Raw genomic sequence first — 54854 nt, 5'->3', positions numbered from 1 at the left:
AAGTCGATGATGAAGCGTCCACCCGGACGCAGCACCCGCCGGATCTCCTTCAGGACGCGGATATGCTCGTCGTCCTGCTCGAAGTATCCGAACGACGTAAACAGATTGACGACCGCATCAAATTCTCCGTCGGCAAAAGGCAGTTCGCGCATATCACCCTGCACCCAGCGAATCCGGTCCGCCTCCGGCTCTTTTTTCGCTTCGTCCAACAGCACTTCCGACAGATCCATTCCGGTGACATCGTATCCCTTCTCGGCCAGAGACAGCGAATGCCGGCCCATCCCGCAGCACAAATCCAGCACTTTCGCTCCGGGATCGAGCCGCAGCCACGAGATCATCTCGTGTACTTCACGAGCGGCCCCCTGTTCATCCCGATAATTGTAGACCCGCAAATAATCTTCGCCGAAACTTTCTTCGTACCATGCGCTCATCGTGTTGTCCTCCCTGAATCGGATAGATTCGGCGCGAAGCAGCAGCGAATTTCGCTCTCCGCCGCGCCTCCCCTTTTTACTTACACGAAAAAGAAGAAGACGATTTCCGTCCGCCGGAAATTCGTCTCCTTCGTATAGGTAAGGCTTCCGCCCAATCTTCACAGATAAGCGATATTGATCTCCAGACGCCCGTCGTAGTCGTACTGGCGCCGCTCGCCTTCGGTCACGCAGCGGACAGGCGATTGGCCGGAAGCGACCCGCCAGGCTCCGAGAGCCAGTGCCGCAGCATCGAGCAGATCGTCCGGAGCGGCCTGTTTGCGCGGGAACCGCTGCAGAATACGCTCCAATTCCTCGGGAGCCATACCGGCTCGTACAAGGATATCGATCCGCTGCCGGCGGCCTTCCGCTTCTTTCTTCCCGCTCCGGGGAGCTTCGCCTGCGTTCAGGCGCAGAAAAGCCAATTCCGGATGGGATTCCTGCGGCAGTCCGGCTGCGGGACAGCCATTCTCCAGACGCTCATAGACAAAATCGTCTACTTCACGGATCTTCGGCAGGATATTGAGACTCTGACGGCTTAACCGCCGGCCTATCGCCGCTTCATTGGCCGCGGACGGATCTTCGGCCCGAAGCGCCTGACGCGCAGGAACCGGGAATACGCTCGACTTGCGCCACTTGGGCAGCAGCGTGCGGCAGTCCCGGTCGCAGTGGCGGTCTTCAAGGCGGTTGCGTACCCCGTCCGCCCCTTCGGCCAACCCGATCGGCATATCGATCCATACCCGGTCGCGCGCGGCATCCGGGCGGAGTCCGGCCCAGAGCGAAGCGATATCCAGATAAACGAACGATTGCAGCGCGAGAACGGCGGATTCGTCGGCGCTTCCTTCGATGACGACGGCTGCCCACCCGCCGGGGCACCCGTCAATCCCGATTCCCCTGCCTGTGCGCAGAGGTTCCCGGGCGGTCATAACGACCGCCGAAGGAACGCCCGCAGGATCGCCAGATCGCGCAGACGGATCGACCGCCCCGAATAACCGGCCGGGCGTTCGCTCTCCATTATGCGCAGCGCCTCTTCCGGCCGTACCCATGCCGGCACGAAGCCGTCTGCGCGTTCCTGCTCGGTGAATGCGGATACGCCGGGAGTCCCGACAACCCGCGCCGAATAGGCATAAGAGAACTGCTTCATCCGGTAATCCCCAAGATATTCGGCCGTCATGCCGATCTCCCCCGTGATCCGGATCTCGGCCCCCGCTTCTTCCCGCATCTCGCGCCGAAGCGCGGCAAATACGTCTTCGCCGTCTTCGATTCCTCCTCCGGGCAGTTTATGATAACCGCCCTGCGCGACATGCATCAGCGCCATGCGGCCGGATTCGTCCAGCAGTACGGCCCGGGCAGCCTGCCGCAGCGTAAACGTCCGATCGTCTTCCGCTTCGGTCTCCGGACGGCCTGCCGCAAGATCGGCGTCCCGGATTTCCGTCAGCAGCGGAAGTTTCACGTAATCGAACAAAGCGAATTCGGACGAAGGATCCGGACGGTTCTCGCCGACCTTGACGTAACCGGCCTGGGTGTAGAAACGCTGATTGCGCAGACTTCCGGCCGGCGTATCCAGCAACCAGCCGCATGCCTGCGGATAACGCCGCTCGATCAGCTCCAGCGCGCGCCGCCCGATTCCCTGTCCGTGCAGGGAAGGATCGACGAACAGGGAACCCAGACGCATCTTTCCTTCCGACCCGCCGAATATCCGGGCTCCGCCCGCGATCCGGCCGCCGAACCCAATCGCGAGGTAACTGCCGTCCGCGCAGCCTTCTTCATGCCATGCCGACTGTTCGATCCCCTCCGGCATCTTCCCGTAACGCCGACCGTCTTCGGCGAATGCGTCGACAGCCATGCCGCGCAGCGTATCCAGATCGCCGGGACGAACAGCGGACAAGGTAACGGCCAGCTTATTCTTTTCTTGTACGTTCATCGATTTCTCTCCTTGAAAATTCGGGTTCTATTCTTTTCTAGTCTTTTCTAGGTTCTTGTGGGAATTCCTCTTCTTCATGCTTGGCGTCAACTTCGGCTCTGTATCGGCTAAGCTCTTCATCCTCGCTTTTCAACCAATCGACCAGCAGTCCGAAGAACTGTTTGCCCAGTATCAAGAGTCCTGCCCCGCCCAGCAGCACGGCCAGCCAGAATCCCGGGAGACCGCCGCTCAGCTCTACAGCCGCCATATACCGGCCGAATGAACCGCCTGACCATGAAGTCACTTCAGACCGACTCATTGCCGCCGCAAGATGAATGCCGACGTACAGCAGAGTCCCGCTTAGCAGCAGGAAACCTCCGATCAGCAGGGTTGTCCATTTTTGCATATGTCCAAATCGCTCCTCTCTGCTTCTATATATAGAACAAACGGAGTTTATCGATAAAACGTTGGGTGCCACAGAAAAAAAGCACCCACCGGATAAATTCCGGTGGGTGCTCGGTCTTTCTTCTCTCTCGGCCTTTCTTCTCTAATGAAGCATGGGATTCTGCCCGATCGCCGCCGCAGCTTCCTTCTCCCTCTCCACCGGATACCGCACCGTATATTCGGCGCCCTCGATCCAGGCACGCTTGACGAAATCCCGTCCGCGCACCACCACCCGGTCCCGATAAATATCGACCTGCAGGCCTTCGCTGCCAGTCAGATGTTCGTCTGCGTCGGTCCAGAGATACGCGACCGACGAAGCATTGAACATGCTTGGCATACGGCCTTGTCCGTCGTACATCGTGCGCTTCGCTTCGAGCTGCCAATGCGTATGGCCGGTAAACAGGATCGCCTGCGGGCATGCCGCCAGCACCTTTTTCAATTCGGCGTCCTGATTGACCCCGTACCAACCCTGACTTTCCATAGAACCGGCTACGGTATCCCTGAGCGGTTGATGCAAGAAGACGAACACCGGACGATCCGGCGATGCTTCTTCGGCCAGACGCTCCGTCAACCAGGCGAGCTGCGCCGAAGACAGATCGCAGTCTTTGGGATGCGGCACTTCGCTGCCCAGAAAAATAAAATGATACCCTCCGATCCAATGATCGTGATACGGCGCCGCGGCTCCCGTTCCTTCGGCAAAACGGCGCATCCGGCGCTTCCATACCCCGCCTGCGGGTCCGTTTGCCGCTTCTTCTTCGTCCGAGAGCGCCAACCTGGCTTGCATGCCGCCCAGATCCAGGCCTGCGGCGGCTGCCGCTTCGGCCAAAGCTTCGATCGCATTGACCTGCGGCTCGGCGATTGTGTCCGCGCTTACCGCCGCCGCTTGGGGCTCGTCTTCCGCTTCGGCCGATGGTCCGACCGTACCGTCCGGGAAATTCCCGTCCAGCACATCCTCGATCTCGGCTCCGGAGAGCACGCTCAGGTCGATCGGCTTGTCGCCTTCCCCCCACAGTATCGCGCCGATATCATGGTTGCCGAGCGTGATATACATCGGCGGCAGTCTATCCGGACGGCCGTTCCAGATCCGGCCAAACTCCCGGTACTCCGGCGCAAGGCCGCGATCCGTTACATCGCCGGCATGCATAATGCCCAGACTGTCTTCGCAGTAAGACGCGATATCCGCCAGCGCCGCTTCAAAGTGGCGATTGTGAATATGGTCGGCAGCGTCCCGGACATGCGTATCCGTCATAACCTGAAACGAGGCAAGCGGCTGTTCAGCCGTAGTCGCCGCCGTTTCCGCTTTTCCAATCGCTTGGACTTCCATCTCTTCCGGCATTCCCGTCCCGATCTTCATGCCGTCCCCATTTTGTATATCGCCCCTGGCGCTCTCCGCTGTTCTTCCCGTTTCCTGCTTCATGGTTTATCCCTCCATATTCCGATGTCTGTTGGATTCGAACTTGTCACCGTCTTCTTCCGCATCCTCCGCCTTACGATTCGCTCCATTTCAAGCCGACGATACCGACAAGGATACAGCCCATCCAGACGAGCGAAGTCGCTTTGAGACGCTCACCGAAAAAGTAATGGCCCGCCACACCGATCAAGGTAATCCCGACGCCCGACCAGATCGCATACGCAACGCCGAGCGGAATATGTTTGACCGAGAAATTAAGCAGCGTGAAACTGATCCCGTAGCAGACGAACATAAATACCGACGGCCACAGCCGGGTGAATCCGTCCGACATTTTCATCAGCAGCGTTCCGCTCAGCTCCAGCGCGATCGCGCACGCCAGCAGCGTCCAGCCGAGCGAGACGTTCGGGCTCATCTCGGCACCGCGCTTTCGAGCAGACGCTCGAAGGAAGGCACGGTCCAATCGGCCAGCTTCAGCGCTGCGGCTTCGCCGATCCCGATCTTCAGCGCCGCCCCTGCCGCGCGGGCCATCTCCATATCGCCGTCCGTGTCGCCGATCACGATGACGCGTTCGGGCGGCACGCCGAGACGTTCGCAGGCCAGCAGACACAAGTCGGGAAAAGGCTTGCCGCGCTGCGCCTGATCCGTACCGATCACGACGCGGAAATAATCCGTAATTCCCAGCCATTCCAGATGGCGCAGCGCGCTGGCCGTCTCGTCGGCCGTCACGACGCCCATCGGAACGCCGCTCTCGCGGCAGCGCTCCAGAAATTCGCGTACGCCGGGCAGCAGCTTCGCGGGGCGGCCCGCTTCCATCGCGGCGTCGGCCAGCTCCACGCTGCGGCGCACAAGGATCTTCGCTTCCGCCCAGGACAATCCCGCCCGGTAACCGTGCCAAGCCAGTATGGCGTGCATCTCGTCCACCGTGCCCATCGCAAGCGGCCCTCGCCGGTCATAGTCGGTCGTCCGGCCTTCTTCGTCATGCTGCGTGCCCCAGATCTGCGAAAGCTGCTGCGCCTCCATCTTCAATCCCCGTTCAGCCAATAGGGTTCGGAATTCGTCCAGCGCCCGATCGCTCCAAAATCCCCACATGGCCGTAAAATCGAGCAGCGTCCCGTCCTTGTCGAACAAAATGGCGCCCGCGTTCCCAAAATCGATCTTGTGCATATGTGGAGCATCTGGCATATCCGGTTTCCCGTGCACGCCGTCCCCATTTTTCCTGTCGGTCATCCTCTTGTCCCCCTATTTCTCTCGCCGCCTGGATCTGCCTTTCGTCTTCTGTTTCCGTCCGTCTTTGATCGAATGCCGGTTCGGTCCGTTCAAAAGAAAACCGCAGGAACCGCGCAGAATGCGCGCTTCCTGCGGCCGATCGTTTGGACTTGGTTTGCTTTACGCTTCAACGGCTATTTCGCGACGCGATCCAATTCGCTCTGCGCTTTGGCCTGCGCTTCCTTCAGCGCCTGCTCGGCCGGCATATTGTTGATCTGCACTTCGTCGGCCGCGACTTTGAGCGCGTCGGTAATCTTGCCGCCCGTCGGATCCTGGAACGGCATCGAAGCATGCGCCGCCTGCTGCAGCGGAATACTGATCTGCGGGTTCTTCTCGCTGAACGCTTTGAATTTCGGATCTTCGAGCGCGGATTGACGTACCGCAATATAACCCGTGTTCATCGACCAATCGGCCGTATTTTCCGACTGCATGAAGTACGTGAACCATTTGAACGCCGCCTGCTGCTGCTCCGGAGTCGCTTTGGCCGGAATACCCGCCTGGATTGCACTTGCAACCGGCTTGCCGGCGCCCATGCCTTCCCAGCCCGGCTGCTCCATCGCGGCCACAATCTTGAAGTCGAGGTCGCCCTGGTCGCCGCTCGAACCCGTATAACCCGCTGCTTTATTTTTCATCACGTCGTCGATCGTCTTGTACCAGTATTCCCAGCCTTGTCCGCCGGAGTGAATACGCATGATTTTGTCTTCGTGAATCCATTTGCGGAACATTTCCCACGTCTCCACCCATTCCGGCGAATCGATCGTAACCGTTTTGCCGTCTTCGCTCAGGATGCTCCCGCCTTTGCCGTAGACGGCGTCAGCCATATTGTCGTAACCCCACATCGGCTCCCAGCCGTAGAACGTCGTTTTGCCGCCTTCTTTCTTCGTCATTTGGGCTGCGGCTTCGCCGAGCGCTTCCCAGGTTGTGAGAGCTGCCGGATCGATTCCGTTCTCTTTAAGCGTATCTTGGCGGTAGTACATGACCTGCGTCGTGCCGTACATCGGCAGGAAATACTGTTTGCCGTCCACTTTGCCCTGCTCAAGGAACGTCTGTACGAAATCTTCGCTCTTGAATTCCGGATCGGCCTCGATCAGCCCGTCCAGTTGGGCGTAATATCCTTTGCGCGCCCAATCCGCGTTCGCGCTGAGGACCGCCGCAGGAACGCTGTTCGACGCGATGGCCGCCTGCAGCTTCTGCTCCGTCTCCGTATAATCGGCTTGGGCAATCCCTTTGACGATGACTTCATCCTGCGAAGCGTTGAACGCTTCAATCTTCGCTTTCATGTTGTCGCCCAGATTACCGCCCAGTCCGTACCAGAATTCGATCTCGACCGGCTTGCCCGATTCCGCTGCGGCAGGCGTGCCGCTTGCGGCCGCGCTCGGCGTCTCCCCGGCCTGCGAGCCGCAGGCGGACAGCAGCGTGAAGCTTGCCGCGAGCAGCATCGACATGCCGCCTTTCCAGTTCCATTTGCTTGTGTTCGGACGTTGTTTCATTCTTTTTTCCTCCAATTGGATGTGGGATGTCCCTGTTCGGGGGTAAGCCTGGGATTCAGCTCTTGTTGACGCCTGCCGACATATTGACACTCTGCATGATCGTCTTCTGGGCAAACAGGAACAGGATCAAGAGCGGAGCGATGGTAAAAGCGCTTGCGGCCATGATCTGCGGCCAGGCCAATCCATAAGCGCCGCCTTCGACGAAGAAGCTGCGCAGACCCGCGGAGACCAGTCTCAGATCCGGGTCTTTCGTAATCAGCATCGGCCAGAAATAATTGTTGTACTGGTCGATGAACGTAATGAGGATCATGACGGCGAACGACGAACGGATCAGCGGAGCCATGATCGTCCACAGAATCCGGAAGTGCGAAGCTCCGTCCAGCTGCCCCGCTTCGACGAGCTCGTGCGAGACCTGGAGAAACGCCTGCCGCAGCAGGAAGATCGCGAACACGCTCACGCAGTTGGACAGGATCAGACCCGCGTAGCTGTCCAGCAGATGCAGTTCGTTCAGGATCAGATAGCTTGGCAGATAGACGGCCGTGCTGGGAATCATATAGCCGACGAGCACGATTGCGGTGAAGGTGCCTTTTAGCCGGAACTTCATATGGGTCAGCGCGTAAGCCATCATGCTGGCATTGATGACCTGCAAGGCGCAGATCGAGATCGCCACGAAGATACTGTTGAACATGTAGCGGGCGAACGGTGCCGAATTCCATGCCTCTATGTAATTGCCCCAGTTGATCGACTCCGGCCAGAAGGTCGGCGGGAACCGCCAGATCTCGTCGTTCGTCTTGAGTCCGCTCGTCACCATCCAATAGAAGGGGAAGGCCATCGCCAGACTGATGACCGCCAGCAGCATGTAGCGTACGACGATGCCGAAGCGTTCCCCGGCCGGTACGAACCGGCGGCTGCCTTCTTGGCCCGCTCCCCGGCGAAGTTCGCTTTTCTTGCTCGCTTTTCTTGCTTCGGTCATGTTCATGAATAGTGCACCAGGCGCCGGCTGAGCAGGAACGACAGCCCCGACAGCAGGACGCAGATCAGAATGATGATGACGGCGATCGCGGAAGCTTCGCCGACGTTAAACGTCTCAAAAGCCGACTGGTAATACATATACAGCAGAGTGCGCGTCGATCCGGCCGGTCCGCCCTGCGTCATGACATTGATCTGGTCGTACGCCTGCAGCGACTGGATCGTCAGGATGATCGACAGGAACAGCGTCGTCGGGGAGATCAGCGGCAGCGTGATCGCCCGGAACTTGTCCCACGTGCCGGCTCCGTCGATCGAAGCGGCTTCCAGCAGATCGGACGGCAGATTGCGCAGCGCGACCAGATAGAACACCATCGACCAGCCGATCGACTTCCAGATCGTGACGATCATGACGGCGGCGAGCGCCCAATTCGGATCCTGCAGCCAGCCGACCGGCGAGAATCCGATCCAGCCCAGCGCCAGATTGGCAAGTCCGACATCAGGTTCAAAGATCCACGACCAGGCGATCGAGACCGCGACCGTCGGCGTGACCCACGGCGAGAACATCATGGCCCGGAACAGACCGGTCGATCTGAGCTTGCTGTTCATCAGCAGCGCAAGCGCAAGCCCGCCGACGATGATCGGAATGACCGTGCCGAGTCCGAACATCAGCGTCACCCGAAGAGCTTGATAGAATTCGGGGTGCGTCAGCAGATACGTATAGTTGTCCAAGCCGACAAACAGCTTCTCGGGACTCATGAAGTCCCACTCCGTGAAGCTTAAGTACAGAATGTAGCCAAGCGGTCCCAGCCAGAAGATCAGCAGCGGGACGAGTGCAGGCAGGGTGAACAGCACCGCTTCGCCTTCCCTGAACATTTTCAGACGCAAATCCACAACTCCTCTATGTTCAATTTTTTTTGATAACAGATTTCTGCGAGCCGTTTTTGTGACGTTTCATTCTACCGTACAAACATGATTGTACATTCGATTTGAAAAACGGGGATTATCCCGGTGTTAAATCTGCAGGGAATCGTGTAAAATATGTGGGGTATGTGAGAACAAAACGTCCGAATCTCGATTCAGGGGTGACATCGTGGAAAAAGAATCCGCCGGAACGTCCGGCTCTTCCGTAACGCCCGAGCGGCGGGAACTGCGGGAGAAGATCATCGAGTCGATCGCTTCGACAATGGATCTGTACGGGGTAAACCATTCATTCGGGCAGCTCTACGGCATCATGTACTTCGAGGACCGGCCGATGACGCTGGAAGAAATGAAAGACTTCATGAATATGAGCAAAAGCAATATGAGCTACGCTGTACGTGCCTTGACGGAGTCCCGGATGATTTACAAACTTGACGAGAAAAAAGATCGCAAAGACCAATACGTCGCCGAGACCGACTTTTTCCGCACGTTCCGGAATTTCTTCGGCGCCAAGCTCCAGCGGGAGATCGACGTGATGCTGTCCAGTATCCGCGAAGTCTCGCCCGACCTGTCGGAGATCGTTCTCTCGCGGCAGACGCAGGCCGACGAACGCGAGCAGGCGCTGCGCGACCTGCATAAGCTTCAGCATGCGGAGCAGTATTACATCTGGCTCCAGGGATTCGTCGATCGGATGCAGGGCGGCGATTTTTTCGAAGAAAAAGAGTGAACGTGGGCTCGGCTCGGCTCGGCTCGGCTCGGCTCGGCTCGGCTAACGGATTGTATGTCCCTTACAGCGCCGAATCAAGCCTTTTCCGAACTGTAACGGATCGTAGTTCCGTTAGCCGCTTTTTCGCCCTCTTTTTCCGCCAAAAACAAGCCCAATTCCATTCTAAGCGTCATCTGAATCCGTTAGAATTTCAAAAACCTCCAAATCAACCGCTAAGCGTCTCCTGGTTCCGTTAGCATTCGCCGGGCCGCTCCGCGACGTGACCCTTATGTCCGGATCCACGCAAAAGAAACCCGAAGCTCCAAGCTGGAGCTTCGGGTTTTTCGACAATCCGGGTCTTCGGTCTTTGGCATCGAGATTTGGCCTCGGCATCTAGCACCGATATTTAGCCCCGCTGTTTAGCACGGGCCTTTGGCACCGCCACCGGCCGGCGCTTCTTACATTTTTCGGCAAGCGGCGGTCGACTCGTTCAAAAAACGTGCCGTTTCCCGGTGCGGGCAGATTCTTCGACGGCGTCCAGCAGTTGATGCAGCTTGACCGCTTCATCGAAATTCGGAGCCGTGGACGTGCCTTCGGCGATGTCCGCCGCAAATTTGCGGTACGCGTGGGCGACGTTCAAGACGAAGCCCGAATCGCTTTGCAGCGAATCCGGCACGTCGACGTAGGACGCGGGAATATCCAGATCCCGCAGCTCCGCGTCGGACGCGCCCGCTCCGCGCAGCCGATGCGATCCGAACTGGATGGTGGCCGGCGCGCTCAGCACGAGCGTACCCTGGTCGCCGAAGATTTCGATCGTCAGGCCGGTCCCGTGCTTCACGCCGCCCTGGACGTGAACCTGGGCCGCGGCGCCGCTCTCCAGCAGGCCGCCAATCAGGATCTGATCGTCGGTCGTCTTGGTCATACGCTCGTTCGTATCCGTGATCCGAACTTCCGCGAACTGCTGCGCCGTGACGGCCGACAGTTCCTTGAACTCTCCGAGCATGTACGTGAACGCGTCGAGATTATGGCCGGTCACGATCGTCAGCAGGCTGCCGCCGACTTCGTGGTCGAACAGATACGAGTTGGCTTTGTCGGATTCGCCGCCCATCCCTTCGATCGACAGGTTCAGCTTGGCCGACAGCACTTTGCCGACGAATCCCTGCTTCAGCAGGTCTTTGACGTAGTTGACGGCCGGAGCCTGCCTCGCCTGCAGGCCGATCGCGTTCGGGATACCGCTCTCGGTGACCCACTGCCGCATCTCCAGCGCTTCCGCCGTATTCGAGCCGAGCGGCCATTCGCAGTAAATCGGCTTGCCCGCGGGAACGATCGCCCGGACCGCCGCATAATGCTCTTTGACGTTGATGCTGACGACCGCCAGATCCACGTCGGGATGACCGGCCAGATCGGCCGCCCGGTCGAACGCGTGAGCCGCGCCGAAAGCTTCGGCGCTTTGGCGCGCGCTCTCCATCCGGCTCGTGCCGACCGCCGTCAGTTCATACTCTTCCAACTGCTGCAGGGCCGGGATATGCGTGCCTCTCGCCCAGCCGTTGTTGATCGATCCTCCGATAATGCCCGTTCTGATTTTTCGGCCCATGCTTAACGTCTCCTTTTTGATTCAACGATTTTTATTCAACGATGCGATTTGGCGTGCCGGTGCTCGGGATAAGGCAGTTCCAGCAGGCCGCGCAGCGTGTCATGCTCGTATTCCGTACGGAACAGTCCCCGATCCCGCAGGATCGGAACGACCAGCCGGATAAAGTCCGCGAAGCCTTCGGGATGGTCCTGCCGGATCAGCAAAATATCCATCAGCCCGGCAAGGTGCCAGCGTTCGATCCGGTCGGCGACCTGCTCGGCGGACCCCATGAACGTCGGCTTGGGCATCCGGTATCCGCGCGGCATCCACGATTCGATCTCCCGTATTTTGTCCAGCGCTTCCTGCTCCGTTTCGCCCACGATCGGATTCTGCGAAGGCATCAGCAGCAGGTCGCGCGGCGAACGCCCTTGAGCGGCGGCTTTGCTTCTAAGTTCGGCCGCGTATCCGGTCAGGTAGGCAAAATCGTCGCCAGGTGCCATGATGACTTCGGCATGCCGCGCGGCGATGTCCATGAACGTCGGCGAAGTGCCGGCTTGAAACACGACCGGTCTCCCCTGTCTGGAACGACTGACGTTCAGCGGTCCGTCCACCGAGAAATAGTTCCCTCTATAATTCAGCGCGTGCATCTTGCGGGGATCGTAGAAAACTCCGCTCTCTTTGTTCCGGATAAAAGCGTCGTCTTCATACGAATCCCACAGCCCTTCGACGACGTCCAGAAACTCTTTTTGCATCGGATACAGATCGGACTTGCGCAGATGGCCCCGGCTGTAATTGACGAGTCCGCCCGGATTCGACGTGACCGCGTTCCATCCGGCGCGGCCCCGGCTGATCTTGTCCAGCGAAGCGATCTGCCGCGCCACCGTGAACGGATCGGCATACGAAGTCGCGATCGTGGCCGCAAGCCCGATCGATCGGGTGACCATGCTCAAAGCGGACAAGATCGACACCCCTTCGAACATGCTCAGATAATGCGGAATCATGCCGGGACCGATATGGCTGACGTCCGCCAGGAAGATCAGGTCGAACTTCGCTTCTTCCAACTGGATCGCTTTTTCGGCGTAGTAATCTATGTTTTCGCTGGCGTCCGCCGGCATGCCGGGATGTCTCCATCCCGTATGATTCCAGCCGACGCCGTCGATAATGCCTCCCAATTTGAGCTTTCTTTGTTCCACCTTGGCCTGTTCTCCTTGTCTGCGCAGATCGAGGCGGCGGCTAGGCCAAGTTGTTCTCCATATGCCGCATGAGCGTCCGGAGCACGAGCCGGTCTGCCTCGGGGATGCCGTGGAGCAGCTTCTCCCGCAGTTCCCGCCACTTGTCCTCGACCGGCTGCTGCAGCGCGCGGCCTTCGTCGGTGAGAAAAATCCGCATGACCCGCGCGTCCGCCCCGTCTTTTTTGCGATAAATGAATCCGTTCTGTTCCAGCGTCTTGACCATGTTCGTGACGGTCGGCGGCTCGCACTTGAGATGTTCGCACAGCTGCATCTGCGTAATGCCGTCGCCGAGCCATAACCGATACAACAAATTATCCTGTCCGGCATAAAGATTGAGTTCTCTCAGCGATTCGCCGTAATTGCGCCGCATCTGCGAGGAGACCCGGTCCAACGATTGGCGAATCTCGCAATCCACTGCATCTGTATCTGTATCTGTCATGAGTCAACCATCCATTCTTTCCCGATATTTAGCAGGCTAAATTTATCATGGACGAGGAGGGGTGTCAATTTGCCGCAGCGTCTTCATTTTTTGGCAAAGCCCTGCTTGTTCAAGTAATTCATCATACCCGGCAGGATGCTCCGTTCCAGATGATCCTGCACGTGGTCGCTCCATCCTTTGACCTTTTTGGCGGTAAAAGGCGCTTTGACCGGACGCTGCTCGTAATAATCCAGCACGGTGCGGTCGTATTCGGCCAGTTCGTCGCGGTCCAGCGTCCGGTACCGGTCTTCGAACAGGACCATGGACTGCGGCAGCCTCGGTTTCAAGCCGGCTTTCTCTCCCGCCGGCACGCCGAGGCACAGTCCGACAAGCGGAATCGTGTATTCCGGCAGTTCGAGCAGGTCGGACAGCGCTTCGATATTCGCGCGCACGCCGCCGATGTATACGCCGCCGAGACCAAGCGATTCGGCGGCCGTCAGCGCGTTTTGCGCCATCAGGCCCGCGTCGAACGCTCCGATCAACAGGAATTCGATATAGGACAGGTCCACGTCCGGCGCGATGCGATGGTTGCGGTTGAAGTCCGCGCAGAAAATCCAGAATTCGCCCGCTTCTTCGATATACGGCTGATCCACGCACAGCGCTCTGACCTGCTTGCGCAGATCCGGGTCCGTGATGCGGATAATGGAGACGGCTTGGAGCAGGCTGAACGACGACGTCTGGTTGGCGGCCCGGAAAATAACGTCCCGCTGCTCGTCGGTCAGCGGTTCGGGGGCATAGGAACGGACGGATACGTGATTGTGCAGCAGTTCGATCGTAGGATTCAATGCTTTTCCTCTTTTCTATTGAATATGATTGGGGACAGGGATGGAAACGGGAGCGCCAAGGTTCAAGGCTGCATCGCTCCGTATTGGTACGACACGCCCATATTCTCGCGCAGCGTCGCGCCTTCGTAGTCCCGATGGAACAAGCCGCGTTCCTGCAGGATCGGGACGACCTGTTCCACGAAATCGGCGACGCCGTCATGCGCGATGTCCGGCACGACCGAGAATCCGTCGCAGGCGCCGGCTTCGAACCATTCCTGCAGAAAATCGGCGACCTGCTCGGCGGTGCCGGCAACGACCGGATGGTAATTGATGACGCCGTGGGCCAGCACGTCAAGCACGGACAGTCCCTGCTTGAGCAGCTGCAGCGCGCGCGGAGAACGCGGATCGCGCGGACTGGCGTACGCTTGTGCCAGCAGCTCGTCGGGCAGCGGCGCGTGAATGTCCACGGTGCTTACCGACAGCGGCAATCCGACCATCGAGCCGAGATAACTCACCCGGCCCGGAATCTCCGCGGGATTGAAGCGCATCAGCTGCCTGCGCCGCTCCAGCGCTTCTTCTTCCGTCGCGCCGAGCGAGAACATGAAGCCCGCGTACATCTTGATGGCGTCGGGATCGCGCCCGAACCGGACCGCGCTCTGCCGAATAGCCTGCCTATGCTCGCGGGCCGATTCGATATCGTACGGATTGGCGTAGACGCCCGAAGCGTATCGGCCGGCCAGCTCCAGCCCTTCCCGGCCTCCGCCCGCCTGAAAAATAACAGGCTGTCCCTGCTCGGACGGCGGGATCGGCAGCGGGCCGCGCGACGCGTAATACTCGCCCTGCAGGTTGATGGGGCGAACCTGATCCATGTCGGCAAAAACGCCGCCTTCCGCGTCCAGCTTCCAGGCGTTCTCTCCCCAGCTTCCCCACAGCGCCTGCACGATCTCGATGCTCTCCTGCGCGCGGGCATAACGTTCTTCGCGGCCGGCGACCCGGGCCCCGAAATTGGCGGCGGCCAGCGGCTCGGACGTCGTTACCGCATTCCAACCTACGCGCCCGCGGCTGATAACGTCCAGCGCTTTGAACTGGCGGGCGATCGAGTACGGATAGTTGAACGTCGTCGACAGCGTCGCGACCAGTCCGATGCGCGACGTCTCCCGGGCCACCGCCAGCAGCGCCAGCATTGGGTCCATCGGGAACATCGGCGTCTGCGGACCGAGATCGACGGTCAGCGCCGGCGTATCGGCGATAAAGATCATATGGAATTTGCCTTGTTCGGCGATCTGCGCCCGCCGTACGTAGGCGTCCGTGTCGGCGTAAGCCGCCGGATCGGTGCCGGGCATACGCCAGGCGCTGAATTCGGCGCCGTAGCCGGACACCATTTGCAGAGCAAGCTGCATCGGTTTGCGAGAGGTCATGGTTCTTTTCTCCTTTGAAATTTGTTAAAATGGTATTTAGCCTACTAAATATATAAAACGCATGCTGCGTTCGACGGCGTGTAGCTATCATAAGTCCGGCGCTTGGCTTTGCAAAGAAGGCAATTTAAATAGGCATAGTCCATAATTTTGTACCTTTGGATCGGGAGGGATCGCCATGAGAGTCTGTTTGAACGGATTCGAGCCGGCCTTTATTGAAGAAAAAGAAGATCTGTACGCAATCGTCCTGACGCAGAACATCCTGTCGGGCCGATGGAAATATTTCATTCTCTGGTATCTCAAAAGCGGAACCCGCCGTTTCGGCGACATCCAGCACTTTCTGGGCGGCCTGTCGCAAGGTTCGCTCACCAAGCAGCTCAAGGAACTGGAGAAAGACGGCGTTATCCATCGGAAAGTGTACCCGGAAGTTCCGCCCAAAGTCGAATATTCGCTAACTGAAAAAGGCGTTCGGCTGCTGCCGATTCTGGAGCAGATGGAAGCGTTCGGGAGAGAGTACGGGGAAAACGGGCCGCAGGGGGAACGCGGGAAATCCGATGGAACGGACGAGCCCGGCGAACCGGGAAAATCGTGAAAAAGAAAAAGGCATTCCGGCAGCAGAAGGCGCTGCGGTCGGAATGCCTTTTTTTTAATTCAAAACGTCTACAAACAATCTGTATCTCTCATCTTTTAATGGAATTGAGCGGTAGGAACATCGAAAGTTCCCTATACGGCCGATAAAAGAACGAGCTTGGCAGATTGTGCGGGCAGCAAAAGCGATATCTGTTCACGAAATGAATCCCGCCCTGTCGATCGTTCATCCCATATGCCGTTATTCCCTCGTTTGTCGGGCTTCGGTTCCTTCGAAACCTTCCTTCTACCGGTACTGCCTCGGATCGTGCGGATTCGGGATCGGCTCGGGATGGCGCCGGCACCACTGCACCGCGTGGTCGCTCAATTCGTGGAACAAGTCGTAATCCAGATAAGCGATCTTCGGCTGCCGGATACGGTTGATGATCGTCTCGACCCGCTCCCTGAACACGGGGTCGGCCATACGCTGCGCGTGGAACGTTTTCTCGATAAAGTCGGCGAACAGCTCGTACCCTTCATCCCAGTTCGCGTTGCCGTTTCGCTCGGCTTCGTCATGCAGGCGGGCGACCGAACGGATCAGCTCGCCCTGTACGGTCGGGGCTTGGCCGCTGTCCGGTACAAGAGTTTCGTGCAGCTGTTGGAATTCCTGCGCATATTTCATGGTAGAACGCCTCCTTTTGTATCAGAAAATCCCCAGATCGTTTGCTTTGACCCGGCTCAACTGTGCTTCAAAGTCGCCGCTTGGCGGAATCTCCGACACGGGGTGCCAGCTTCCGCCGCTGTCGAGCCCATAAACGCGCCAGCCGCCGGCATCCAGCCGAAACTGCGCGACCGGCAGCTCGATCCAGTTCGTGCCGTCTTTGGACGGACGCTGTTCGACCAGTGTCAGCTCGTCGCCTTCCAGCGCATAACCGATACTCCTGCGGCTGCGCAGCTGTTCTTCGGCGGTACTCTCCATATAATGACGCATGATTTTCTCTATTCGTTTCTTGGTAAAATCGTCCATCCTCACTGTTCCTCTTCTCTTTGCATCCGATTTCCGGGTATAGACCCTTTTCGAGCGGCCGCCAGCCTGCCGGCCAGCTCGTGCTCCAGTGCCGATCCCGCTTCCAGGCGCCGTGACGAACGCGGCGGAGCGAAGCTGAACGCTTCGCGCATTTCGTGCAGCGCCAGCGGCTCGATCGGCTGCACCGACAACACGGGTACGGCGAATCCGTATTCCACGCCGTCCAAGTATTCCAGCGTCTCCGCATACGAGCCGGGCTCGCCTTGCTCCGCGATTGCGGCCAGTTCTTCCGGCGTTCCCCGGAACGGACGTCCAAATTCGGCATAAGCGGCAATCGCGCCGACCGGCACCGGGATGTACAGATACGCCTCGGCCGGTTGATCCGTGAAGCGCCGCCGGAATTCATGCCGCTTCGTACCTGCTTTCATCCGCGCGTACGGATCGGGACGCAGGCTGACAATCAGCAGACTGCGCGGCAGTTCCGCAGGGTTCTTTTCCATTTTACCGCGCTCCCCCTTCTTTCCGACAACCCCCTGGGTCCAAGTGAATTTGTCGGCCTTTTTCAGCATACCACCTTGTCTATCCCTTCTTCCTGCCGTTCACCAATTCGTACCGATAAATCTTCGCCGGAAGAAGCCGCTTTGTCCGTTCCGTCTTCAATTGGTCGGTTCCAGATCCGCTACCATCGTGATCGACGTGCCTTCGCGTCCGGCTTCTTGGAAGCCGAAGCGGCGGTACAGCTTCATGGCCGGTTCATTGCCCGGATCGACGCTCAGCGAGACCCGCTTCACGCCCCGCTCCCGCAGTCCGTCCAGCAGATGCCGGATCAGCGAGGTTCCGATTCCCCGGCCCCGGCTGCCCGGCAGCAGCGCCATCCCCAGCTCCGGGACGTCGGGCGCGACATAGCCGTAGCCGTGATCGGCGGCGCCGAAGAAACGTGCCGTCGCCGAACCGAGCGGCGTTCCGTCCGGCGTTTCGGCGATCACGCCGAAGTCGCCTTGACGCCCCCAACCTTCCACATACTTGCGCATGGAAGGTTCTTCGAGGATCGAGCGGTCGAACGGTTCCCTGCCTTCTCCCGCATAGAGCGATTCGAACAGCATCTCCCACAGAAAAGGAACATCCCGTGCTTCGGCAGGGCGAATCCGGTAGAGCGACTCTGCATGACCCGCCGTTCTGTCGGCAGCACTCTTATCCGGCACCGCAGCGGGTTCTTTCTTGTTTTCCCTTTCGTTCGGCATTCTGCTGCTGTCCCTCCTTATTGAATAAAATTTTCTTTCCGAATCTGTCCAAGCGGACGGATGCAGAAGTTTATCGTTCAGGCTTTTTTATTCCGCTTGCGCCGCTGCCATAGTCCGAATACAGCGGCAAGCAGCAGAAGCGCAGCAAAGATTCCAACCCACCTTATAGCTTTACCCGTTCCTTCGTCCGCTTCTTCGGTCTGCGGCGGGGCCTCGAATTTTGTGCCCGCTCCGAGTTCTTCGAGATCCGCGACGGTTCTAACATTCTCCTGGCTGATCTCCCCCGAGCGGCCGCAGTTTGTGACTTCATACCTTCCATCGTGATCATACGGATAAAGCAGATAACGCCCGCTTTTTTCAAAATCGAACTGGCAGCTGCTCCAGCCTGTGTAGACGACGACTTCCGGTTCGTTCACGCCTTTCCAGCTTTCGTCGACAACCAGAGTAGCGGCGAAGTAAGCTTCATTTCTGCTGACCTTAAACTCTTTAATTTCACGCACGGTTCCCGTAAAAACAGCCGCAGCTTCCTTTTTTGCCACTTGCGCGTTTTCGGGAATCATACAGCTGCAGGCCAACGATTTTTCTGTCGGCAGCAGCAGGTTTAACGGCAGCAGAATCAAAATGAGCGCCAGTACGATCCGTATTCTTTTTGGCACCATACAGCCTCTTTCCCCCAATTTTCTGGAATTTTATCTATTAGACGGAATCTGCGATCCAAACGTTACGAAAAGCTCGATTTAACTCATCCAGAGTGCCGCTTCGTCCCGAATTTGAGTCTTGGAGTCCCTTTTCGGGTAATGAGGGTAAGAATTGTTACGGATATTGCGCGTTTTTCATCTATTATTTTCAAATAAGAAGGAGAGCTGGTCCAACCTATGAGTAAAACGATTTTCGTATCCAACCGTCTTCCCGTCACCGTCAGCAAGAACGAATCCGGCCTGGAGTACAAGGAAAGCATAGGCGGTCTGGCTACCGGACTCAAAAACTACCATGAACAGGGCAGCACGGTCTGGGCCGGCTGGCCGGGCGTCGCACAGGACGACCTGAGCGAAGAAGAGATCTCCTCGGTTGCCGACACCCTGAGAAACGATTATAAATGTCTGTCGGTCCCTCTGACTTCCGACGACATCGAACAATATTACCACGGCTTCTGCAACGAAACGATCTGGCCTCTTTTCCATTACTTCACGAGTGCGGTCGAATACAAAACGGACACCTGGGAAGCGTATCAGCGGGTCAACCGCAAGTTCTTCGAGTCGGTGGATCCGCTGATCGAAGAAGGCGACACGATCTGGATTCACGACTACCAGCTCATGCTGCTGCCGCAGATGATCCGGGAGAAGCACCCTGACGTGAAGATCGGATTCTTCCTGCATATCCCGTTCCCTTCGTTCGAAATCTACCGTCAGATGATCTGGCGCAACGAGATCCTTGAAGGCTTGATGGGCGCCAACCTGATCGGTTTCCATACGTACGATTACGTGCGCCACTTCCTGAGCAGCGTGCGCCGTCTGCTTGGGCACGAGCACAGTCTGTACAAAATGCAGCTTCAATCGCATCAGGTACAGGTCGACGCTTTCCCGATGGGAATCGACTACGAGTATTTCTCCAAGACGCCAACCAAAGAAAATGCGTCGCAGGAAACGATGGACTTTGTCAAGAGCACGAAGGACGTCCGCAATATCATTTCGGTCGACCGTCTCGATTACACCAAAGGCATCCCCGACCGGATCAAAGCCTTCAAACATTTCCTGGCCAACTACCCGGAATATCGGGAAAAGGTCCGCTTGAACCTCATCATCGCTCCTTCGCGGGTCGGGATCGAGAAGTACGATAACCTCAAGCGCGAAATCGAGGAACTCGTCAGCGAAGTGAACGGCGAATACGGCACGTTCAACTGGATGCCGGTCTGGTTCTTCTTCCGCACCGTCTCCCAGGATGACCTGATCGCTTTTTACCGCCACAGCGATGTGCTGCTTGTCACTCCGCTGCGCGACGGCATGAATCTGGTCGCCAAAGAATACGTCGCTTCGCGCACCGATTACAAAGGCATGCTCGTCATGAGCGAAACGGCCGGCGCGGCCAGCGAACTCGGCGAAGCGATCATCGTCAATACGAACGACCACGCCGCGATCGCGGCCGGAATCAAGATGGCGCTCGAGATGCCGGAAGAAGACAAGATGGACCGCAACAAAAACATGCACCGCCGGATCTCCCGCTATAACGTCAAGTTCTGGGCGGAAGAGTTCCTGAATACGCTGCAGGGTTCGTCGGAAGAGAAGATCCATACCGAACCTCTCGACCGCCTGACTTCCGCTTCGTCGGAACTCGATCTGGCGTACCGGACCGCCAACAACCGTGTACTGTTCCTTGATTACGACGGGACGCTGGTCGGCTTCAAGCCGACGCCGGATCAGGCGCGTCCGGACCGCGAGCTGAAGCAGCTGCTGACGACGCTCACCGAAGATCCGAAGAACACGGTCGTCATTATCACCGGACGCGACCGTTTCACGGCCGAGAAATGGCTCGGCGATCTCAACCTCAGCATCGTCGCGGCGCACGGCCTGTGGTTCCGCCCGGCGGGCGGCGAATGGACGATGACGCTCAATATCGACAACGAATGGAAAGAATCTATCCGTCCGATCATGGAGACCTATACCGACCGGACGCCGGGTTCGCTGATCGAAGAGAAAGACTATTCGATCGCCTGGCATTACCGCCAGTCCGAACCGGACATCGCGGCCGTGAAGCGCAACGAACTCAAGGAAGCGCTCATGTCGATCACCCAGTCGATGACCGTAGGCGTACTGGACGGCAACAAAGTCATCGAAGTGAAGGATACGAGGGTCAACAAAGGCCACGGCGCGCATCTGGTGCTGAGTCAAGGCCACTTCGACTTTGTCTTCGGCGCAGGCGACGACCGGACCGACGAAGACATGTTCGCGGCGCTGCCGGAGAACGCGTATTCCGTCAAGATCGGCAAAGAAGTGACGGCGGCCCGGTACCGCCTCAAATCTTCGGGCGATATCCGCGCTCTGCTGGGACGCTTCACGCAGGTGTCCGGCGAAGTCGCGGAAGACGCGGCGAAGAGCAAGTAAGCGGCCGGACCGTTTATGGGTAGGAAGTATGAAAAGAAGCCGAGCGGTTTGCTCGGCTTCTCAGGCTGTCGAGAAAGTCCTATTCGTTTAGTAAGCTCGTCGGCTGCGGGAGAAATTCGTTAGCGTATGCTTCCGATGTGCCTTTCTCCGAAAGGCTTTAGGTCGCGTGTTGAAATCGGGAAAAAGGATTGGATTTTAGCGGAATTTTCCCGATTTCAAAGGCGAACACTATCGTTCCTTCACTGAATTTCTCCCTCCGCCTCCTCGCTTCACTTGGATTCAGACTTTCTCGACACGTTGAGAAGCCGAGCGGTTTGCTCGGCTTCTTTTTTGTGTGTTTTTTTGGGGGGTGGAGCGAGGCCAGGCGGGACTGAACGCGGCAGGGCTAAGCTGAACGCGGCAGAGCAAGGCCGCCTTCGAAAGTGTGCACATAAAGGCAGCATCCCCGCGACTGCGCCCTTTTCCGATACTCCGATCGCCCCAGGAATAATCGGCCGCTTATCAAGCCGACCTTCCTGCGCCTTCGTCGATTCCGGCTCTATCCTTCCGGCACAATCGCCTGCACCTCGATCTCCACCAGCAGAGCCGGATCGATCAGCGCCTTCACTTCGACCATGGTCGCCACGGGGCGAATATCGCGAAAGACTTCACCGTGAGCGCGCCCGATCTCTTCCCACTGCGAAATATCGGTGACGAACATGCGCGTGCGGACGACATGCTCCATTTTCGCTCCGACATGCGCCAGTGCTTCTTCGATCGTGCGCAGAATCTCCGCCGTCTGCCGGTACGGATCGCCGACTCCGACGACCTCCCCGTCCTTCATCGCGGTAGTGCCCGCGACTTCCACGACGTTTCCGACACGCACGGCGCGGCTGTAACCGACGATCGGCTCCCAGGGAGAACCGGTCGAGTATGTTTGTCTGGTCATGCGCTCACATCCTCTTCTTCAAACCTTCAACGTATAACTTCCCGCTTCGCCGAGGAAATCCTGCCGGCTCAAGTTTTTTCGCCCAGCAGCTGCCGATAAGCGTTGATCGTTCCGTCATGGCTGACGATGACCGTTCTTCGGGCATTTTGCAGCGTGATCCAGTCGAACATTTCTTGCGTCAACCGTGCGAATTCGGCTTTGGGCAGCGTGTTGATTCCGCTTCTCCACAGCGCTTCATGATCCGCCTGCCGCAGCATCAAGTTAACAGGATAAGCCTGCACCGCTTCCCGCGTCAACGGAATATCGCAGGGCAGCGTGGTCCACTCCGGATTCTGCGGGAACATGCGCGGGCCGACTAGCGGACTGACCCATGCCGTCCGGCTATCGGACAATTCCGTCAGCCGTTCCAGCGTTTCCAGTGTACGCACGGTCGGACTGACCAGCAGCAGATCCCCGCCGTCGATCCGGATCCTTTTTTTCAATTCGTCGGCCTGCCTTTTTCCACGGTCCGTCAACTTGGGGTGAAGTCGGTTCAGCCGGTCCGGCGTATCCAGATTATGTTCTGCCTGACCGTGACGAATAAACAGAAATTCCATACGGGCGCCTCTCCTTTCACGTTTGACCTTGCCCCCGTCAACCGCAGCTTTTATAATGGACATATTCATTTTACACGGTATTCATCTATCCACATCATTCAACGGTTTAAAGCCATAAAGGAGAAAAGTCATGATGCAGTCCAACCTTCCCCTCTCTTCCAAGATCCCTGTTCGCGAAAAAAACATCATCCTGATCGGCTTCATGGGCGCAGGCAAAACAACGATCGGTCAACTGCTGGCGGAGAAGCTCGGACGGGAATTTCTCGACGCCGACCACGAAATCGAAGAGCTGCACGGCATGCCGGTCACGGAAATCTTCAAGACGATGGGTGAACCCGCTTTTCGGCAGATGGAAAAAGAGTACCTGACCAAACTGTGCCGCAGCGAGCGCGAGAAAGTCGTATCGCTCGGCGGAGGTTCTTTCATGCAGGAAGCGATCCGGGAAGCCTGCTTGTCGAGCGGGATCGTGTATCATCTCGACTTGAGCTGGGATTCCTGGCTGGACCGCTTTGAAGCCTTGATCGATACCCGTCCGATCCTGCAAAGCAAATCGCTGGCCGAAGTGGAAGAGATGTTCGCCAGCCGCAAGCTCGTCTACGCCGACAACCATCATACGATAGCGGTCGATGCGCAGACGCCCGAGCAGATCGCGGAAGCCATGGCGCAGCAGATTAAGGCCGGCTGGACGCGTGAAGGATAAGGCTCAACCCAAAAGCGGAAAGCACATTTGAGTGCTTTCCGTCTTTTGGTATAATCGGTTCCCGTTTAGGATGGATGCTCTCGAGAGGACTGCTGCGCCTGCGGACGGTTTTTCTCGATCAGCCAACAGTCCCGCAGTTCGCCTTCGTGCATTTCTCTGCGCTCCATCCGTTTGACTCGAACAAATCCGTTTTTCTCGTAGACCCGCAGGGCCCGCTCGTTCCGAACCTGAGGGTCCATGACCAGCTTGTAGGTTCCGCCTTCCTCAAACAGATAGTCCGCCACGGCCGCAATCACCCGCGTCCCGATGCCTTGGTTCCAGCAGTCGGTCTCGCCGATAAATTGATCCATCCCGTATATTCGATCCGGACTTTCTGCATATCCATAGTCTTCGCGTTCTTCGTCTTCCAGCAAATAAAACTGTATATACCCGATTGCGCGTTCTTCGTACATAATGAGGCCCTTCGTCTCATTCTCCGATTCTTCGTAGAAGTCTTCCTTAATCCGCTCTGCATCATACAGATTGTCCCGGCCTTCGTACCATTCCAGCACCGCCGGATCAGTCAGCCACCGCAGCAGCAGCGGCGCATCTTCCAAGGTGTGCGTTCGCAGGGCAATCCCGTCTTTTTGGAATAAGATTAGGTTCATGATCCCACGTCCTCCTGTTCAAAAGAGACTTTGATTGGCTGCCTGCTACCTTGCATCAACCATGCGCTGCACATCTTTCAAAATAGGTTCCATGCGTCCCTCGTAACTCTCAAAAGACACAAAAGCTTCATCATAAGCTTTGTCGAGCGCCGCCTGCTCCTGCGTATCGAGAGCCTCAATAAATAAGTCGACGCCTTGGCGTCCTTTTACACCCATATCCAAGAGCATTTCATGCACCTCGGAGAGTGCTTCGTATAAGGGGGCATACTCCAAATCTGGAACTTCTATTCAAGAAGCCTCGTATTCCAACAGAGTAAAAGCAGTGTTTGACGAAACCAAAGACTTGCGCAGATCCTCATCCTCAATCTCGTAGTTTTGCCAAGCCAAAATCGATTGGGAGAGATTAATCATTGTGGATTGAGCTACGTCTATCGTAGGTTCCACCTGGTCTACATAATCTATTACAAGCTGTTTATCCGCATCGGTGAATGTTTGCGGTTCTTCAGACATATCGCTCGGCTCGGTTTGTTCGGCTGCGGTTTCGACTGCCGCTTCCGCTTCAGGCTTTTCGACCTGCGCCGCCTGCTGTGTCACCGCTGACTCCGTAGGAGCTGCGGCCGTCTCTTTCGCTTCATTTCCACATGCCGTCATGACTGCCAATGAACAGACCGCCAACCCGATCCACAATCCTTTTTTCATCATAAATCCCCCTGTATTTGTTCTGAGTTTTTCACTTTCCAAACTTACAGGGGAATATACGCAGCTGCCAAGCAAGTGGGTTCAATATTTATCCATTTTTCTTTTTAGTTCCTTTTTTCATTACGCAGAGATAGGCAGCTTCAAAACATCACATCAATCAGGCTCCCGTTCGTCACTCTGCGGTTCTATTCGATACTCGTAAATCCGGGTTTCCGCGCCGTCGATCTCGTATCCTCTGCCGATATGGATCCAATTGTACCTTTCGTAGTAGCCGTCAAGATCGGTACACAGATACAAACTTCGGTATCCTTGGGTCCGCACTTCGTGGATCGCGTGCTCGAGCAGCTCTGCGCCGAGTCCGCGGCTGCGCCAATCGGGTTCGATATAGAGGCAGGCCAGCCAAGGGCTCAGATCCTGCCGACTGTTCAAATCGCTGCGCAGCAGCGCGTACGAACCGACGACCGATTCATCCTCTTCATTCGTCAGCAGAAAAAATCGCGGCAGATCGGAGTCGGTGTCACAGGAACGCTCGATACAATCCCGGTAAAAAGACTGGTTGGATTCGCTGCCCCATTGACCCCCTATATACGCCGCCGCTTCGTCGGTCCGACCCGGATAATTCCGTACGTCGATCGTGCGCAGAACGCCAAGCGCGTGGTTCTCGTCTGTGAGCCATCCTTCGATCCGGCGGTGCCGCCCCAGACCGACCGTGTCGAATTCGTCGACTTCCTCTTCCGCGCATTGTACGCCCAGCAGCCGCAGCGCCTGATTGATCGCTTTGTCCGCCCGGACAGCGTGCAGCAGCTCTTCCCCGTTCTCCCACACGACAGAAGACTGATCGCCCCAACCGCCAAAATAATCGGCCTCCGCGTAAACGATTCGGCTCTTTGTCTTTTTCGACAGATTGTGGCCGAAGGCTTCGATCCTGCCGGTCAGGGAATCCCAGCCTTCCCGCAGCGGTTCTGCGCCGGCGTTGATCCCTTTCTGTAGATCTTTGTCGAGCGGAAGCACGGCCAAGCCGCCGGACAACGCAACGACTTTTGCCTGTCGGAGTCGGACTCCCGCTGTTTTTAACGATTCTTCCGAACCTATAAATCCTTGAAAAGTGTAGCTCATCGGCGGCGATCCTCCATTCTAAGCAGAAAATTCCGCAGCGGGACCAGAATCAGCGGCGGAATCAGACACATCACACCGTACAGGATATAGGCAAAAGGCAGCCATTCCCGCGTTTCTTCCACACTGCCCATGTGCATATAATCCCGTTCGGTCACCCAGAGCAGCGCAGACATGACAAGCAGCAGCGCATTGGAGAACAGGACGTATCCGATGTTTTTCCAGAGAGCGCAGTAGACAAGCATCGTAATTAAGGTCGTCACCCAAAAAGCGGACGAAAAAGCAGTCAGAAACAGCCCCAGCAGCAGCGGATACAAGATCGCCAGCCCAAGCTGGAGCCGACGGTTCGTATACAATCTCATGATTGGCCTCCCTTTGGCTTCAGATAAGTTTCGAGGGCCGGACGCTCGGGCGGAGAGCAAAGTCTGTCAGGAATCCGTCTCCCGTTTCAACTGTGCTTCCGTGCGGCGATCCATCGCTTCGCGCTCCTCATCGCTGAGACGGTTCGCCCCGTCGATTTCCCGCTCGAGATCGTAGTTTTCCGCTTCGGCCTTGCCCATCAATCCTAAGTGCCGGCGAATCTCTTCCATCCCGGCATGAAGTTCGCGGGTACGGCGCGCATTCAGAATACTGAAAGCGAAAATAACAGCCAGAACCAGATAGATACCGATATACTGCGGGAGGAATAACATAAGCAGCAGTCCAAGTAACGTCAGGCCAATCAGATAAATCAAACTCATGAATCTCACCTCCTCTGAAACCCTTCGTTATAACCCTTTGCCTGCCCGGCAGTTCTCCGACGCCTCGCGAGCGGTGCTTCGAATCACGGGATCTTCATGTTCGAGAAAACGTTCGACAATCGGCGCATATTCGGGATTGAACGTACAGCCAAGCGTATCCAGCGCTTCGCGCAGCATCTGCGGTTCAACCTCGCCGATCCGCTCTGCGAGCTGTTCCAAACGTCTACCCGAATACAGCCTCATCAACTCGTACGCGTCTTCCTTGACATGGATTGAACGCTTCCGCAGCACTTCCCGTTGTAAAATTCCGAAAATTTCTTCGGCATATGGCAGCTCATATCCGAAATACGGGTCCAGTTATTTATCCAGGCAGAAGAGTAGACTCCGGCGCCCGGCATCGTCGGAATCCCGCAGACAGGCTTCGATTGCTTCCGCGCCGCTTTCGACGATTTCGGTCTGCCGCTCATCATATCGGACGGTAGTCAGGTTCGGTGGGGTTTCTTTTTCGCTCATATCGTATGGTCCGATTGTGGATTTCGGTATTCCGGAAACATACTGCGATCGATCATCAGCACCCCGCGTTTGGCAGCCTGCGACGATTCGACCGACGGGCGAGCCGATTGGACTTTCTCTGCCAATTCCGAACCTGCGAGAACAAACGGATACATCTGCGGTGTACCGCCACTGGCAATTTGCTTAAGCGAAGACGGGCCTCCGTTTTCCAGACTGCTCTGGATCAAGACGACGGGCATCTCGGCCCAGATTCGAACACAAAAATCGATCAGCGAGCGCAGTCGATCTTCCCTGAACTCCATCTCCAAGATCGTCGGGGCGTCTTCGTCGACGAAAATCTCGTATTCCGGAGTCAGCAGAACGGCCTCCAATTCTTGGTTATAATCGCTCCAATACAACCGAAGGTGTTTAAAGACGTCGGACTGAAGCAGCATTTGCTTGGAACTCTCCCGAAAGCGAGGATCGCACTCCGGGTTAACGGTATCTTTCGCATTCTGCACATTCGACTCCACGATTTCGGCCGCCGGGTCGCACTCGCCGCCTTGGCCATAGCCGCTTCGAAAAGGGTAAACCGCAAAGGTCTTTTCGTAAAATCCGCGCACAATCTCTCCCCGAAATTCGGGAAAGCCGAAATTAAAGCTGATGATAAAGTAAGTAGGCATCCTACCGCTCCTTCGCTTAAGTCCGATCTTGAGATTCCTTCATGCGCCGCATCACCGGATGATCTTCTTTCAACTGCAGCAGATCCCACAGATTGCCGTACAGGTCTTTGAATACGGCAACCGTGCCATATGAATCTTCCTTGGGCTCGCGTACGAATTCGATGCCGCTTCGCTTCATGTCCTCGTAATCTCGCCAGAAATCGTCCGTATTCAGAAACAGGAACACCCGCCCCCCGGCTTGATTGCCGACAAAAGGCTCCTGTTCAGGCTTCGAAGCGCGTGCCAGCAGCACCGTGGTGCCTGTCGATCCCGGCGGGGCCACGACGACCCAGCGTTTGTCCTGCTCCGGCTGATACAGATCCTCCACCAGCGTAAAATGCAGTTTTTGCGTATAAAATTCGATCGCTTCGTCGTAGTCGTTCACGACAAGCGCGATATGTACGATGGATTGATTCATGTTTGTTCTCCCCTTTCGATCCTCTTTATTCATTCGCTTCCGCAAGCCTCCATCCTTTTTTATACCCAAAGAAAACGGCCCCCCGCAGTCTGCGGCGAGCCGTTTTCCGGACCCTGTTTTTCTATTCAGACACCGACCCGGACCGCATAACGGCCCGATCCAAGTTCCAGTATAACGCTGCCACCTTCCATGCGGACCGCTTCCGGCCCTGCAGCTTCGCTCGCCTCGCGTTCGTCGATCCGCACTACCTGACCGGAAGAATACGGCAGCCGGACTTCGGCCGTCGTATTCGGCGGAAGTTCGAATTCGTACATGACGCTGCCGTCTTCACGCTTGGCCCAGCCGCTGACGATGGTCCCGTACAGCGAGTCATACTGTGCGCGGGCATGCCTCAAACCGGACTCCGGGTTCGGGTGCAGCTTGATCCGTTTGCAGCCGGGAGCCGCCTCGTCCGTATCTAGTCCCGCCACGGTGCGATACAGCCAGTCGCCGATCGCGCCGTACGCGTAATGGTTGTACGAATTCATATCGTCGCTCCAGAACGAACCGTCCGGCTTGATGCCGTCCCAATGCTCCCAGATCGTCGTCGCCCCCTGATTGACCGAATACAGCCACGACGGATATTCTTCCTGAAGAACGAGCTGCACGGCGACGTCGTGATGACCGTTCTCGGACAGAACCTGGCACAGATAAGGCGTTCCGACGAAGCCGGTCGTCAGGTGCATCTGCTGCTCGCGTACGTATTTGGCCAGCGTATCCGCCAGCCGCCGCTTGGTCTCACCTTCGACCAGATCGAACGTAAGCGCCAGCACATGCGCCGTCTGGGTGTGTCCGGCCAGCCGGCCGCGCGGGGTCAGGAATTCGTCGGCAAAAGCCTGGACGATCCGCCCATGCAGCTCACCGTATTTGCGCGCATCTTCTTCTTTGCCGAGAATGGCTGCCGTTTTCGCAACCAGCGAAGTCGAATACGCGAAAAAGGCGGTGCAGATCAGATCCCGCGGCGTCGCGCCGATATAACTGTTCTCCTTGGCATCCAGCGCGAGCCAGTCGCCGAAATGAAAGCCCGTATTCCACAGCAGCTCGTCGTCTCCCTGGGCGCGAATGTATTCGACCCAAGCGGTCATGCTGTCGTACTGTTCGTCCAGTATACGCCGGTCGCCGTAGCAGAGATAGATCGTCCACGGACAAATAACCGCCGCGTCGCCCCAGGCCGCCGAGGAATGCGAGCCTTCGCCTAGAATATTCGGTACGACGAACGGCACGCCTCCGCTCGGCAGCTGCTCGGCCGCCAGATCTTTGAGCCATTTGGTGAAAAAGGGCGCAACGCCGTAATTGAACGCCGATGTACGGATAAACACCTGCGCGTCCCCCGTCCAGCCAAGCCGCTCGTCGCGCTGCGGACAATCGGTCGGAATATCGAGGAAGTTGCCGCGCTGGCCCCAGACGATATTGCGCTGCAGCCGATTAATCAGCGGATTCGAGCATTCGAACGATCCGGTAGGGCGCATATTCGTATGGATGACTTCCCCGACGAAGTCATGCAGGTTAATCGCTTCCGGGAAGCCGGTCAGACGGACATACCGGAAACCCTGGAAGGTAAAAGAAGGCCGATAGGTCTCCGCGCCGCCGCCCCGGCAGACATACGTCACTTCCTGCGCGGCGGTACGCAGATTGCCGGTATAAAAGTTCCCTTCCCGGTCCAGCACTTCGGCGTGATGCAGCGTAAGCGTAGTGCCAGCAGGCGCCTGCACCGTAAACGCCATGCGGCCGACCATATTTTGTCCCAGATCCAGCACCGTTTCTCCCGCAGGCGTGACGATCAGCGATACCGGCGCGATCTTCTCCGTGACTTGGACCTGCTCGCTCTGCTCGCCGACCAGCGTGTCCATCGGGTGTTCCAGCGCCGAGACGGGATGCCAGTCCGCAGCGTCGAAGCCGTGGCCGCTCCAGCCGGGCATTTCGAGCGAAGCGTCGTACGTCTCGCCTTCGTACAGGCCGGACATGCGTATCGGTCCGTTCGCGCTGGCGCGCCACGATTCGTCCGACGCAATCACCTGCCGCGTCCCGTCTTCGTACCGGATATGCAGCTCCAGCAGCAGCGCGCGCCGGTCTCCATAGATGTCGCGGCGGCCTTCCCAGCCGAGCCGGCCTTTGTACCAGCCGTCCGCAAGCGCCGCGCCGAGCACATGCGGTTCGCCGCCCGCGCCGCTCAGCTGCTGCGTCACGTCGTACGCCTGCACCTGGAGACGGCGATCGTAGCGGGTCCAACCGGGCGTGAACAGGCTGTCGCCGACTCGGCTGCCGTCCAGTTCCAGTTCATACAGACCAAGCGCGGTCGCAAACAGCGTGGCCCGGCTCACCTTTTGCCCGTTCGTCTCAAATTCTCCGCGCAGATAAAAAGCTTCCGGCGCCGCAGGATCGATCACCTTCTCCGTCGGCGTAATCCACTGCGCCCGCCATTCGCCGGAGTCCAGCAGACCCGTCTCCCAACAGGCGGTCTCGCTCCAGGGCGATTCTTCGCCCCGCTCGTCCCAGATCCGCACCCGGTACAGATAGTGCGTCACCGATTCCAGTTCCTCGCCCGCATACGGTACATGAGTACTCTCGTCCGACTCCACCTTACCACTGTCCCAGACCAACCGGTCTTCGGCAAAAGACGGATCGTCGGCCGATACCTGAATCCGGTAAGCCGTTTGAAGCACGTTTCTTCGATCCGTCAGCAGTTTCCAGCCCAGACGCGGACGGCGGACAGTCATTCCCAGCGGATCTTGCAGATACTCGCAGCGCAGTTCGGTCACCTTGGTTGAACGCATAAGCCGTATTCCTCCCGATCGATCGTATAGTGGAACCTGGGGTTCGTGTTCCGACTCCCGTGGCTTTTCTTCTTCATTGTAAATCGGTTCGCCGCAAGAAGAAGAGGCCGATTCGGACGAATCCATAGGCCGATCTGGACAAGGAGGATCCCAGCGATTAAGCTCGATTCAACAGGGAAAAAGACTGCCGAAAAAGGTTCGTCCAAGCGGCAGCGAGAAATAGGATAGCGGCAGACAGCGAAGGAGGAGAAAAAGTGCGGCGAAGCGTGGATCGGTTGTTGGGCACGTATTTTTTTGAAGAAGAACTGCCGATTTACGTCAACAGGGCGGCGGAGTCGTTCGATATGCTGGAACATACGCACGATTTCGTCGAGCTGACCTATGTCTGCGAAGGAGCGGGCGTGCATTATATCGGCGAACACAATATGCGGGTATCGCGGGGCGATGTCTTTTTCATTCCGGTTGGCGTCTCGCATGTGTTCCGCCCTGCGGCGCCGGGACGCGGCCGCGAGCTGATCGTCTATAACTGTATTTTTCCGACCGACTATTTGCTGCATCTGGAGCGTCTATTCCCGGATACCGCGCCGCTGCTCGCCCGGTTCCGCGAACCCGGCAGCGCCTGGTTCAAGCTGCGGGATTCCGGCGAATTCCACGGCTGGTTCAAGTCATTGTACCGGGAGTATACGGCACGGCAGCCGGGCTGCGAAGCGGTACTGACCGCACTCGTGATCCGTATTCTGGTCGAGCTGTATCGCCAGCGCGTCGAAGAATCCGCAAGCCGTGCGGGTGAAGATTCCGATAAGGCCGCGGCGGCATGGTTCGGGCATACCCGCAGCCGTTCGGCCGAAGCTTCGATCGGGCAGGCACTGCAGGAGATCGAACAGAGGTATGCGGACACGCTGACGCTCGGCGAACTGGCGCGGCAGGCCGGGCTGAGCGAACGCCAGTTCAGCCGTCTGTTCGTGCGGCAGACCGGGCTGAACTTCTCGACCTTTTTGCAAAATACACGCGTCGAAGCCGCCTGCGATCTCCTCTCCTCGTCGAACATGGGGATTGCGGAGATCGCGGCGGCTGTCGGCTATGGCGATTTGAAGTTTTTCTATCGGCTGTTCAAGCGCAAGACCGGCGTTACGCCGATGGTTTATCGTCGGAACGGCTAACTTCTCGCCAACCATTCTACCACCGGATACGAGATCAGATTGCGGTCCCGGTAAGCGGCGGCGACTGCATCGTCGTGACGGCTGAGGATCGCATTCTGCAGCAGAACCGGAGTGAAGCCGCGTTCGACCGCACCGTTATACGTAAACTGCACGCAGTGCTCGACCGCGAATCCGGCCAGGATGACGCGTTCGACGCCCTGCTGCGCAAGCGTTTCTTCCAACTTGGTCTGCCAGAACGCATTCGAATATTGTTTGGATACGGCTTGATCGGGAGATTCGAATACAATCTCTTCGATTGTCCGATAGCTGCTTTCCGTCTCTTCCGTCATGCCTTCGATATCCTGAATATGGATAACCGGATGACCGGCCGTGCGCATAACGTGAGAGACATGGTTGATATATTCGCATACCTTGTCGATTTTGGACTGCGGTACGCCTTCCAAATGGACAATTTGCATATCAATAATCAAAAGAGCGATTTTCATAACCCTTATTCCTCCGTTTTTAAGTTTTACGTATGCTTTGGCGGGCAGGGTGTCCAGCTCTTCCGGACTTCCGGCATCCCTAATATGAGCGAAGCGCTGTTCGCGTATTTGCCATTATCCATGGTCGGGACGGATATCATGCCGCTGTGGGTTCGATCACAAGGGCATAAGCAAATGATTCATCAGCTCGTGCAAGTCTCTCTCCACTTTCCGCTTGCAAAATATCACCGTCACCTGCTGGTCTTCCCAGGCATGAACGAACATGTGGTCTTTGTCATGCACGATAACGGCGATCTGATGCAATACATCGACGTCGAACCAGTCTCCATTGTTCTCGGCTCTCAGTTCGTGCCGGGCGCCGTTGTAGGTGAACGAAATTTCCGTACGCGGTGCGTCAGCATCGAATTTGCCCTGCAGATCCTCAATTGCAATCTTTCCGCCGGCCAACCCGATCATCTTCGCCATATACTTTTCATACGTGCTTTCACTTTCTACACATTCGATATCGAACGTCCAGACATTCGGCGACAAGCCGTATCCCAACTCTACCAGCAGTCTCACGTAAGGCTCTTCTTCGTAATAGGCTGCGCCATTATATTCCGTCAAGTTTTCCAGCAGATCCTCATCCGAAGATTGGAAACCGATACCCAACTCACGCAGTTTCGTGATCTGCTGTTCCAGGCTGTGCGGCGCGGAATGACCGTTTTCAGCTGAAGGTGTGGTCATGGATGATCACTCCTTTACAGTGGATTTTGAGAAGCCGCCACTCCGATTCGAGCTGCCGCCGATCGTTTCCAGGTCGGTGGTAAGCGGCTGGACGATCCTCCGGTATGCGTATTCAACTTTTGGACTCGCAGAAAATAATCCGGCTGCCGAACGGGTCGGTCAGCGCAAGCTCGGGCCCGCCCCACGGCATGTGTTCCACGCCCGGTTTGAGAAAGGGATACGGCTTCGCCGTCAATTCGCGGTGCAGCTCTCCGACATCGGTCGCCGCGATCCGAATCGCCGAGCCGGGCGTGCAGTCTCCGTGGTGTCCGGACAGGTGCAGCACGACCGCTCCTCTCGACACCTGAATATACAGCGGCAGCCCCGGCTCGAAACGATGTTCCCAGTCGACAGAGAATCCGAGATAGTCGAGATAGAACTCTCGGGCTTTCTCTTCGTCAAAGATGCGCAGAATCGGAATGATTCCGGTCATTTCCATCCTTTTCACTCCTTTTTCCCTCTTACGGAACGTCAGGCTTCTTCCACCAACCGCCCGCTGAGCCAAAAAGACCCGGTCAGAATATCGCCTTCCCGAATCTCGCGTCCGCCGACCAACCGTTCGTCCGCAACCACGTCGATATCCCCGCCCAGCGTACGGACCAGTGCCCAATGAAAATACGTTTCGCTCATCTCGTTCTTGATCCAGCCGGCCCGCAGTACCCTTCCGGTAAAAGCGGCCGTCGAGCCGGGTTCGCCGCCCTGGTCGTTTAATCCCGTCGATACGAACGTCTCCGTTTGCAGAACCAACCCACCCGAAGACCGTTCCAACTGATACGAATAATAATCCGCTTCGTTCGAGAACACCGTCAGCTCATGCGCGAACGCCGACAGCTGCACGGACCGGATCATCGGCGTCGTCAGTGCTCCGTAGACGTCCCGATCCGGCAGGTCGAACAGAAACGCATACAGCCCTTCGCCCGGACGCCCGGCTTCCGCTCCGGCCCAGGCATAGAACGTTCCGTCCAGCTCGTTCGCTTCTTCCCGCCGAAGTTCGCCTTCGATTCCCACTTGCATCAGTCCGGCTCCCGTAAAATGCGGATGCATCCCGATCGCCACCTGTTCGCGGTCCAGCTGAAGCCACAGTTCCGCTCCGCCTCCGGCCTGAAGCCGAACATAAGCGCCCTGCGGCGTCTGGATCGGCGTACCGTTCTTGTAAGCGTAATCCGCCAATTTCAAAAAATCTTCTTCTTCCTGCATATGAAAACCAAGCGTGGTCATATGATTGATCATCCCGATCCCTCCCAGCTGCGTCAAAGGTAGTTGGTACGGCTTTGCGCTTGCATCTGCTTTCTATGCTAGAGGGCGGGGATAGGCAAGTCAACTTTGGCAGCTGGGCTTACGGAGCATGTGGCGCTTGCAGCGGCTTGTCGAACTTATGCAGCAGCTCATCGTAAGGCATCTTGCCTTTTACCGCCGTATAAAAAAAGCCCCGATAACGCAGCAAGTACTCCCGGTTGATGATCAGCGCGTTGATCTTCTTCCCCGCTTGATCCCGGAACTCCAGTCTCAGCCCAAAGCCCATATACCCAAGCGAACTTTTGCCTTTTTGAAAAGTGACGCCGTTCAACTGCTCAACCGTCTGCCTAATCTCCGCTTGATCCGTAATCTTGACCTGTCGGCCGATGTATCCATTAAATACGAGAATCTCGTCGATCTGATCCGGATTGAGGCGAACGACATGCTGCGGAATATAAGTCAGTCCGTAAAGAGCCGCCAGTAAAGCGAAGGCTGCGGCTGCAAGACCGAATTTCTTTTTGCGGTTCATGCTGCATCAGCTCCCATTTGGCCATTCCGTAATCCCTATCCAATCGAACAGACGCATAATTAGAACGTATTCACCTACGATAGCGATTGCGCAAAGGGCAACCATCAGCATCACTTGAGATTCATTGACCGTGTGCCTCCAAGACCAGCCGGGGCGATACGTATCTTTGACCGCCTGCTCCATATCTTTGCTGTCCCGAAACAAAATCCGCGATAGCAGACCAACCAACGGGACGTTGACGACGAATAACACAAGCAGCAGAATGCCTTCCATAAAATCTCCCCTTTTTAAAGGAATTACGAAAAAACATCTCCAAAGTTCCTTATAAAGAAGAAAAAGGGGGATTCACCGATCGCTTTCGCCTGGCTTCCACCCTGCCGTTTGACTCCATTTGCTCGCTGCGTACAGGATTCGCCAGACGATCGGATCTTTGCCGTCCACGTACAGATGCCGCTGGTCGGGCCGGGAATAACGTTGAGCCAGCGCACATTTTTCCGAGGCATACAGTTTGCGATACTCGCCGCTTTCCCTCAAAAAATCCCGAAACAGCAGCGCCGTCTGCTCGGACCAACTGCCTGCTTCGCGCACATGGATATGGGTCCTCGGCTGTCCTTCTTTTTCGCGAAAATAACGTTTGGTTCGATCGGGATTGTCTGCGCGGTGAACGTATCCGGTCGATTCGATCGCCGCTGCATAGATCATCGGTTCGAGCGCGGGCACGGAGATCTGGATATCGATCACCGGCTTGGCGTCGAGTCCGGGCACCGCCGTCGAACCGATATGGTCGATCCGCAGCGCCCGGTCGCCGAGCGATTGACGGAGTCTTCCGGCGATTTCTTGGAACTGACTTGGCCAGTTTGCGTCGTAGGGTACGACAATAACGGATTCTTTCACAGCCTGTCCTCCTCTTCATTCTGCAGACGGATCAGATACATTCCGTTCTCCAGTAGATATTCAGTCGTACGGCAGAACGTTTTCCTCCGTTATTTTCCAGCCTTCATCCGTTTTCGTTACCGTATGTACGGCAGTCTGGTCAATCGGGTAAAATGCGGCGCGATTTGTCCATTCCTGTCCTTTAAGCGCGTAATACAAAATATTGATGACACCGCCGTGTGTGACGAGCAGAACGTTTGCTTCTATCTCGCCTTTTTCGATCCGGCCGCACAGCTCTCCTAAAGCCCGGAGAATCCGTTCCTGAAAATGCGCCGGCGTCTCTCCTCCCGGATACGGACTGTCCATCTCTAGTGTATTGAAATAAAGACCCCGGTATTTCGCTTCCGCTTCGGGATTCGGCATGCCGGCCAGATCGCCGTTGTTCATCTCCCGCCACTCTTGCGCATACACGCAGCCCAGCCCTGTTTTCTGTCCGATTTGCCGCGCGGTTTCGGCTGCTCTCGGCAGATCGCTGGCTATCAAGGTACGAATGCCGTACGTTTCCGAATGATCGCGCAGAAACTCGCCGAGCTTCCGAGATTGGAGAAGTCCCTCGTCAGTCAATCCTCGCCGGCTCCAGCCTCCACGGTAACCTTCTTCATCCATCCCGTGCCTGACCAGGTAAATGTTCATGTTATTCTCCTCCCTCATGCTGTTTGATGCTGGGGTGCCGCTTATCGCAGCGCCCTGCCCGTTCGGATCGCAAAAGCATAATCCGCTCTGCCCGCGCGCTCCGCCAATACGGCGGCACTTTCGAAATCATACGGAACCGCGATAGGCCGAACCTCCCAGCTTCCGTCGGGGCGCCGTTCAAGACTCGCGTAATCGGCATCCGGCAAACCGGATTCCATCACATGCGGGAAAGGAAGCTCGTCTTCGTAAGCTGGAAGTCCGACACTGCCCACGTTGACGATCGTCCGGCCATCCGGCAGCTTTTCCGTTCGGAATACATGGCTGTGCCCGCAAAAAATATAATCATGATCGATGCCCGCAAGTTCGCTCGCAAGCTCCGCGGAACTTTTCAAGCGGACGCCTTCCTCCGTTACTTTTTCCAGCAGATAACGGTCGTTCGCTTCCGGTGTTCCATGACAGAAAAAAAGATTGTCGAACGTACGGGTTGCCGGAAAACTCCGAATCCATTCCAGCATACGGGGAGTCAGCCGCGGCTTCACAAAAGTGAACGTCTCCGAATCGGCGCTTGGTTGCAGCAGAATCTCGTCGCAGTTGCCCTGGATCGACAGGATGCGGGAATCGCCCATCAGCAGCTCCGCCGTACCGACGGGATCGATTGGACCGAACAGGCTGTCTCCCAGATTTATAATCGTATCGATGCCCCGCCGGGAAATATCGTCCAACACCGCTAGCAGCGCCGGCGCATTGCCGTGAATATCCGAGATGACCGCAATCGAGGTCGCTATCCGATCGCTCCTGCTGTCCAGCAGGTCCGAACCGGGATACTTGTGCTCCATTTGAAATCCCCTCATTTCGTCGATAAATTAGAAACGCCATGACCTATCCATGCTTCCTAAGCAGGTCAAGGCAGGCTGGGAAGAGAGTTCCAGGGCAGTCGGCGAAAATAACTGCAGGAGAACCCTTATTCGGGATACATTTTCGTCAAAAAGTGAAATAACTGCCGCACAACCGTTATTTGGCGCAAAAGAACACAAGATTGAGTGACATCGAGCAAATAAAGGTTCGTACGCAGCTATTTGCGCCGAAGGGGGCTAGAAAAGCGAAATAACGGCTTTCTCGCAGCTATTTCTCTCACTGTCGGCTCCCACCTGAACAAACGAAAAATCCCGCCGGGAAGTTGGGTTCCCGACGGAATGTTCTGAAGACGATCTGTTTATTTGATGCCGTTTCGACAAAGGGTCCGAATCTATACTTCCTTAATCACATACAGCACGCTCTTGAAATCGCCATCCAGCATCGGCAGCGACAGTCCGAAGTGCATCAGCTCGTCGCCTCCGTACACGCTGCCGCTCTCGCCTTGGCCAAGACGGCCTTCGACGCTGTAGCGTTTGTTCGGGTCGAGTCCTTTGAGCTTCAGGCGGCGCAGTGGCGCGTAAGGTTCGCCCAGCACGCGGAAGTAGGCGGCGAACGCCTGCGAGCGGTCTTCCGACACGTAAGCCCACGCCGTATCGTTGCCTTCGAACGGGCTTTTGATCCGGTAGAAGTCGCCGAACTGAATCAAATCGCGCAGTTCTTTGTACTGCTGCACCTGCGCTTTCACTTCCGTCTTCTCTTCTTCGGTGAACTTGGTCAGATCCAGTTCGTAGCCGAAGTTGCCGCTCATGGCGACGTGTCCGCGCATTTCAAGCGGCGTGATGCGGCCGACCTGATGGTTCGGCACGGCCGATACGTGCGCGCCCATGCTGCTCGCCGGATAGACGATGCTGGTGCCGTATTGGATCTTGAGACGTTCCACCGCGTCGCTGTCGTCGCTCGTCCATGTCTGCGGCATGTAATAGAGCATGCCCGGATCGAAACGTCCGCCGCCGCCCGAGCAGCTCTCGAACAGGATATGCGGGAAGCGCGACACGATGCGTTCCAGTACGCCGTACAGACCGAGCATGTAGCGGTGCGCCGTCTCGCGCTGGCGGTTCGGCGCCAGCAGTTCGGAGCCGATCTCCGTCATGTTACGGTTCATGTCCCATTTGACGTACGTGATCGGCGCGGATTCCAGCACTTTCGAGACGGAATCGACGATATAATCGCACACGTCCTGACGCGACAGGTCGAGGATCAGCTGGCGGCGCGCTTCGGTGCGGCTGCGGTTCGGCACATGCAGGCACCAGTCCGGGTGATTGCGGTACAGTTCGCTGTTCGGCGAGACCATTTCCGGTTCGAACCAGAGACCGAATTCCATGCCCGTCGCCGTGATGTCGCTCGCAAGCTTCGCCAAGCCGCCGGGAAGTTTGCGGGAATCTTCAAACCAGTCGCCGAGCGAGCTGTCGTCGCTGTCGCGCTTGCCGAACCAGCCGTCGTCGAGCACGAACAGCTCGATGCCGAGGTCCTGGCCGGCCGCCGCGATCTCCTTGATCTTGTCCCCGTTGAAATCGAAATACGTCGCTTCCCAGTTGTTAACGAGAATCGGACGCGCTTTGTCGCGGAACTCGCCGCGGCTGAGCCGGGTGCGGTACAGCTTGTGGTACGTGCGCGACATGCCGCCGAGTCCTTCCGACGAACGGACCATGACCGCTTCCGGCGTCTGGAACGTCTCGCCCGCTTCGAGTCTCCATTCGAAATCGAACGGTTGGACGCCGAGTTGGACGCGCGTCGAGCCGAACGAATCCACTTCGGCCTGGCCGAGGAATCCACCGCTGTACACGAGGCTGAATCCGTACACTTCGCCGAAATCTTCGCCCGAGTCTTTGGCCAGCAGCGCGATAAACGGGTTCTGGTTGTGACTGCTCGATCCGCGCTTGCTGTCGATCCGGTGGATGCCCGGCACCAGTTCGCGCTTGTGGATATGGCGTTCGCGCGTCCATGAACCCGAGAGCTGCAGCAACTCGAACTCGCTGTGATCGAAGTCCACGCTTGCGCTCAGCGCACGGCCAAGCGCAGCGGTCTCCTGTCCTTCGTTCACGAAACGCACAGACCGCGTGATCGCGTCAAGCTCATGGAACACGGTGTAGCTTAGAACGGCGCGCAGTCCGGTCAGCTCGTCGCGCAGATGGATCTGCAGCGTATCGGCTTCGGCGTCGTTTTCGATGTACGTGGCGGGCAAGCCCGCAAGCTTCGGCTTGCCCGAGAGAATCTCATGGCGTTCGTAGGCGAGGCGGCTGACCGTCGAGCCGTTCGCGTAACGGGCTTCAAAGGCCGGTTCGCGGAAGTCGCCGCTGCCGTAAGCCGGATATTCCTGCGGCAGCGTATCGAGCGAGACACTCGGCGCTTCGGCGCTCAGGTTCGGACTGAACGAACAGCGCTCGATCGAATGCAGGCGGCGTCCGAACGCTTCCTGCAACAGCTTGGGTCCCCAGTAGATATGTGCGAGATGCGTCGACTCCACCAACTGAATAACGTAACTGGATGCAGCCGACTGCAGATGGAACGTTTGAGCTTCGGAATTGTAGAAAATAGGCAAAGGAAATCCTCCGTTTCGGTTGTCGGTAACGTTTGCAAGACGGATCGGAGACGCGCGGTCTGCCGAGCGTTAAACCTGACCGGCCGCCCGTGGCGAGAGCCCGAACCTGACCGAATTTTTTCATGTCATGATCGCAGTCCATGTACCGGTATCTTTTTCAGTATAACCCGCAGGCAGACAATCCGAGAATGTCAGGATGCCGGATAATCATGTCATAAAGCCACATAACGCCTCAACCCGCCAGCATGCCAAAAGGCCTCGGAAATCTTCCCAAGGCCTGCTGCTTCCGTCCACTTTTCGCTTATAAAGAGCCTCTTGACCGCGCCTGCCTGATACAAATGTCGACTGCGGGCGTAGACCGTGAACATCCGCTCCTCTGTCCCGAGCATCGAACAGGCTTTACTAGGCCCTAGGCGCCTATGACGATCGTATTGAACGAACCGGCCGTCAGCTCGAATCGCAGCTTCTCCCCTTCATGCTCCAGCACCAGCTCCCGATTGTCGCGGAAAGGATTGCTCACGACCACGGCGAGGCTGCCATCCGGGTTCCGGAAAGCCGTGGATCTGCCTGCCCAGGGGCCTTTGAGACCCATCCGCCGGGCACCGGGAACCACGTAACGCGCATAATGCTTCATCACATAATATTCGGGATTGCGCGTCAGCTGCCCGCTATCCGGATCGGCCGTCGCCATGGAATTCTGCTCCCAGCCCCAGGTACTGCGGCCTTTCGGTTCGAGAAGCATGTTCCAGTAGATATACGCATGGACACCGTTCATAAAATAATGCTGGAACAGATTGTAGACATACCGCGCGTAACCCCAGCTGTTCAGCCCGTCGCCGCATTCGTTCTCCGTCTGCATATAACGAAGCTCCGGATAGCTGGCAGCCGTACGCTGGATCGCGTATTTGCCTGCCCACTGATAGCCGACGCCTTTGATATAACGATAGGCTTTGGGATCGCTTAATACGACTGCCGCGTAATCGTCGAAGTCCGTCGTCTGTTTCTTCACCAGCTCTTCCCACGGCTCCGGCGCGTTGAGGGTGCCCAGCCAGATCTCGGTATCCAGGCCATGTTCTTCGAACGCAGGTCCCAGATAATCCGCAATGAACTCCCGCAGCCGCTCGCCCGTCCACACGCAGGACGGGAATTTCTGATCGGCGATAACCTCGTTTTGCACATGGATCTGATGGATCGTAATCCCCGCTTCCCGATAAGCCTGCACGAACTTGACGAAATATAGGGCATACGCCCGCAGAATCTCCGGTTCCCAGCGCAGGGTGCCGTAATTATAAGCTTTGGGCGTCTTCATCCAGGTCGGCGGACTCCACGGAGACGCGAACAGCTTCAGGTCAGGATTGCAGCTCAAGGCTTCCCGGATATAAGGAATCAAATACTCGAAATCGCGTTCAATCGAAAAATGCTCCATGGACAGATCGCCGTCATGCTCGTTATGGCTGTACCAGCGTTCGGCATAATCGCTTGCCCCGATCGGGAGCCGGCAGATCGTAAACCGATGCTCGCCTTCGGGATGGAACAGGGCATGCATCCATTGGCGGCGATCCTCGTCGCTGAGATGCCGCAGAGCCAGATACCCCAGTTCGTTGAAGCAGCCTCCGAAACCCTCCACCGTCTGAAAAAGTTCTCCCGTCAGCTGCAAACCGGCCTGTCCGCCCTGCTCTTGCGCATAATCCCGGCTCTGCCAAGCGCTCTTCTCGTCCGTTGCCCAATGTTCGATCTTCCGGTTCGTCATTTCGCTCCTCCTTATGCTTGTGCGTCTATACCGCTTGCGATAGATTAAGTATAGCAAGCGGCTGCATCGATGGAGATACGCCGAATCACGGAGAATTTGCCCAAATCCAAGATACACTGCGAAGGAGCGTTGAACGTGCGGATTCCAGAAGCTTATCAGACCTACCTCTCCCCGGACTCGCATTGGATGCCTGCCATTGACTGGAACGTAAAACTGTTCGGGGCGCATACCCAGAAAGTTCCCTGCGGCTGGCAGGTGCCCGAAGAATCCCATACGGCATTCGAGCTGATGCTGATTCTGCAGGGCCGCCAATCCACCGTGCTGGAGCAGGTCGCCTATGAGCTGCAGGAAGGCGACGTTCTGCTGATCCCGCCGGGCGCCAGGCACGCGACGGAATGCCGCGCTTCGGAAGGCCTGCATTATTTTGCCGCCCATTTCAATCTGGACGATGCGCTGTTCCGCCAGGAGATGCGCCGCTGCGGGCCGCTGCTGCTGCGCTCGGGCCGTTCAGACAACGATCGCCTGCAAACGGCAATCCGCCGCTGGATCGAACTCATTCGTCCCGGCGGACAGTATTCCACGGCCGATCTTTTTCGGATTCAGGCCGGCTTGTTCGAAGTGCTTCACCTGCTGATGGAATTCGTCTCCGAACGCACCGAAGCCGCTGTCTCTCCGACAGCGGCTCATTATGCCACGCTGATCGCCCAGTCGATCAAAGCCGCCTTCGGCGCCGAAAATCTGGGCGCCGCCGGATGCCGGGAGCCCGACATCCGGATCGATCAGATCGCGGCCCGGCTCAAGATCAGCCCGGGGTATGCGCTCGAAGTCTTCCGGCAGGTGTACGGCACCTCGCCGCGCAGCTACCTCTCCGAGCTGAAGCTGCATGAAGCCAAGCAGCTCATCCACCAACCGGAGCTTGCGCTTACCGAGATCGCTTCGAAGTTGGGCTACTCCAGCCTTGCCCATTTCAGCCGCCAATTCAAGCGCTGGACGGGCGTGAGTCCCCGCGCCTATCGGCAGACACTGGGCCGCGTACAAACAGGGGTCTAAGCCACCACGCGCTCCAGGTTCGCCAGGCTTTCCGCCAGCGCCTGTTCGTGGTCGCGTTTGCCGATGGCGCCCGGCACCTGCTCGCATACGATCGTAACCTGCGTGCCTTCCTGCACGGCTTCCAGCTTCCAGGTCATCGTCATCTCTCCGGCATAAGCCGGGTCCGCCGATTCGAAAGTAACGGCCTGGACGATGCGTTCGCCGGGAATCAGCTCCACGAAGCGCCCTTCGACGATATCGGAATTGGGCGACGACTTGCCTTCGAACGGGCCGGAACCGCCGTTATGGGTCAGCACCATCCGATAGCTGCCGCCGGCCTTCGGTTCAAAGCGTTCGATTCGTCCGCGCATCCCGCCGGGCGGAAGCCAGCGCACGAGCACATCCGGATCGACGAATGCCCAATACAGCGTCTGGGGCGAGGCCTTGATAATCCGCGAAGCGGTATCCGTTCTGGTGCCCTGGATCTGGCCTTTGTACCGGTCGGCCATGGCATCCGCAGATCCCAAGGCTGCCTTCGCCGCATGGGAAGTCTCTTCGGATTCGCCGATGCTGATCCGCTGCATCTCCAGTCGGCTCAGCGGCCGCAGCGCATGGAAAAATCCGACTCCCGCGAGCACCGCGCCGACCGTCCGATACGCCGCGATACTGCTCTGCTGCACCAGCCAGAACCGGCCGCCGGCCCCGTACTGATCCAGACTTTCGGTGTAGGCGTCCGCATGCTTAAGTCCCATCTCCGTACTTCGCAGAACAAGCAGCACGCCAACGATGCCGAGCAGCAGCGAAATGACTCTAAGCGCGAATGACAATGACGATTTTTTCATCAAGCACTCCTTCTCGGATGGCCCACCTTCGCCGCAGCCTGTCCCTGTGGACGATCCATGTGAAATGGTAGCTATGATCAAAATTACGCTTAAACGTCACTTGCCGAATCAGCAGCGGAGAAATTAAACGTTACGGACTTACCACAATGTAGGACTGCTTGTAAAAAGGATTCGTTCGCCACAGCTGTTCGAGCTCGGCGATCGGAATTTTGCGGTTGTGCGTGGGTTCGCTGCAGTTGATTTTATGCCCCAGCGAATCCGCCAGATAGAAATAATCTTGATCGTAACCGACGACCGGAGCAAAATGGGCGTATCGCTGATCGGCATGCACTTTGATAAACGCGATGACCGGAATGCCGAGACTTACGCGCTTCTTAAGCGTCTCGATGCTGCCCCGGTAGAATTCCGCCCGATATCCTCTTTTTCGAAAAAGGACCAAAATGCCGCGCGGATCGACGGTACCGTCCAGCAGCTTGCGGGGAAATGCCCGATACAGCTCGTTTCCGTCCGTCTCGGTCCCCAGATGGCGCAGCACGTAAGCACTCGAGAACGCCGCGCACTCCGTATTCTTTTGCAGATCTATCCGGTTGGGCGTCTCGATCACATAACGTTCCGGCATGCCTGCCGTCCGGATCGGATCTTTGCGCGGCAGCGCATGATAATAAGCGGCTATTCCCGCCACCGCCGCCCCTGCTGCCAGCATCGGAAGATTGACGCCGCTGCGCCGCGATGTCGGCTGGCGCTGCTCGATTTCATTATCGTTACTGCCCGATTCCGTCTGCTTATTCATGGTCTCTCGAACCTCCGAATCTTTCTGGATTTCCTTTTCTATCGCCCGAACCTTCGCTGTTATACGGACGGCTAACTGTTTAGCGAACGTCAACCATTCGAACGTAGAGGAGCTGCTGCGCATGATTACCCTTCGCAAGATTACACTGGAGAACCGGCGGGCCATCTTCAATCTGGAAGTCGCCGAAGATCAGCATCGGTTCGTCGCTTCCAATCTGTCCAGCGTCGCTTCCTGCTACGTGCTGGCAACCAACGGCGGAACCCCGTTTCCGCTGGCGATCTACGCGGACGAGGAGCCGGTAGGGTTTGTGATGATTACATACGGCATTACCGGCTACGAGATTCCTTCGATTGCCCATGAGAGCTACTGCATCCTGCGCCTGATGATCGACCGCGAACATCAGAACCGGGGGTACGGCCGCGAAGCCATGACGAAGATTCTGGAATTCATCCGCACTTTCCCCGCCGGCCCCGCGGCTTACTGCTGGATTCAATACGAAGCCGACAATCTGCCCGCCAAAAGACTGTACGAAAGCTTCGGCTTCCGCGACAACGGCGAGGTCTGCGACAATGAGCCGGTGACAGTGCTGAAGCTGTAAAGGGAGAATCCGAGATTACAGCCGCTCTTCCCCTTCATTGTACTCATGCAGCACTTTGTAAGGAAACCCGCCTGCCGCCAGCAGCTCTTCCACGTAACGTTCCTGCTCCTGCAGGGCGACATGATGCGGCGGGTGGACATCCTTCCTATTCACGAACAGAATCCAGGCGGCTTCCGGATCCGCGAATTTGCGTTTTCCTTCCATGTCTTCATTCGGATACAGCTCCATATAGACCTGCATCTCCTTATTGAGATTCCAATAATAATGTTTGTAGACATAGGGCAGCCGCGCTTCCAGCAGCCCTTTGCTTTTGGCCTTGGCCATCATGCGGTTCAGCGGTTCGAAAAAAACTTTGAAATTCGCCGCCAACCGCTTCTCGTCCGCAGGCGTGCTGACGATGCCGTATTCGATGTACTTGTCCATCTTGCCCTCCTCGCCTTCTTCATTCTTTTCCCGTATCCGCTTTTCCGGACAATCCATACAGAAACATGTCCATGATTTCCTTGGTAAAAGGAATAACTGCATCGTATACGGCTTTGTGCCTCATCCCTTCGCTAAACACATTGAGATAGACCATCATGGCAGGCAGCGATAGATGGGGCGAGATGACGCCCTCTTCTTTGCCCTGGGCGAACAGCTGCTGATACAGCGTAATGCCCAGCTTCTCGTACATTTCCTGAATCCGGCTGTCCGGGCGGCTGTATTCCTCCAGAATTTCGTCGATAAACGTACGCGAATATTGATCGATCTCCTGAATTTTCATAAACATCATCTGCTGCATTTTGCTCTCGAAGCTGCGGTCGCTCTCGACAATCTCACGTGAACGTTCGTACATCTCGGTGACATAGTAGACAATCACTTCACGCATCAGTTCTTCTTTTGAACCGAAATAATTGAAGATCGTCACCTTCGAGACTCCCGCTTCGGCGGCTACTTCGGCAACGGTCGTATTCTGGAATCCGTTTCGCATGCAAAGGGATAATGCACTTGAGAGAATCGCCTGCTTCTTCACTTCTTTTCTGCGCTGAAATCCGTCCATCCTGATCCCTCCATGCTCTAGAGTATACCTTTTTATTGAACCGAATTAAATATTTGAGTTCAAAATCATTGTAAACCCTACTCAGAAGGCGTATATTATGAACCACAATCATCAATAAGGTTCATAACCAAGGAGGTTCTTGAGATGGGGGCAATCTTGACGGTTCGCGATCTATCGAAGCAGTTCGGCCATTTTTCGGCTCTGAAAAAGGTAAATCTTGAGGTCGAACCGGGAGAAGTCGTGGGGTTTATAGGGCCCAACGGAGCGGGTAAATCGACCACGATCCGTATTCTGCTGGGCATGCTGCAAGCGACTTCGGGCGATGCCCGGATCTTCGGCCGGGATGTCTGGTCCGATGCCGTCGAGATTCACAAGCGGCTGGCGTATGTACCCGGGGACGTCAATCTCTGGCCCAACTTGACCGGCGGCGAGATCATCGATCTGTTCATGCGGCTCCAAGGCAGTGGAGACCGAGCCCAACGCGATCGGTTGATCGCGAGATTCGAGCTGGACCCCGGCAAGAAGAGCCGCACTTATTCCAAAGGCAACCGTCAGAAAATCGCGCTCGTTTCGGCCTTCGCCACCGATGCCGAGCTCTTCATTCTCGATGAACCGACTTCCGGACTCGACCCGCTGATGGAACGTGTCTTTCAGGAATGTGTCGAAGAGGTCAAAGCGCAGGGTAAAAGCGTGCTGCTCTCCAGTCATATCCTGTCCGAAGTGGAGCGCCTATGCGACCGGGTTGCCATTATCCGCGAAGGCGAGATCATCGAGAGCGGCACCCTTAACGAACTCCGGCATCTCACCCGCATCCTGCTGCGCTCCGAGACGGTGTCCCCGCCCGAGCAGTTGGAGACTTTTCCCGGTGTCCATGATCTGGAGCGCAGCGGCAGCCGGGCAGTCTTCCAAGTGGATTCGGATCAGCTTGGCGCCGTGATGAATTATCTGGCCGGACTGGGAATTCTCAAGCTGGAGAGTACGCCGCCGACGCTGGAGGATCTCTTCATGCGCCGCTACGAGCAGAGCGGAGCGAAACGGAGCGAAACGGAGCGATGATCATGCCTAATTCGAAGCTTCGCGCTTTTGCCGGTATGCCGATGCTGCTTCGTTTCCGGCTTCGGCAGGATCGGTTCAAGCTGCTGTGCTGGATCGGAGGCCTGGCTCTGTTTTCGATCGGCGTCGCTTATGCGTTAGATGGATTGTTTCCGAGCGCGGAAGAACGCCAGGCGCTGGCACAGACGCTGCGCAGCCCGGCTATGGTCGCGATCATCGGACCCAGCGACGCGCTGAACGCCTATACGACAGGAGCCATGTTTGCCCATCGCATGATGCTGTTCACCGCCCTTGCCGTGGCTATCATGAATATTCTGATCATGAACGGGCATACGCGCGGCGACGAAGAGGACGGCAAGGTCGAGATGCTGCGCGCGGCGAGCATCGGCAGACTTGCCGTTCCGGGAGCGGCGCTGCTTGAGATGCTGCTCGTCAATGGACTGCTGGCGCTCGTTCACGGCATCGGTCTCGGTGCGATCGGCATCGCAACGATGCCTTTCTCCTCTTCTCTTCTCTACGGAGCGGCGCTGGGCGCAGTCGGCTTGATGTTCGCGGCAGCCGCGGCCCTGTTCGCCCAGCTCTCGACATCCGGCCGCGGAACGCTTACCCTCTCCTTGGCCCTTCTGGGCGCATATTATGTGCTGCGGGCGATGATCGATACCCGTTCTCCCGAGCTGTCCTGGTTCATTCCGCTCTCGTGGAGTTATCTGACGGATGCCTATGTGCTCGACCGCTGGCTGCCGGTCCTGTTGGCGTTGGGCTTATCGGTTCTGCTGGTGCTTGCCGCACTCTGGCTCAACTCGATTCGCGACGTGGGAGCCGGATTTCTTCCGCAGCGCGGCGGACGCCTTCACGCTCGGCGAAGCCTGCTGTCGCCGTTCGGATTGACGCTGCGGCTTCAGCGCACCATGCTGATCAGCTGGGGAATCGCGATGCTGGTGATCGGGCTGGTCTACGGCTCGGTGTTCGGCAGCCTCGACGAATTCATGGCCGGCAACGCTTCGCTTGAACGGCTGCTGCCGCCCGGAAGCGCAGGCGATCTGAACGCGCAGTTTCTGAGTCTGCTGACGGTTGTTCTGGCTGTGATGGGCAGCATCCCGGCGCTCACCAGCCTGTTTCGGCTTAAGAGCGAGGAGAACCGGGGCATGCTCGACAATCTGTGGAGCCGGTCCGTCTCCCGGCGCCATCTGTTCCTGCTCCACTGCGGCTTCGCCGCAGCCGTCGGAGTACTCGCTCTGCTCCTAGCGTCGGCGGGACTGTACGGCACGCAAGCTTCCTCGATGGACCATCCGTTCACTGTGGGCATAATCTTCTGTGCGGTGCTGTCCTATATCCCGGCTCTGCTGTTTGTCATCGGTGTCGGAGCGCTGCTCATCGGCTGGCTTCCCCACCTGACCGGACTTCTCTGGCTCTATCTCGCCTACTGCTTTATCACGGATTATATGGGCGACCTGCTGAATCTTCCGGATGGCCTGAAAAAGCTGACTATCTTCAGCCATGTGCCGAAGTTCCCGGTCGATGCCTGGCAGTGGCAGCCTCTGCTCTGGATTACGCTTATCGCGGTTGTGCTGGTCGCCGCCGGATACGCCGGATATCGCAGACGGGACATGCGATAATCGCCGGACCCGCCCTAAATCTCGCAGCAACTAAAGTAACGTTATCCACGCTCTGAGGCAGTCGGGCCATCCGACTGCCTTTTGCTGCGTCCATAAAATTCCGATTGACACTTCCTGTGTCCCGCTATATGATGATCTCGAAATGAGTGAGTACTCACTTTTAAAAAAGTACGGAGGTGCAGTATGGCTACTTCTGACGATATTTGTCTGCGGGCTGCCGGGATCAGTCGAAGCTTTGGAGGACGTCAGGTGCTTCAGGACATCGATCTGGATATTCAAAAGTCGGAGATTTTCGGACTGCTCGGACCGTCGGGCGCGGGGAAGACGACGTTGGTCAAACTGTTTGCGGGAATCGACGAAGCGACGACCGGCAGTGTCGATCTTCTGGGCACAAGGCTGCCCAAGCTATCGATGCTGCAGCGGATCGGTTATATGGCGCAGTCGGATGCGCTCTACATGGAATTGTCGGCCCGTGAAAACCTGCAGTTTTTCGGAGAATTGATGGGACTTGGCGGACAGGCTCTCAAGCGGAGAATGAATCATGTCGTCGAACTGGTAGGGCTCGGCGAACATCTGCGCAAGCCTGTGTCTTCCTATTCGGGCGGAATGAAGCGCCGGCTGTCGCTGGCAATTGCGCTGATCCACGAGCCGGAAGTGCTGATCCTCGATGAACCGACCGTCGGCATCGATCCGGTCATGCGCCAGTCGATCTGGGACGAGCTGCGGCAGATTCGCGCCGCGGGCGCGACGATCATCGTCACGACGCATGTGATGGACGAAGCCGACAAATGCGATCGTCTCGGCATGGTTCGGGACGGCCGCTTGATCGCGGTCGGGACGCCGGAAGGACTCAAACAGGATACCGGCAGCCATACGATTGAAGAAGCTTTTCTCTATTACGGAGGTGTCCGTCCATGAGAATCCGTGCCTTGGTCATCCGGATTATCCGGCAGTTTCTCCGCGACAAACGAACGCTGGCCCTGCTTATCGTTGCGCCTCTGCTTGTTCTGTCGCTTATGTATCTCGTATTCGACGGCGACGACTATGTCCCGAAGCTCGGCACGGTCGATCTGCCGGACGCCGTTGTGCAGCAGTTGGAGAAAGGCAGCGTCGACCTTCATTCGTATCCGAATACGGCCGAAGCGGACGCCGCGCTGCAGGCGCAGGATATCGACGGTTATCTGTCTCTTGACGGTACACAGCCGCATCTCAAGCTTGAAGGCAGCGAACCTTCCAAGAACCGCGCCGTTCAGATGCTGGTCGCCCGCACGTTCAGCGATCTTACCTCGGATCGCGCCCAGGCGGGAACCGCCGGAATGCCGAAGATCGAACCCAAGGTCGATTATCTGCACGGCGGCGAAGACATGACGACATTCGACAGCCTGGGTCCGATCTTTATCGGCGTCTTCGCCTTTTTCTTCGTCTTCCTGATCGCCGGCGTCTCCTTCCTGAAGGAGCGGACCAGCGGGACACTGGAACGGCTGCTGGCAACGCCGATCCGGCGGTGGGAGATCGTGGTCGGTTATATGGTGGGCTTCGGCATCTTCATGGGTATTCAGGCCGTCCTGATTGCCACCTACTGTATTCATGTGCTGGGCCTAATGATGGACGGCTCGCTTGGTCTGGTTCTGCTGGTCACGCTGCTGTTGGCCGCGGCCGCGCTCAGCCTGGGCATGCTGCTCTCGACATTGGCCAACACGGAATTCCAGATGATTCAGTTCATTCCGATCGTGATCGTGCCGCAGATCTTCTTCTCCGGATTGTTCGATCTGGATACGATGTCGCCGTGGATCAGCTGGTTATCGCATATCATGCCGCTTACCTACGGTTCGGAAGCGCTGAAGAACATCATGCTGCGCGGCGAAGGTTGGAGCGGAATCGCTTCGGATACCTACGTGCTGATCGGCATCTCGGCGGTATTCATCGCTGCCAACGTGCTGGCTCTGCGAAAATATCGTAAGATATAATAACCTTTCGTGTTGACAAGGTACTAAGGAGCCTCGAGGATAAGGATGGTCGATCATGACGGACAATAACGAACAATGGCTGGAAGAACTGCTGAAGCTGATGGACGGCGAAGGAGGCAGCAAGACCGAGAAACAGGCGAAGATTTTGGATGCCGCCATCGATATTTTTGCCGAGAAAGGCTTCGCTGCCGCTTCTACCAGCGAAATTGCGCAGAAAGCCGGCGTTGCCGAAGGAACGATCTTCCGGCATTACAAGACGAAAAAAGATCTGCTGCTGGCGATTGCCGGCCCGATCGCGCTCAAGCTCGCCGCCCCGTTCATGCTCCGTGAATTTGCAGTGAAGGTGCTGGACAGTACGCAGCCGCCCGAGCAGGTCGAAGATTTCTTTCGGGCAGTAGCGAAAGACCGTTTCCGGTTCGCTCGCAAAAATATTAAGATGCTTAGAATCTGGATTCATGAGATTCCTTACCAGCCGGAGCTGCTCGAGCAGGTGCAGAAGCTGTTCAGGGAGATCGTCTACTCGCGAATGGAGAAGATCATCCGGCATTATCAGGAACGCGGACAGATCATCGAAGCGCCGCCGTGGCGGGTACTGCGAACGGCCGTCAGTTTGTTCGTCGGCATGGTGGTGACCCATCTGCTGATCCTGCCGCTCGACGAGCAGGACGAAGACGAAGAGATCGAGCGTACGATCGACCTGCTGATGCATGGGCTATCGCCGCATGCGCGGCCGTCCGATTCCCGCCAATAGACCGCTGCTCGCTTATAGACAAGAAAAAGACCGCTCAAGGAGCGGCCTTTTTGTCCTGCTTATTTTCATTTTCTGTCTATCTTTGTTCCGGTCCGGCTACGGCTTATCGAATCGAGGTCAAAAACCGTTCCAACGGAGCCGTATCGGTAATACTATGGTTGCAAGCCTCATTATCCATGCAGACGTACTGACCGACCGACGAGAAATTGTCCGGCGAGCTTCCTTTCAGCTTCACATTGAAGAACCCCAACTCCTGATGCCGATTGCAGAACATGCAGAAGCCTTTTTTGTTCGTCGAAGTAATCCGTCCTTCCACGCCGAGCATCTGTCCTTCGTACGGATAGACGATGAACAGTCGGTTGGTCGCGATGTCGATCCATCTCAGATAGGTCGTATGCGCGTAGTCCAGACGTTCGAGATCGGGAAGCTTCAATTTCTTCGCCTTGGGAAACAGCTTCTGCGCCTGCTTCGCCGTCACTTCCGGGAAAGGCAGCAGGTACGATTCAAGCGAATCCAGATAATCCTGAATGTCATGCGCCGCTTCGTATTGGGCCAGCTGCTCGATCAGCGCTTTTTGTTCTTCGTTCAATCCGTCGAAAGCTTCCAGCGCGTTGCTCACCGCCGTTACCCGAACGGTATCGAGTACCTTGCGATCCGCGACCGTACGCAGCGTCTTGAGCAGGAAATTGGCCTGTTTTTTGATAACGTTCAGTTGATGATTGTGAATAAATGGTGTTTGCATATGCATAGCTTTCAGCCCCTTATAAAGTTTGGTTAAACGATAAGGTGCAAAGCCTGCCGAGCAAAACGTTCATGTCAGAGATCGGGGACGAAGCATTTCGCGCTCGCCGCCCTACACAAAGTCCGCCCCTATTCAGGCTCTGCGTAAGGCTTTTCTAGCAAACGAGCAATCCGGTGCGTTCCACATTGCCACGGCAAGACCCCCAGTACAATTGGTATAGGGGAAGTATAGCAGGGCAGGCCGATCCAGACAATCCTCGAATGTTTTTCGCCGCCGGATCAACGGACAAACATGATGTAATCCACATTTACCGGCGTGTAACCGTCCTGGCGAAGCTGCATATTGATCTGCCCTCTGTGGTACTGTCCGTGAAGAGCGATCTGCAGCAGAATATCTCTTACCGAATTTGTAAAAGGCGTGCCTCGGCTGTCTTTGTACGAAACGGCGCGGTCCGGATCGGAAGCTTCGGCATCGGCCAGAAAGGCTTCGAAGCCTTCCGCGTTCTGGCGCATCAGTTCGGCGCACAAGGCGGCATCCGATTCCGACCAGATCGGCAGCTGCGAGCTGTCTGCGCCTTGAAGCCGAGTCAGCCAGACCCGCTCGGCGTTCAGCAGATGCGTGAACAGCGTCAGCGGTTTGCCGGACGCCCCCGCATTTTGCAGAGCGGCGAGCAGCGTCTGATTGGCCCAATCGAGGTGACGGAACATTTGGCTTATCGTCTCCATAGAGAGTCTCCTCCTTAGAAAAAGTGCAGATGTTCGGCAATCGATTCGATCACCGTAGACCAATCGTCTTCGTGAAGCTCATGACCGCTGCCTTCGAGAGTCAGCAGCTTCGCTCCCGGAATCCGATTGAACAGATACAGCCCGTGCTCATAAGGAAGAATCGGGTCTTCCGTGCCGTGGATCACCAGAGCGGGAACGGAAATTTCTTTGGTCCGCCTCATGTAGACTTCTCCGCCCGTCAGCTGGGCATGGTTGGTCATACTGCTCGGACGTTCCGCCCGGTCGAAGTCCTGACCCGCAAGCTCATCGGTCTTCTTCTCGTCAAAAGCATGTTTCGAACCGACCAGTACTCTCGAACGGTCGATCGAAAAGCGGACGAAGGAATCCCGGTCCGTCAGATCCACGTCTCCCATCTGCGCAAAAAAGGCCGCCACTTTCTCTTCCATCGGAGGAAGATGCGCGGCAAAGTTGGACGAAGCCAGCAAGATGACGCTCCGAACCCGGTTCTGGTGCCGCAGGGCGACAATTTGTGCCAGCATGCCGCCAAGCGACATCCCCATGATATGTGCCTGCTCGATTTCATACGCGTCCAGCACGGAGATCGCGTCGTCCGCCATATCTTCGAGCGTGTATTCCGGCTGCCCGGGGTCGTAAACCGTCGAACGGCCGACATCGCGGTTGTCGTAGCGGATCATGAACAGTCCCCGGTCCGCCAACTGCCGGCAGAATTTTTCTTCCCACCAGATCATCGAAGACTGCGCGCCCATAATCAGCAGCAGCGCCGGATCTTCGGGATCTCCGAAACTTTCCGTGCAGATAGTTACGCCATCTATCCGTATATAGGTTTCACTCAATTCGTTTCCTCCTTTTCACTCCGGCTTGTGCGCCATTCCTGTTCCAAAATGCCCATTTCGATCAAGTTCCAGAACGAATCCCCGTACCGGCGCGAATCGCGGATCAAGCCTTCCCGGACAAAGCCCGCTTTCTCGTAGCAGCTTAACGCGGATCGGTTGAAGTCGAATACGCCCAAGCCGATCCGGTGCAGGCCGAAATCCTCGAACCCGATTCGCAGAATCCCGCGCATCATCTGCAGGCCGTATCCTTTGCCTCTGTGGGAGTCGAAGAGCAGCACCCTGCCGACGCGGGCCGAACGGTTATACCGGTCGAGAGCCGCAAGAGAGAGATGCCCTACCGTTTCACCCGTGGACGATTCGACCGCTTTGTAGATGAACGTCGAAGAAGTCTCGGGATCGTTGGCTTCGTTCAGGTAAACGGCAAGCTGATCTTCCGAGAGCGGGAAGCGAAAGCTCGGGCCCGACCATTGCAGCAGAAATGCTTCGTCGCCGCTCCAGCGGATCAGCGGCCCGAAATCGCGGGGTTCGAAATATTGAAGCGTAATCATAACCTTCCTCCTTCTCGTGACGGCAGAACCTTTTAACTGTGATCTTCGATCCGCACCAGCTTTTCTCCTTTTTTTCGAAAGACCGATTTTCCCCGGAGCTGCAGAACTTCGCCCGCTTTCATGCCGTTGGGCAGATCGACCGCAAGGGTCGCTTCATAATCGATCTCAACTTCCGCTCCGCCCTGCGTGAACTCGATCTGTCGGATCGTTTGGCGCCGCTCCGAGAAGATCTGCACGGATTGTTCGGCCAGGGCGCGGAAGTCCGGAATCCCTTGGGTTTCGGTCGTTACTACGCCTTGGGCTATGTTCAGGAACCGGATATCTTCATCCAATACGTCCAGCATGCCTTGAATATCGAACGTGTTATAAGCGCTCAAATACCGTTCAATCAGACGCTGCATCTCTTCGTTTTCCATACGTTCCACGCTCCCTGTTCATTTTTATGACGGATTGTCAATCCAAGTGCAACACTTCGTCCTGAAACGATTCGTGTGTAGACTTCCAGCCTAGACATTTGC

65 protein-coding genes (1 of these 65 running past the window's edge) are annotated in these 54854 nt (G+C 57.0%); 12 read left to right on the top strand and 53 right to left on the bottom strand.

All coding sequences use genetic code 11. The features are described 5' to 3' along the window. The 10 genes from HRQ60_RS14575 to HRQ60_RS14530 all read right to left on the bottom strand — a co-directional run. On the bottom strand, positions 1 to 431 hold the 5' portion of the coding sequence (locus HRQ60_RS14575; RefSeq protein WP_172196605.1) for a class I SAM-dependent methyltransferase. It extends 310 nt beyond the left edge of the window; 431 of the gene's 741 nt are visible here — the first part of the coding sequence; its start codon is at positions 429 to 431; its stop codon lies beyond the left edge, outside the window. 158 nt (positions 432 to 589) lie between these two features. Continuing rightward, positions 590 to 1393, bottom strand: a complete 804-nt coding sequence (locus HRQ60_RS14570) for a DUF429 domain-containing protein (RefSeq protein WP_172196604.1) — start codon at positions 1391 to 1393, stop codon at positions 590 to 592. After that, positions 1390 to 2391 carry a bifunctional GNAT family N-acetyltransferase/NUDIX hydrolase gene (locus HRQ60_RS14565; RefSeq protein ID WP_172196603.1) on the bottom strand — a complete coding sequence of 334 codons (1002 nt, stop codon included), beginning with the start codon at positions 2389 to 2391 and terminating at the stop codon, positions 1390 to 1392. The genes HRQ60_RS14570 and HRQ60_RS14565 overlap by 4 nt, the downstream gene beginning before the upstream one ends. A 37-nt stretch (positions 2392 to 2428) precedes the next feature. Further along, a complete protein-coding gene (locus HRQ60_RS14560; protein WP_172196602.1) occupies positions 2429 to 2776 on the bottom strand; it encodes a hypothetical protein in 348 nt (115 codons plus the stop codon). A 141-nt stretch (positions 2777 to 2917) separates the two neighbouring features. Next, positions 2918 to 4231 (bottom strand): metallophosphoesterase family protein, encoded by a 1314-nt coding sequence (locus HRQ60_RS14555; protein ID WP_246281338.1) that lies wholly within the window; start codon positions 4229 to 4231, stop codon positions 2918 to 2920. Positions 4232 to 4301: 70 nt separating this feature from the next. Continuing rightward, positions 4302 to 4637, bottom strand: coding sequence for a DMT family transporter (locus tag HRQ60_RS14550; protein ID WP_172196601.1), 336 nt, complete (start codon positions 4635 to 4637; stop codon positions 4302 to 4304). Next, positions 4634 to 5452: an HAD family hydrolase gene (locus tag HRQ60_RS14545; protein WP_246281337.1), complete on the bottom strand. Its 819-nt coding sequence runs from the start codon at positions 5450 to 5452 to the stop codon at positions 4634 to 4636. The genes HRQ60_RS14550 and HRQ60_RS14545 overlap by 4 nt, the downstream gene beginning before the upstream one ends. A 173-nt stretch (positions 5453 to 5625) precedes the next feature. Continuing rightward, positions 5626 to 6981 (bottom strand): ABC transporter substrate-binding protein, encoded by a 1356-nt coding sequence (locus HRQ60_RS14540; protein ID WP_216671596.1) that lies wholly within the window; start codon positions 6979 to 6981, stop codon positions 5626 to 5628. 55 nt (positions 6982 to 7036) lie between these two features. Beyond that, positions 7037 to 7840 (bottom strand): carbohydrate ABC transporter permease, encoded by an 804-nt coding sequence (locus HRQ60_RS14535; protein WP_172196710.1) that lies wholly within the window; start codon positions 7838 to 7840, stop codon positions 7037 to 7039. 116 nt (positions 7841 to 7956) lie between these two features. Beyond that, entirely contained in the window at positions 7957 to 8823 is an 867-nt protein-coding gene (locus HRQ60_RS14530; RefSeq protein WP_425501685.1) for a carbohydrate ABC transporter permease, read from the bottom strand. Positions 8824 to 9040: 217 nt separating this feature from the next. Between HRQ60_RS14530 and HRQ60_RS14525 the strand changes: the two genes are divergently transcribed. Next, a complete protein-coding gene (locus HRQ60_RS14525) occupies positions 9041 to 9595 on the top strand; it encodes a GbsR/MarR family transcriptional regulator (RefSeq protein WP_343044698.1) in 555 nt (184 codons plus the stop codon). A 469-nt stretch (positions 9596 to 10064) separates the two neighbouring features. Here HRQ60_RS14525 and HRQ60_RS14520 read toward each other — a convergent pair whose 3' ends face one another. The 5 genes from HRQ60_RS14520 to HRQ60_RS14500 form a co-directional block, all read right to left on the bottom strand. Continuing rightward, on the bottom strand, positions 10065 to 11168 hold the full coding sequence (locus HRQ60_RS14520; RefSeq protein ID WP_172196599.1) for a Gfo/Idh/MocA family protein: 1104 nt from the start codon (positions 11166 to 11168) through the stop codon (positions 10065 to 10067). Between the two features lie 35 nt (positions 11169 to 11203). Further along, positions 11204 to 12340 (bottom strand): NtaA/DmoA family FMN-dependent monooxygenase, encoded by a 1137-nt coding sequence (locus tag HRQ60_RS14515; RefSeq protein ID WP_172196598.1) that lies wholly within the window; start codon positions 12338 to 12340, stop codon positions 11204 to 11206. A gap of 40 nt (positions 12341 to 12380) precedes the next feature. After that, positions 12381 to 12818, bottom strand: a complete 438-nt coding sequence (locus HRQ60_RS14510) for a MarR family winged helix-turn-helix transcriptional regulator (RefSeq protein WP_172196597.1) — start codon at positions 12816 to 12818, stop codon at positions 12381 to 12383. An 83-nt stretch (positions 12819 to 12901) separates the two neighbouring features. Further along, positions 12902 to 13642, bottom strand: a complete 741-nt coding sequence (gene nfsA, locus HRQ60_RS14505) for an oxygen-insensitive NADPH nitroreductase (RefSeq protein WP_172196596.1) — start codon at positions 13640 to 13642, stop codon at positions 12902 to 12904. Positions 13643 to 13704: 62 nt separating this feature from the next. Further along, a complete protein-coding gene (locus tag HRQ60_RS14500) occupies positions 13705 to 15039 on the bottom strand; it encodes an NtaA/DmoA family FMN-dependent monooxygenase (RefSeq protein WP_172196595.1) in 1335 nt (444 codons plus the stop codon). Positions 15040 to 15214: 175 nt separating this feature from the next. Between HRQ60_RS14500 and HRQ60_RS14495 the strand changes: the two genes are divergently transcribed. Beyond that, positions 15215 to 15628 carry a winged helix-turn-helix transcriptional regulator gene (locus HRQ60_RS14495; protein WP_172196594.1) on the top strand — a complete coding sequence of 138 codons (414 nt, stop codon included), beginning with the start codon at positions 15215 to 15217 and terminating at the stop codon, positions 15626 to 15628. Positions 15629 to 15910: 282 nt separating this feature from the next. Here HRQ60_RS14495 and HRQ60_RS14490 read toward each other — a convergent pair whose 3' ends face one another. The 5 genes from HRQ60_RS14490 to HRQ60_RS14470 all read right to left on the bottom strand — a co-directional run bounded on the left by HRQ60_RS14490 (position 15911) and on the right by HRQ60_RS14470 (position 18491). Beyond that, the gene (locus HRQ60_RS14490) at positions 15911 to 16285 is read right to left on the bottom strand and encodes a hypothetical protein (RefSeq protein ID WP_172196593.1); all 375 of its coding nucleotides are present in this window, start codon (positions 16283 to 16285) and stop codon (positions 15911 to 15913) included. Positions 16286 to 16306: 21 nt separating this feature from the next. Then, entirely contained in the window at positions 16307 to 16630 is a 324-nt protein-coding gene (locus HRQ60_RS23725; RefSeq protein WP_246281336.1) for a DUF3024 domain-containing protein, read from the bottom strand. A gap of 2 nt (positions 16631 to 16632) precedes the next feature. Beyond that, a complete protein-coding gene (locus tag HRQ60_RS14480) occupies positions 16633 to 17130 on the bottom strand; it encodes a hypothetical protein (RefSeq protein WP_172196591.1) in 498 nt (165 codons plus the stop codon). A gap of 156 nt (positions 17131 to 17286) precedes the next feature. Beyond that, positions 17287 to 17871 (bottom strand): GNAT family N-acetyltransferase, encoded by a 585-nt coding sequence (locus HRQ60_RS14475; RefSeq protein ID WP_172196589.1) that lies wholly within the window; start codon positions 17869 to 17871, stop codon positions 17287 to 17289. A gap of 77 nt (positions 17872 to 17948) precedes the next feature. Then, entirely contained in the window at positions 17949 to 18491 is a 543-nt protein-coding gene (locus HRQ60_RS14470) for a hypothetical protein (protein WP_172196587.1), read from the bottom strand. Positions 18492 to 18746: 255 nt separating this feature from the next. Between HRQ60_RS14470 and HRQ60_RS14465 the strand changes: the two genes are divergently transcribed. Next, the gene (locus HRQ60_RS14465; protein ID WP_172196585.1) at positions 18747 to 20969 is read left to right on the top strand and encodes a bifunctional alpha,alpha-trehalose-phosphate synthase (UDP-forming)/trehalose-phosphatase; all 2223 of its coding nucleotides are present in this window, start codon (positions 18747 to 18749) and stop codon (positions 20967 to 20969) included. A gap of 538 nt (positions 20970 to 21507) precedes the next feature. On the opposite strand, the gene HRQ60_RS14460 is transcribed toward HRQ60_RS14465, so the two are convergent. Next, the gene (locus HRQ60_RS14460) at positions 21508 to 21897 is read right to left on the bottom strand and encodes a RidA family protein (RefSeq protein WP_172196583.1); all 390 of its coding nucleotides are present in this window, start codon (positions 21895 to 21897) and stop codon (positions 21508 to 21510) included. A gap of 68 nt (positions 21898 to 21965) precedes the next feature. Beyond that, positions 21966 to 22493, bottom strand: coding sequence for a histidine phosphatase family protein (locus HRQ60_RS14455; protein ID WP_172196581.1), 528 nt, complete (start codon positions 22491 to 22493; stop codon positions 21966 to 21968). A gap of 133 nt (positions 22494 to 22626) precedes the next feature. On the opposite strand from HRQ60_RS14455, the gene HRQ60_RS14450 reads away from it, so the two are divergent. Beyond that, positions 22627 to 23193, top strand: a complete 567-nt coding sequence (locus tag HRQ60_RS14450; RefSeq protein ID WP_172196704.1) for a shikimate kinase — start codon at positions 22627 to 22629, stop codon at positions 23191 to 23193. Between the two features lie 65 nt (positions 23194 to 23258). On the opposite strand, the gene HRQ60_RS14445 is transcribed toward HRQ60_RS14450, so the two are convergent. The 11 genes from HRQ60_RS14445 to HRQ60_RS14390 form a co-directional block, all read right to left on the bottom strand. Further along, positions 23259 to 23840 (bottom strand): GNAT family N-acetyltransferase, encoded by a 582-nt coding sequence (locus tag HRQ60_RS14445; RefSeq protein ID WP_172196579.1) that lies wholly within the window; start codon positions 23838 to 23840, stop codon positions 23259 to 23261. Positions 23841 to 23885: 45 nt separating this feature from the next. Continuing rightward, entirely contained in the window at positions 23886 to 24113 is a 228-nt protein-coding gene (locus HRQ60_RS14440; protein WP_172196577.1) for a hypothetical protein, read from the bottom strand. A 15-nt stretch (positions 24114 to 24128) separates the two neighbouring features. Further along, entirely contained in the window at positions 24129 to 24542 is a 414-nt protein-coding gene (locus tag HRQ60_RS14435; protein ID WP_172196575.1) for a hypothetical protein, read from the bottom strand. Positions 24543 to 24692: 150 nt separating this feature from the next. Further along, entirely contained in the window at positions 24693 to 25655 is a 963-nt protein-coding gene (locus HRQ60_RS23485; protein ID WP_216671595.1) for a GNAT family N-acetyltransferase, read from the bottom strand. Next, positions 25652 to 26014 (bottom strand): hypothetical protein, encoded by a 363-nt coding sequence (locus tag HRQ60_RS14420; protein ID WP_172196573.1) that lies wholly within the window; start codon positions 26012 to 26014, stop codon positions 25652 to 25654. Before HRQ60_RS14420 ends, HRQ60_RS23485 begins: the two co-directional genes overlap by 4 nt. A gap of 66 nt (positions 26015 to 26080) precedes the next feature. Then, on the bottom strand, positions 26081 to 26392 hold the full coding sequence (locus HRQ60_RS14415) for a hypothetical protein (protein WP_172196571.1): 312 nt from the start codon (positions 26390 to 26392) through the stop codon (positions 26081 to 26083). A gap of 27 nt (positions 26393 to 26419) precedes the next feature. Further along, positions 26420 to 26638: a HEAT repeat domain-containing protein gene (locus HRQ60_RS14410; protein ID WP_172196569.1), complete on the bottom strand. Its 219-nt coding sequence runs from the start codon at positions 26636 to 26638 to the stop codon at positions 26420 to 26422. A 111-nt stretch (positions 26639 to 26749) separates the two neighbouring features. Then, positions 26750 to 26905: a hypothetical protein gene (locus HRQ60_RS14405; protein ID WP_172196567.1), complete on the bottom strand. Its 156-nt coding sequence runs from the start codon at positions 26903 to 26905 to the stop codon at positions 26750 to 26752. Beyond that, positions 26902 to 27567, bottom strand: a complete 666-nt coding sequence (locus tag HRQ60_RS14400) for a hypothetical protein (RefSeq protein WP_172196565.1) — start codon at positions 27565 to 27567, stop codon at positions 26902 to 26904. The genes HRQ60_RS14405 and HRQ60_RS14400 overlap by 4 nt, the downstream gene beginning before the upstream one ends. 16 nt (positions 27568 to 27583) lie before the next feature. Then, on the bottom strand, positions 27584 to 28024 hold the full coding sequence (locus HRQ60_RS14395) for a VOC family protein (RefSeq protein ID WP_172196563.1): 441 nt from the start codon (positions 28022 to 28024) through the stop codon (positions 27584 to 27586). Positions 28025 to 28149: 125 nt separating this feature from the next. Beyond that, positions 28150 to 30837, bottom strand: a complete 2688-nt coding sequence (locus HRQ60_RS14390; protein WP_172196561.1) for an alpha-L-rhamnosidase — start codon at positions 30835 to 30837, stop codon at positions 28150 to 28152. 254 nt (positions 30838 to 31091) lie between these two features. Here HRQ60_RS14390 and HRQ60_RS14385 point away from each other — a divergent pair, with 254 nt between their 5' ends. Beyond that, a complete protein-coding gene (locus tag HRQ60_RS14385) occupies positions 31092 to 31997 on the top strand; it encodes a helix-turn-helix domain-containing protein (protein ID WP_343044697.1) in 906 nt (301 codons plus the stop codon). Here the strand turns inward: HRQ60_RS14385 and HRQ60_RS14380 are convergent. The 11 genes from HRQ60_RS14380 to HRQ60_RS14330 all read right to left on the bottom strand — a co-directional run bounded on the left by HRQ60_RS14380 (position 31994) and on the right by HRQ60_RS14330 (position 41782). Continuing rightward, positions 31994 to 32482, bottom strand: coding sequence for a cysteine hydrolase family protein (locus HRQ60_RS14380; RefSeq protein WP_172196559.1), 489 nt, complete (start codon positions 32480 to 32482; stop codon positions 31994 to 31996). The genes HRQ60_RS14385 and HRQ60_RS14380 overlap by 4 nt on opposite strands. 156 nt (positions 32483 to 32638) lie before the next feature. Further along, positions 32639 to 33208, bottom strand: coding sequence for a hypothetical protein (locus HRQ60_RS14375; protein ID WP_172196557.1), 570 nt, complete (start codon positions 33206 to 33208; stop codon positions 32639 to 32641). A 112-nt stretch (positions 33209 to 33320) separates the two neighbouring features. Beyond that, the gene (locus tag HRQ60_RS14370; protein WP_172196555.1) at positions 33321 to 33686 is read right to left on the bottom strand and encodes a glyoxalase superfamily protein; all 366 of its coding nucleotides are present in this window, start codon (positions 33684 to 33686) and stop codon (positions 33321 to 33323) included. Positions 33687 to 33718: 32 nt separating this feature from the next. Continuing rightward, the gene (locus HRQ60_RS14365; RefSeq protein ID WP_172196553.1) at positions 33719 to 34477 is read right to left on the bottom strand and encodes a hypothetical protein; all 759 of its coding nucleotides are present in this window, start codon (positions 34475 to 34477) and stop codon (positions 33719 to 33721) included. Positions 34478 to 34583: 106 nt separating this feature from the next. Then, positions 34584 to 35012, bottom strand: coding sequence for a hypothetical protein (locus HRQ60_RS14360; RefSeq protein WP_172196551.1), 429 nt, complete (start codon positions 35010 to 35012; stop codon positions 34584 to 34586). Between the two features lie 6 nt (positions 35013 to 35018). After that, positions 35019 to 35285 (bottom strand): hypothetical protein, encoded by a 267-nt coding sequence (locus HRQ60_RS14355; protein WP_172196549.1) that lies wholly within the window; start codon positions 35283 to 35285, stop codon positions 35019 to 35021. Between the two features lie 72 nt (positions 35286 to 35357). Further along, complete coding sequence (locus tag HRQ60_RS14350; RefSeq protein WP_172196547.1) at positions 35358 to 35906, bottom strand: GrpB family protein; 549 nt, start codon at positions 35904 to 35906, stop codon at positions 35358 to 35360. Between the two features lie 60 nt (positions 35907 to 35966). Further along, positions 35967 to 36578: a histidine phosphatase family protein gene (locus HRQ60_RS14345; RefSeq protein ID WP_172196545.1), complete on the bottom strand. Its 612-nt coding sequence runs from the start codon at positions 36576 to 36578 to the stop codon at positions 35967 to 35969. 41 nt (positions 36579 to 36619) lie between these two features. Beyond that, positions 36620 to 37414: a metallophosphoesterase family protein gene (locus HRQ60_RS14340; protein WP_172196543.1), complete on the bottom strand. Its 795-nt coding sequence runs from the start codon at positions 37412 to 37414 to the stop codon at positions 36620 to 36622. Positions 37415 to 37824: 410 nt separating this feature from the next. Further along, positions 37825 to 40032, bottom strand: coding sequence for an alpha-galactosidase (locus HRQ60_RS14335; RefSeq protein WP_172196541.1), 2208 nt, complete (start codon positions 40030 to 40032; stop codon positions 37825 to 37827). Positions 40033 to 40441: 409 nt separating this feature from the next. Next, positions 40442 to 41782, bottom strand: coding sequence for a glycoside hydrolase family 30 protein (locus tag HRQ60_RS14330; RefSeq protein WP_172196539.1), 1341 nt, complete (start codon positions 41780 to 41782; stop codon positions 40442 to 40444). 135 nt (positions 41783 to 41917) lie between these two features. On the opposite strand from HRQ60_RS14330, the gene HRQ60_RS14325 reads away from it, so the two are divergent. Next, positions 41918 to 42832 (top strand): helix-turn-helix transcriptional regulator, encoded by a 915-nt coding sequence (locus tag HRQ60_RS14325; RefSeq protein ID WP_343044695.1) that lies wholly within the window; start codon positions 41918 to 41920, stop codon positions 42830 to 42832. On the opposite strand, the gene HRQ60_RS23720 is transcribed toward HRQ60_RS14325, so the two are convergent. Both HRQ60_RS23720 and HRQ60_RS14315 read right to left on the bottom strand, forming a co-directional pair. Beyond that, a complete protein-coding gene (locus HRQ60_RS23720; RefSeq protein WP_246281335.1) occupies positions 42829 to 43653 on the bottom strand; it encodes an SRPBCC family protein in 825 nt (274 codons plus the stop codon). The two genes, HRQ60_RS14325 and HRQ60_RS23720, sit on opposite strands and share 4 nt — an antisense overlap. Before the next feature lie 130 nt (positions 43654 to 43783). After that, positions 43784 to 44443: a cysteine peptidase family C39 domain-containing protein gene (locus HRQ60_RS14315; protein ID WP_246281334.1), complete on the bottom strand. Its 660-nt coding sequence runs from the start codon at positions 44441 to 44443 to the stop codon at positions 43784 to 43786. 121 nt (positions 44444 to 44564) lie between these two features. Here HRQ60_RS14315 and HRQ60_RS14310 point away from each other — a divergent pair, with 121 nt between their 5' ends. Continuing rightward, positions 44565 to 45041 (top strand): GNAT family N-acetyltransferase, encoded by a 477-nt coding sequence (locus HRQ60_RS14310; RefSeq protein WP_172196535.1) that lies wholly within the window; start codon positions 44565 to 44567, stop codon positions 45039 to 45041. A 15-nt stretch (positions 45042 to 45056) separates the two neighbouring features. On the opposite strand, the gene HRQ60_RS14305 is transcribed toward HRQ60_RS14310, so the two are convergent. Together HRQ60_RS14305 and HRQ60_RS14300 are read right to left on the bottom strand one after the other, a co-directional pair. After that, positions 45057 to 45464: a hypothetical protein gene (locus tag HRQ60_RS14305; protein ID WP_172196533.1), complete on the bottom strand. Its 408-nt coding sequence runs from the start codon at positions 45462 to 45464 to the stop codon at positions 45057 to 45059. Between the two features lie 19 nt (positions 45465 to 45483). After that, a complete protein-coding gene (locus tag HRQ60_RS14300) occupies positions 45484 to 46080 on the bottom strand; it encodes a TetR/AcrR family transcriptional regulator (protein WP_172196531.1) in 597 nt (198 codons plus the stop codon). A gap of 144 nt (positions 46081 to 46224) precedes the next feature. On the opposite strand from HRQ60_RS14300, the gene HRQ60_RS14295 reads away from it, so the two are divergent. From HRQ60_RS14295 to HRQ60_RS14275, 5 genes are all read left to right on the top strand, one after another. Continuing rightward, positions 46225 to 47136 (top strand): ABC transporter ATP-binding protein, encoded by a 912-nt coding sequence (locus tag HRQ60_RS14295; RefSeq protein WP_172196529.1) that lies wholly within the window; start codon positions 46225 to 46227, stop codon positions 47134 to 47136. A 2-nt stretch (positions 47137 to 47138) separates the two neighbouring features. Next, positions 47139 to 48749 carry an ABC transporter permease gene (locus HRQ60_RS14290; protein WP_172196527.1) on the top strand — a complete coding sequence of 537 codons (1611 nt, stop codon included), beginning with the start codon at positions 47139 to 47141 and terminating at the stop codon, positions 48747 to 48749. Positions 48750 to 48932: 183 nt separating this feature from the next. Further along, on the top strand, positions 48933 to 49667 hold the full coding sequence (locus HRQ60_RS14285; RefSeq protein WP_172196525.1) for an ABC transporter ATP-binding protein: 735 nt from the start codon (positions 48933 to 48935) through the stop codon (positions 49665 to 49667). Further along, a complete protein-coding gene (locus HRQ60_RS14280) occupies positions 49664 to 50716 on the top strand; it encodes an ABC transporter permease (protein ID WP_172196523.1) in 1053 nt (350 codons plus the stop codon). Before HRQ60_RS14285 ends, HRQ60_RS14280 begins: the two co-directional genes overlap by 4 nt. Positions 50717 to 50771: 55 nt before the next feature. Beyond that, a complete protein-coding gene (locus HRQ60_RS14275; RefSeq protein ID WP_172196521.1) occupies positions 50772 to 51467 on the top strand; it encodes a TetR/AcrR family transcriptional regulator in 696 nt (231 codons plus the stop codon). A gap of 103 nt (positions 51468 to 51570) precedes the next feature. Here the strand turns inward: HRQ60_RS14275 and HRQ60_RS14270 are convergent, their stop codons facing one another. The 5 genes from HRQ60_RS14270 to HRQ60_RS14250 all read right to left on the bottom strand — a co-directional run bounded on the left by HRQ60_RS14270 (position 51571) and on the right by HRQ60_RS14250 (position 54752). Then, the gene (locus HRQ60_RS14270; protein WP_172196694.1) at positions 51571 to 52209 is read right to left on the bottom strand and encodes a FusB/FusC family EF-G-binding protein; all 639 of its coding nucleotides are present in this window, start codon (positions 52207 to 52209) and stop codon (positions 51571 to 51573) included. Positions 52210 to 52487: 278 nt separating this feature from the next. Next, complete coding sequence (locus tag HRQ60_RS14265; RefSeq protein WP_172196519.1) at positions 52488 to 52934, bottom strand: DinB family protein; 447 nt, start codon at positions 52932 to 52934, stop codon at positions 52488 to 52490. 14 nt (positions 52935 to 52948) lie between these two features. Beyond that, positions 52949 to 53788, bottom strand: coding sequence for an alpha/beta fold macrolide esterase (mle, locus tag HRQ60_RS14260; protein ID WP_172196517.1), 840 nt, complete (start codon positions 53786 to 53788; stop codon positions 52949 to 52951). Beyond that, positions 53785 to 54336: a GNAT family N-acetyltransferase gene (locus tag HRQ60_RS14255; RefSeq protein ID WP_172196515.1), complete on the bottom strand. Its 552-nt coding sequence runs from the start codon at positions 54334 to 54336 to the stop codon at positions 53785 to 53787. Before HRQ60_RS14255 ends, mle begins: the two co-directional genes overlap by 4 nt. Before the next feature lie 32 nt (positions 54337 to 54368). Beyond that, positions 54369 to 54752: a nuclear transport factor 2 family protein gene (locus HRQ60_RS14250; RefSeq protein WP_172196513.1), complete on the bottom strand. Its 384-nt coding sequence runs from the start codon at positions 54750 to 54752 to the stop codon at positions 54369 to 54371. Positions 54753 to 54854 lie beyond the last annotated feature (102 nt).

Source organism: Saccharibacillus qingshengii (genome assembly GCF_013185195.1).
In the GTDB taxonomy this organism is placed as follows: Bacteria; Bacillota; Bacilli; order Paenibacillales; family Paenibacillaceae; genus Saccharibacillus; species Saccharibacillus qingshengii.
This window is presented reverse-complemented; position numbering and strand designations above follow the sequence as displayed.

Bases quoted from the DNA above. Each gene is read 5' to 3' on its own strand.
- HRQ60_RS14570 (WP_172196604.1), bottom strand. From the start codon at position 1,393: ATGACCGCCCGGGAACCTCTGCGCACAGGCAGGGGAATCGGGATTGAC.
- HRQ60_RS14565 (WP_172196603.1), bottom strand. From the start codon at position 2,391: ATGAACGTACAAGAAAAGAATAAGCTGGCCGTTACCTTGTCCGCTGTT.
- HRQ60_RS14560 (WP_172196602.1), bottom strand. From the start codon at position 2,776: ATGCAAAAATGGACAACCCTGCTGATCGGAGGTTTCCTGCTGCTAAGC.
- HRQ60_RS14555 (WP_246281338.1), bottom strand. From the start codon at position 4,231: ATGAAGCAGGAAACGGGAAGAACAGCGGAGAGCGCCAGGGGCGATATA.
- HRQ60_RS14550 (WP_172196601.1), bottom strand. From the start codon at position 4,637: ATGAGCCCGAACGTCTCGCTCGGCTGGACGCTGCTGGCGTGCGCGATC.
- HRQ60_RS14545 (WP_246281337.1), bottom strand. From the start codon at position 5,452: ATGACCGACAGGAAAAATGGGGACGGCGTGCACGGGAAACCGGATATG.
- HRQ60_RS14540 (WP_216671596.1), bottom strand. From the start codon at position 6,981: ATGAAACAACGTCCGAACACAAGCAAATGGAACTGGAAAGGCGGCATG.
- HRQ60_RS14535 (WP_172196710.1), bottom strand. From the start codon at position 7,840: ATGCTGCTGGCGGTCATCAGTCTGGCGATGGCCTTCCCCTTCTATTGG.
- HRQ60_RS14530 (WP_425501685.1), bottom strand. From the start codon at position 8,823: ATGTTCAGGGAAGGCGAAGCGGTGCTGTTCACCCTGCCTGCACTCGTC.
- HRQ60_RS14520 (WP_172196599.1), bottom strand. From the start codon at position 11,168: ATGGGCCGAAAAATCAGAACGGGCATTATCGGAGGATCGATCAACAAC.
- HRQ60_RS14510 (WP_172196597.1), bottom strand. From the start codon at position 12,818: ATGACAGATACAGATACAGATGCAGTGGATTGCGAGATTCGCCAATCG.
- HRQ60_RS14500 (WP_172196595.1), bottom strand. From the start codon at position 15,039: ATGACCTCTCGCAAACCGATGCAGCTTGCTCTGCAAATGGTGTCCGGC.
- HRQ60_RS14495 (WP_172196594.1), top strand. From the start codon at position 15,215: ATGAGAGTCTGTTTGAACGGATTCGAGCCGGCCTTTATTGAAGAAAAA.
- HRQ60_RS14490 (WP_172196593.1), bottom strand. From the start codon at position 16,285: ATGAAATATGCGCAGGAATTCCAACAGCTGCACGAAACTCTTGTACCG.
- HRQ60_RS23725 (WP_246281336.1), bottom strand. From the start codon at position 16,630: ATGGACGATTTTACCAAGAAACGAATAGAGAAAATCATGCGTCATTAT.
- HRQ60_RS14480 (WP_172196591.1), bottom strand. From the start codon at position 17,130: ATGGAAAAGAACCCTGCGGAACTGCCGCGCAGTCTGCTGATTGTCAGC.
- HRQ60_RS14475 (WP_172196589.1), bottom strand. From the start codon at position 17,871: ATGCCGAACGAAAGGGAAAACAAGAAAGAACCCGCTGCGGTGCCGGAT.
- HRQ60_RS14465 (WP_172196585.1), top strand. From the start codon at position 18,747: ATGAGTAAAACGATTTTCGTATCCAACCGTCTTCCCGTCACCGTCAGC.
- HRQ60_RS14460 (WP_172196583.1), bottom strand. From the start codon at position 21,897: ATGACCAGACAAACATACTCGACCGGTTCTCCCTGGGAGCCGATCGTC.
- HRQ60_RS14455 (WP_172196581.1), bottom strand. From the start codon at position 22,493: ATGGAATTTCTGTTTATTCGTCACGGTCAGGCAGAACATAATCTGGAT.
- HRQ60_RS14450 (WP_172196704.1), top strand. From the start codon at position 22,627: ATGCAGTCCAACCTTCCCCTCTCTTCCAAGATCCCTGTTCGCGAAAAA.
- HRQ60_RS14445 (WP_172196579.1), bottom strand. From the start codon at position 23,840: ATGAACCTAATCTTATTCCAAAAAGACGGGATTGCCCTGCGAACGCAC.
- HRQ60_RS14435 (WP_172196575.1), bottom strand. From the start codon at position 24,542: ATGATGAAAAAAGGATTGTGGATCGGGTTGGCGGTCTGTTCATTGGCA.
- HRQ60_RS23485 (WP_216671595.1), bottom strand. From the start codon at position 25,655: ATGAGCTACACTTTTCAAGGATTTATAGGTTCGGAAGAATCGTTAAAA.
- HRQ60_RS14420 (WP_172196573.1), bottom strand. From the start codon at position 26,014: ATGAGATTGTATACGAACCGTCGGCTCCAGCTTGGGCTGGCGATCTTG.
- HRQ60_RS14415 (WP_172196571.1), bottom strand. From the start codon at position 26,392: ATGAGTTTGATTTATCTGATTGGCCTGACGTTACTTGGACTGCTGCTT.
- HRQ60_RS14405 (WP_172196567.1), bottom strand. From the start codon at position 26,905: ATGAGCGAAAAAGAAACCCCACCGAACCTGACTACCGTCCGATATGAT.
- HRQ60_RS14400 (WP_172196565.1), bottom strand. From the start codon at position 27,567: ATGCCTACTTACTTTATCATCAGCTTTAATTTCGGCTTTCCCGAATTT.
- HRQ60_RS14395 (WP_172196563.1), bottom strand. From the start codon at position 28,024: ATGAATCAATCCATCGTACATATCGCGCTTGTCGTGAACGACTACGAC.
- HRQ60_RS14390 (WP_172196561.1), bottom strand. From the start codon at position 30,837: ATGCGTTCAACCAAGGTGACCGAACTGCGCTGCGAGTATCTGCAAGAT.
- HRQ60_RS14380 (WP_172196559.1), bottom strand. From the start codon at position 32,482: ATGAAAATCGCTCTTTTGATTATTGATATGCAAATTGTCCATTTGGAA.
- HRQ60_RS14375 (WP_172196557.1), bottom strand. From the start codon at position 33,208: ATGACCACACCTTCAGCTGAAAACGGTCATTCCGCGCCGCACAGCCTG.
- HRQ60_RS14370 (WP_172196555.1), bottom strand. From the start codon at position 33,686: ATGGAAATGACCGGAATCATTCCGATTCTGCGCATCTTTGACGAAGAG.
- HRQ60_RS14365 (WP_172196553.1), bottom strand. From the start codon at position 34,477: ATGATCAATCATATGACCACGCTTGGTTTTCATATGCAGGAAGAAGAA.
- HRQ60_RS14360 (WP_172196551.1), bottom strand. From the start codon at position 35,012: ATGAACCGCAAAAAGAAATTCGGTCTTGCAGCCGCAGCCTTCGCTTTA.
- HRQ60_RS14355 (WP_172196549.1), bottom strand. From the start codon at position 35,285: ATGGAAGGCATTCTGCTGCTTGTGTTATTCGTCGTCAACGTCCCGTTG.
- HRQ60_RS14345 (WP_172196545.1), bottom strand. From the start codon at position 36,578: ATGAACATTTACCTGGTCAGGCACGGGATGGATGAAGAAGGTTACCGT.
- HRQ60_RS14340 (WP_172196543.1), bottom strand. From the start codon at position 37,414: ATGGAGCACAAGTATCCCGGTTCGGACCTGCTGGACAGCAGGAGCGAT.
- HRQ60_RS14330 (WP_172196539.1), bottom strand. From the start codon at position 41,782: ATGACGAACCGGAAGATCGAACATTGGGCAACGGACGAGAAGAGCGCT.
- HRQ60_RS23720 (WP_246281335.1), bottom strand. From the start codon at position 43,653: ATGAAAAAATCGTCATTGTCATTCGCGCTTAGAGTCATTTCGCTGCTG.
- HRQ60_RS14315 (WP_246281334.1), bottom strand. From the start codon at position 44,443: ATGAATAAGCAGACGGAATCGGGCAGTAACGATAATGAAATCGAGCAG.
- HRQ60_RS14310 (WP_172196535.1), top strand. From the start codon at position 44,565: ATGATTACCCTTCGCAAGATTACACTGGAGAACCGGCGGGCCATCTTC.
- HRQ60_RS14305 (WP_172196533.1), bottom strand. From the start codon at position 45,464: ATGGACAAGTACATCGAATACGGCATCGTCAGCACGCCTGCGGACGAG.
- HRQ60_RS14300 (WP_172196531.1), bottom strand. From the start codon at position 46,080: ATGGACGGATTTCAGCGCAGAAAAGAAGTGAAGAAGCAGGCGATTCTC.
- HRQ60_RS14295 (WP_172196529.1), top strand. From the start codon at position 46,225: ATGGGGGCAATCTTGACGGTTCGCGATCTATCGAAGCAGTTCGGCCAT.
- HRQ60_RS14290 (WP_172196527.1), top strand. From the start codon at position 47,139: ATGCCTAATTCGAAGCTTCGCGCTTTTGCCGGTATGCCGATGCTGCTT.
- HRQ60_RS14285 (WP_172196525.1), top strand. From the start codon at position 48,933: ATGGCTACTTCTGACGATATTTGTCTGCGGGCTGCCGGGATCAGTCGA.
- HRQ60_RS14280 (WP_172196523.1), top strand. From the start codon at position 49,664: ATGAGAATCCGTGCCTTGGTCATCCGGATTATCCGGCAGTTTCTCCGC.
- HRQ60_RS14275 (WP_172196521.1), top strand. From the start codon at position 50,772: ATGACGGACAATAACGAACAATGGCTGGAAGAACTGCTGAAGCTGATG.
- HRQ60_RS14270 (WP_172196694.1), bottom strand. From the start codon at position 52,209: ATGCAAACACCATTTATTCACAATCATCAACTGAACGTTATCAAAAAA.
- HRQ60_RS14265 (WP_172196519.1), bottom strand. From the start codon at position 52,934: ATGGAGACGATAAGCCAAATGTTCCGTCACCTCGATTGGGCCAATCAG.
- HRQ60_RS14255 (WP_172196515.1), bottom strand. From the start codon at position 54,336: ATGATTACGCTTCAATATTTCGAACCCCGCGATTTCGGGCCGCTGATC.
- HRQ60_RS14250 (WP_172196513.1), bottom strand. From the start codon at position 54,752: ATGGAAAACGAAGAGATGCAGCGTCTGATTGAACGGTATTTGAGCGCT.